The following is a 57,671-nucleotide window of genomic DNA, read 5'->3' on the forward strand; positions in this document are numbered from 1 at the left end:
TCATGTTCTGAGCGCCGTCGCCCTGCAGGCCGAACTGCTCGATGGAAACCGGCTTGCCGTAGGAGCCGAGGTACTTGTACCACGGCATGGCAACGCCAGCCTCAACGGAGACACGAGCCTTGACGGAGGCCGGAAGCACGGCTTCCTTGTACTCGGCGTCCTGCTCCTCGAACCATTCGAGGGACGGAGCGGACACAACGCGAGCCTTGATGCCTTCGTCAGTCAGGGTCTTGGCTGCGGACACGGCCCACTGCACTTCGGAACCGGTGGCCATGATGATGACATCCGGGGTGCCTTCAGTATCGACGAGCACGTAGGCGCCCTTCTTGACGCCGTCCTTGGCCTTCTCGGCGGTCTCAGCGAGAACCGGAACGCCCTGACGGGTCAGCACCATGGCTGCCGGCAGAGTGTTCTTCTTCTCGAAGAAGTAGCGGTAGGCTTCGGCGGTCTCGTAAGCATCGGCCGGACGAACGACCTCAAGCTGCGGGATGGCGCGGAAGGAGGCCAGATGCTCCACCGGCTGGTGGGTCGGGCCATCTTCGCCGACGGCGACGGAGTCGTGGGACCACACATACAGGTTCGGAATCTGCATGAGGGCGGCCAGACGCACGGCGGAACGCTCGTAGTCGGAGAACATGAAGAAGGTGCCGCCGAACGGACGGGTGTGGGAGCCCAGAAGGATGCCGTTGGTGATGGTACCCATGGTGAATTCGCGCACGCCGAAGTGCAGCTGACGGCCGTACGGGCTGCAGACCGGCCACTGCTTGGTGGCGCACTCGGCGGGAGCGAAGGTGGCAGCGCCCTTCAGATCGGTCTTGTTGGAGCCACCGAGGTCGGCGGAGCCGCCCCAGAGTTCCGGCATGACAGCGGCGATGGCATTCAGCACGGAGCCGGACGCGCCACGGGTTGCAACGCCCTTGCCGACTTCGAAAGTGGCTTCGAGGTCATCAATGGCCTTGTCGAAGCCTTCCGGCAGCTCGCCGGCCTTGAGGCGGTCGTACAGAGCGGCGTTGTCCGGGTTGGCCTTGCGCCATGCGTTGTACTTCTCGTCCCATTCCTTGTGGGCTTCGAGACCGCGCTCAGCAACCTTGCGTGCGTGAGCCAGAGCCTCTTCGTCGACGTGGAAGGACTCTTCCGGATCGTAGCCGAGCAGTTCCTTGAGGCCTGCGACGGCTTCGGCGCCCAGCTTGGAGCCATGAGAAGACGGATCGTTGGTCTTGCCCGGGGTCGGCCAAGCGATCAAGGTGTCGACCTTGATGAGCTTCGGCTGGTTCGGGGCAGCCTCACGAGCCTTGGCGATGGTGTCGGCCAGACCCTCGACATCCTCCTTGTAGGAGCCGTCAGGCTGAATGAAGCTGAACTCGTCGGTGTACCAGCCGTAGGCCTGGAAGCGCTTGAGCACGTCTTCAGCCAGAACCAGGTTGGTGTCGCCTTCGATCTGGATGCGGTTGGCATCGAAGATCACGGTCAGGTTGCCCAGCTGCTGGTTGGCAGCGAGAGATGCAGCTTCGCCGGAGATACCTTCTTCGATATCGCCTTCGCCGCAGATGACCCAGATGTTGTGGTCGAACGGGGACTCGCCTGCCGGAGTTTCCGGATCAAGCAGGCCACGCTGGAAGCGCTGGCCATAGGCGAAACCGATGGCGGAAGCGAAGCCCTGGCCCAGCGGACCAGTGGTCATTTCGATGCCCGGGGTCAGGCCGTATTCTGGATGACCCGGGGTACGGGTGTCAGCGCCGCCACGGAAGTTCTTCAGATCGTCCAGGGTCAGGCCGTAGCCGGAGAAGTACAGCTGGACGTACTGGGTGAGGGAGGCGTGGCCACCGGAAAGGATGAAGCGGTCGCGACCTTCCCAGTTGGGATCGTTCGGATCATGCTTGATGAAATGCTGATACAGGGTGTAGGCGATAGGCGCCAGGGAGACGGGGGAACCCGGGTGGCCGTGTCCCGCACGCTCAACCGCGTCGGCCGACAGGACCTTGGCCATCTTGATGGCGCGCTCGTCCAGCTCGGTCTCCTTGAATTCGGTCATGGATTACTTTCCTTCCAATTGGTCGGGCCGCGTATCCGGCTTGTGCCGAGCGCTCGACGCCCTCACATTGCGTTTTCCATAGTAGCGACGTGAGGTGACGTTGTGATGGATTTTTGGCGTGTTTTGGTAGTTTGTGTTATGTTAACGCTCACAATTAACATTCTCGTGCGATTGTTTTGTTCGATTGGTGGTATGACGAGCATTTCGGGAGATTGCTATCGGAAAAAACGAGAAACGAGTACTCTGGAAGCGAACGTATTAGCACTCGCGCCGCGCGAGTGCTAATACAATGGGAGGAACATTTACGGAAGACGGTTTCGCCTAATATCGCAGATATTCCGAAAACCGGATTCCGCTGAGTCGTATCGCGTATGTAGGAGAGGAGGCACGCATGACGCAGTCAAGACGTATGTTGATACTGCGTGCCGTCGTCGAGGACTATATTCGCTCGCAGGAGCCAGTTGGTTCGACCACCTTGACCAAAGATCATGATCTGGGCGTCAGCTCGGCCACTGTCCGTAATGATATGGCCGCCTTGGAAGATGAGGGATACCTTATTCAACCCCATACATCGGCAGGGCGCATACCAACGGAAAAAGGGTACCGATACTTCGTGGACCGTTTGGCCACGGTGGTGCCGATGTCCGAAGCGCAACGTCGTGGCATCAATAGCTTTTTGTCGGGATCCGTCAATCTGCAGGACACCTTGCAGCGCGCAGCCCGTCTTCTGGCGCAGATCACCGGTCAGGTCGCGGTCGTGGCGGCACCGTCGTTGGCGAAATCGACGTTACGGCATATAGAAATCGTTCCCGTATCAATCAACACCTTGTTGGCCGTCGTCATCACCGATACCGGCCGAGTGGCGCAGCATATGCTCAACGTTTCCGAGTTGCCGAATACCACGGTGCTGTCGCATCTGGTCAACGAAATCAACGCGCAGTGTGCCAGCGTTTCTTTGACTCGAACCGCGGACTATGTCAGGCAGATGTCGTCTCGCAAGGAATACCACTCCATCAGCAAATTGGCGGAAACGCTTGCTCAAGCTTTCGATGGTATGGCCGACGACGAGCGCGCGAGCGAACTCTATATGGCAGGAACCTCACGGCTCGCGCACCAGCGTACCGTGGCCGATCTCGCACCATTGTTCGATGCGTTGGAGGAGCAAGTCGTGCTCATGAAACTCATGAGCTCGTTGAGCGAAGCCACGCAATCCAATGGAGTCGGGGTGGCCATCGGATCCGAAACGCACACGCCCGGTCTACTGCATGCATCCGTGGTGACCAGCGGATACGGTCGAACCTCGGCAACCGTCGACGACACCACAAAAGGCGAGACTGCAGAAGAACAGGGGAGAGAGGCCAGCGATCGCACCACTACAGCGCAGAATTCCAGCGAGCCCATTGCCTTCGTCGGGTCCATTGGACCGACGCATATGGACTACGCGGCAACCATGGCTGCAGTGCGTGCCGTCGCCAGATATCTGACCGCATTCGTGGCGCACGACGAAAACCAAACCAACAGCTGACCCCGCCTTATGGCACAATGACACGCGAAAAGCAATAGGGAAAAGGAACAACCGTGACGGACTATTACGAAGTGCTGGGCGTAGACCGCTCCGCAAGCGACGACGAGATCAAAAAAGCTTATCGAAAGATGAGCCGCAAATATCATCCCGATATCGCAGGTCCGGAATTCGAAGACAAGTTCAAGGAAGTTAATAACGCCTATGAAGTGTTGTCCGACCCGCAGAAGCGTCAGATGTTCGACGCCGGTGTGGACCCGAACGATCCAAATGCCGGAGGTATGAGCGGCAGCGGATTCGGTGGCGGGTTCGGCGACATGGGAGACATCTTCAGCATGTTCACCGGAGGTGCCTTCGGCGGTGGTAATGGCGGACCGACCCCGCGTACGCAGCCAGGACGTGATTCACTTGCCACGGTAACCATCGACTTGAAGACGGCGGTGTTCGGCGACACCGCGCATGTTGAGATCAAGACGTTCGGTCTATGTCAGGAATGCGCCGGCACAGGATGCCAGAAAGGCACCCAGCCCGCGCAATGCCCTGACTGCCATGGACAAGGCTATGCCCAGCGCGTGGTACGCACCATGCTCGGCCAAATGATGACCACTGCGCCATGCGAACGCTGCGAAGGGCACGGTACCGTTATAGAAAATCCGTGTCCATCCTGCCTTGGTCATGGTCGCGTGCGCGTCACCCGTAATGTCGGCGTGTCCGTGCCTGCCGGCGTGACGAACAATACTCGTCTTCGTCTCGCCAATCAGGGCGAAGTGGGTGAAAACGGCGGTGTTGCCGGCGACCTGTATGTCGATATCCGTATCGCTCAGGACGACACCTTCACTCGTGACGGTGATGATTTACACTGCTGGATCCAAGTGCCGATGAGCTGGGCCGTGCTGGGGCATGATCTGGAAATCGACACGTTCGACGGCAAGCAGTCGGTGAGCGTGCCAGCAGGAAGCCAGCCTGACGACACTGTGACCTTGAAGAATCTGGGTGTCACGCATCTTAACAACAAGAACGAGCGTGGCGATCTAGTGGCGCATATCGCAGTGAAGATTCCGACAAAGCTCACTGACGACGAACGTACCTTGATGGAACGGTTCGCAGAAAAACATGACACAGATGCCCAACATGTTGCGGTAAGCGCACGCCCGGCCTCCGGGACGAAGAAGGGCTTCTTCTCCAAGTTAAAGGATGCGTTGCGCTGAATCTGCCTGTTCTAATGCCGTACGTCCGATGAGAAAACAGCGTTAGATCGCATATCAAATAGCCGGTTGCTTCACAAAAATCGAGGCAACCGGCTATTTTGTCAATGTTTCTGCTGTAGCAAGCGGATCGCCTCACGCCTACAACAGCCAATCATCAGACATATCTACGTGTTTATTTGAGCAATGACCGGCACATGGCGCGATACTGGCTCACATATCCGCCGCCGAAGAAAACGCAATGGCCGGCGATGGGGTAGAGCTGCCACAATGTGGTGCGCTCCTGCCATCCCGCTTTCAACGGGTGCACGGACTGGTATCCGTCGAGAATGTCCCGCAGATACGACATGCCGAATAGGTCAAGCATGGCGAGATCCTCTTCACGATGCCCGCCATGCGCTGCCGGATCGATAAGCACCGCTTCCACGGATCCGGAATCGGCTGACCACATGACATTGCCGCTCCACAGATCGCCATGCACACGCGCAGGCTTATCGTTAGCCGCTTTGCCCAGAATTTCAGGCAGCGCTTCAATGACAGCTTCAGTCAATTCCATATCGTAGTCGGTCAGTTCGCGACGTTGAATACCGAGCCGTACCATCGGTCGGAGCCTGCCCTCAGCCAAATATGTGGCCACGTCATCCCATTCGCCGGTATCCATAGGAACGGGATCCTGCAGGGGGCCGAAATAGCAGGTTCCCGTATAGCCGGCCGGGGCGGATCCGAAATAATCAGCGCCGGCATCGTGCATGCGGGCGAGGGACGCGCCGAAATCATGCGCGGCCTGCAGTGTCGGCCCGCAGGCGTTCACACGTTCGATATCGAGATAATCCTTGCCCCAATCGTATACGTCCACAACACGCGAACCTCCCTTAGAGCTCGCTTCACCAAGCCATTGCAGGCCACGGCCTTCACATTCGAAGAAACCTTCCGGGCTGAATGCTCTGCTTTTACGGTATTTGCTCATAATGCCGGGCCTTTCTTTTGCATCATGCGCCACGTTTGCGAGACTATGTAGAGTCGCTGGCGAGATTCCGATAGATTTTGGCACCATTGTGTGCATGGTTTGAGACAACTCAAGGATCCATAGCGAAAAATTAGGCCCCTCTCGCTAGTCTTAGATGCGGAAAAGCAGACGAAACCATTAATACATGTAAAAGAGGGTTCATGAATTTCTTCCAAGCGATTTTCCTTGGGCTGGTGCAGGCATTGACCGAGTACCTGCCGGTTTCTTCCAGTGCCCATATCCGCATCATCGGCGATTTGATGCTGGGATCTGACCCGGGCGCCGCGTTTACCGCCATTATTCAGATCGGCACCGAGCTTGCCGTGATTTTGTATTTCCGTCACGACATCATCCGTATTCTCGGTGCTTGGTTTGGCTCCCTGTTCGGCAAGGAGGGCAAGGATTTCAAAAGCCGCATGGGCGCGCACAATCCGGATACCCAGATGGGCTGGTTCATTATCCTCGGCACCATGCCGATTCTGATTGCGGGCCTGCTGTTCAAGCATGCCATCGAAGGATCGCTGCGCAATCTGTGGATCACCGTCACCGTGCTTGTGCTGTTCGGCGTGTTGCTGTGGGTGGTCGATGCTCGTTCCAAGCAGGTCAAGACCATGAAGGAAATGACTTGGAAGGACGCGTTGATCTTCGGCATCGGCCAGATGCTCGCCTTAATTCCAGGCGTTTCCCGTTCCGGCGGCACCATCACCTTCGGACGTGCTATGGGGTACACCCGTGAGGCAGCCGTTCGCGTGAGCTTCCTTATGGCCATTCCCGCCGTGTTCGGCGCAGGCATTCTAGAAGCCGTATCGGCCGTTAAGGACGTTGCGGCAGGGGATGCCGGCATGTTCCCAGGCTGGGGTCCGACCATCGCCGCAGCCGTCGTGGCGTTCGTAGTCGGCTACGTGGTGATCATCGGCTTCCTGAAGTTCGTATCCACATTCTCGTACAAGGCGTTCGCCATCTACCGCATCGGCTTGGCTGTCGTCGTGGCACTGCTGCTGATCACAGGCGTGCTCTCTCCGCTGGAAGCCGTGGCTGCAGCGTGAACCTAATTCGATAAGCGAACAACAAACAAAAAGTTGGGCCGACCATCCTGTGATGATTGGCCCAACTTGTATATTGGCAGCCTATCGTCAGTCGCAACGTCAATTGCCGCGCAAGAACGATTCGGCCTCGCGGATCAATTCCTCACATGCCGGCATGCCATTCGACGCGATACGTTGTGCCTGAGCGTTCAAATCGTAATCCCGCTCCAAACAGGCAAGATAATCTCCAGAGTGCGTCTGCTCAACAATCTCATCGGCATTCTTGCGCCATTCTGCGGCCTTCCTATTCAAATCACCCTCGATAAGCGGATGCTCCAACAGAAGCGACAATGCGCGAACCAGCTCAAGCGTGCCCTGCAAACATTCCGTATTGGCGCAATAATGAGGCACGGAGACCCACATGGACGTGGTTCGGAATCCCGCATCCGACGCAAAAGCGTCAAGAATGTTGGGAATGCCCACAGGGCCGTTATATTCCTTGTCAGGCTCGCTTTCGCAGCCATTCTTGGAAATATCAAGCGGCAAAGGCCTCGTATGAGGGCAGTCGTCGAACATGGATCCTAGCGTGACAATATCGCTCACATCATAATCCTCTGCGATGCGCAATGTTTGTCTGCAGTATTCCTCCCAACGATAATTCGGCTCGGGGGCAATCTGCGCAAGAAAATGCAGCGTAGGGGAGACGTCAATGTCATAAAACGTGGTCTGCGGCCAAATGATTCGCTTACGTCCCTGTACCGAGCAGATCATCGGACGAGCCACCTGATAATCATAAAAACCCTCGTTGTCGATATGACGAACCTCCTGTGAATCATATCGCGATACAAGATGCCGTATGACATTCGTCGCGGCCTGGCAGGCATCATTCCAACCCTCGAATGCGGCGATCAATATCGTCGTTCGTCTTGTCGTCTCCTCACACATGTCTTAAATGTATAACGAAACCGAAGAGGCTGCGACACGCTTTTGCCGTCGGTGAATGACGAGCATTTGCGATATCACTGCAGACAGTCAACGAAACAGTTAACGGTCTATTTTCACAGCACCTTCAGCCGTTTATCATTTTGTCCGATAATGTACGCTGTGCGACAGTGTTTCGATCGGGCTGCAAGAATGGCTTTATTTCAACGGTTTGAAGCCATGTTAATCAGCGGTTTGGACCGAGGCCTGCCAAAAGGTAGCCAAACCCGTATATGACAATTGGCTATGGAGATGAAGTGACCCATGGCCTCGGTTTGCATTGCCCTTGCCGTGGGTCGGTTTCATCATACCCGGCATCCCTGCCCGGCGAGTTTCGCCAAGCTGGCGTCGGGCGCATCGAACCACACCCCGCGCTTGGCGGGCGACACCAGCTCCGCGCCCAGCCCGTGCCCCGGCGTCCATCTGCGGACGAACCCCGATGCGTCGCGGTAGGCCACCATGCCGCACTCCGACCTCCAGAAGCCCTGCCATTCCGGCGTCTCGCGGCTCTTGTCGAAGTCGAAGCAGCCGTCCCTCAGAAGGGCCAAGAGATCGGGTTCGACGGGTTCGCCGGTCACAGGGTCGTTGACGACCAGACACAGGTCGGCGGCGTTGCGCCTCACGGCGGAGATTCGCCATGACTTCGGCAGACCGCCGGGCTCGAACGTCACGAGGCGGTCGTCCGGCACCACGCGCCATGCGTCCGTCAGGCCATTGCGCGGGTCGCGGTCGGGCAGGTCGGCGGACGGGCGCACGTCGTCGGGGTCGATTCTCCCGAACGGCCCCTCGACCTTCCGGCTTTCGCCCAGCAGGAGGTCGTCCGGCGAGGCGTCCGTTCTCGTCAGCCAGTTCCACGGTCGTTCCGGCCTGTCCCGCCCCAACCACAGTCCGCCGCCCCCGTCGCGCCACAGCACCACGGTCTCCGGCTCCCTCGACATATGCTCGCCAACCTTTCGTCGTTGTTTTCCTATCCATCTAAGGCATGGCGCGGAAACCGGCGGGACAGCCAAGGGCATGACTGGTTACGCGGTGGAGTTCCATATCCCGACGGAGCATTTCATGTCCTCACTGACCAAGGTGTCCTCCACGACGAGGGCGAGGCACAGGGCTTGGATACGCAGGTACGCGCGTGGCGTCTGGCGAGCCGCAATCGAAGCGGGCGCATACAGAACGGAGCGCTTCGTCGCCTTGGCGATGGTGCAGTGGCCGGGGCCCTCGATCTACCCGACGATGTCCTGCGCGGAGACGCTGAAGTCAGAGGAACCGGGAGAATTGAAGGGTGCGGAGAGGAAATAGGTTCGACCGAGCCGTTTCTTCCTCCGGGATGCAAGCGCGAACAACGGTTTGTTGTACCCGCGCTTGGCGAACGGGCCATGCCCTTAGAATGGAATCAGCAAGCGCACAGCGAGGCGCTCGAATCGTTTTCCGATGTCGGGAGGTAGTCATGTCGATCGGTCAGGTTATCAAAGTCGTGCGCGAGGAGCGAGGTCTTACGCAGTCGCAGTTCGCGCACGAGCTGTTCGTCACCCAACAGGCGCTTTCCCGCTGGGAGAAGGGAACGGCAGATCCGAGCATCGACATGATTCGGCTTATCAGCACTCGTTTTGAGGTGCCGATGGCGAGGCTTATGGAGATGCCGGACAACGGTTTTTGCCAAAGTTGCGCCATGCCGTTCTATCGCCCGGAAGACCATGGCACCGAACCGGATGGAACGCGAAGCGGAGATTATTGCAACTACTGCTATGACGACGGCGTTTTTCTTCAGGACTATGCCAATAGCGATGAATTGGTCGCCGCGTGTGCGCCGATGATGGCGGAATCCTGCCATATCAGCGTCGAACAGGCCGAGGATTGCATGTCGGCGCTGCTGCCAAACCTCAAGCGGTGGCGGCGTCAGGACGAGATCGATGCGGTGGCGGAAGGGGAATGAGCGATGGCGTTCGATTATAAGAAGGAGTATAAGGACCTGTATCAGCCGAAGACCATGCCGGCCATCGTCATGGTACCGGCGATGCGGTTCGTCGCGGTGGACGGTGTGGGCGACCCGAACGAAGAAGGCGGCGATTACGCCAAGGCGATGCAACTGCTTTACGGCATTTCGTTCACCGTCAAAATGAGCAAGAAGTCAAAGAACCCGGCCGAGCATATCGACGGGTACTTCGACTACACCGTGCCTCCGCTGGAGGGCTTATGGAGCATGGGGGAGGGTGTGCCCGGCGTCGATTACGCGCACAAAGCCGACTTCCATTGGACTTCGATGATTCGTCTGCCGGAATTCGTGACCGATAAGGTCTTTGCGTGGGCCAAGGCATCGTTTGCCGCCAAACACCCGGAATCCGACGTCGATCGCGCATATCTCTTCGATTTCGATGAAGGCGTGGTCGCGCAGGTCATGCACAAGGGCCCGTACGACGACGAGCCCGCAACCGTGGCGATTCTGGATGACTACGCGCGCTCGCAAGGCTACGAGCTCGACCTCTCCGACGCCCGCCGACATCACGAAATCTACATATCCGATCCGCGCCGAGCAAAACCGGAAAACCTCAAAACCGTCATCCGTCATCCGGTAGTGAAGGTGGGTTGACTTTCAGCGAACTGCTCGAAGCGCTCACCGGGCGGACCATCTTGGCCGAGTTCCTCCGTATGAGGTTTTCGTCACGCGCGGCCTCAAGCGCGTTCTTCAGGACGGACCAAGTGATTGTGGCCGTCTTCGGGCTGTAGCACTTCAGGCCGTCCTGAATGTCGGCCATATCCTTATGGCCCAGCGAGTTGATGCGCCTCGCGCCGGCTATCCTGTTCAGCCGCACGATGGCGTTCTCGTAGCTTCGCCTGCTGTTCGGACGCAGGTTGGCCTCGGCCCGCTCGTGGTACCAAGTCTCCAGCCAGTCCATGAGGCGCGGCGACGGCGAGTTCGGCGTGAAGCCCTTGCGCACGTATGCGTCCAGCTTCATCCTGAGCCTCGCGTTCGCCACCGCCTTGGTCTTGCCTTGGGCCGTGAGCCGCCGCCTGCGCCCGGTGGCCCTGTCGGGCTCTATGTCTATCGCGGCGTGCCAGATTCCATCGGTGCTTCTGTATGTCGAGCCGCCGCCACCCATTGCCATCGTTGGTCTCCCGTCGTGTGAAATGCGTAGCCAAATGCGTAGCCACAACGGGCCACCCAGAGGCATCCACAGTTACCAGTGCGAAATGAAGACCGTTGAAATTAAGCCGTTTCTAAGATTCCCGAATAGTTAGCCGATAATGTACGTTATGTCAGAAAAGTGCGGAAACCTTCGATTGACACTCTTTTCCGTACATAACATCGTTGGATTATGCCAGCACGTCCCCTCTTTAGGGACTTTGCTCGACATAATCCAACGGTATGGCCGGTGGCGTCTTCGCCGCGCTGGACGCCTTTTACGGTCAGCCTTTGATGACCCGTCTGAGTTTTCTTTCCATTTCGCTTTTCATGCCATTTCTGGCCTGCAGATACATAAACACCAGCTCCGCGGCGGTCAGCAAAATCATCAGCGCGGCTGACGGCCATCCTACTTGCTCGTAGAAATGCTGGAATTTTGCTGAAAAGCCAGATTCGAACATCGCATATACCGGGTATGGTAAAGCGCCAATAACCAATGAGGTGAAGTGCAAACCGACAATCGACCAACGTACTGGGTATACGTCTCGCTTGGTTTTTGAGAAGATATTTCCACGAATCGCGGTAATCGAACAAATGTTCACCGCAATGACTGCCGCGACAATCCACAGCAATGCCGGCAGGATATCAAGCATGCGACACTCCCCCTGTTGTAATCTGTCTCTACATATCTACCGTATATCGATGACCATGTAACCCGATTTGGCCTGTTCAACCTATGCGGTATGCGCCAAACCTGTATATTACAGTGAAACCGCGGTGCGTGCCTGCCGCTTCGCATCAAGCTTCTTTTTCATGCGCATCGCAGCGATGTCGTCGACAGAACAGGTCGAGTCCGCAGTGGAAGGCATCGTAGATAAATCGACATACTCCTCGTGTTCAAGAGCATCCCTGATTTGCTTCCACAAGGATCCCATGGATACTCCGAACACCGCCCTACCGCTTTGCAACAGCGCCACCATTTGCTCGCTGTCCGTGCATTCATGCACCTGCTGTCCATCGCACATAATAGTGATGTTCTCCAGCTGCTCAGCAGTGCATTGCACTAGAAAACCGATGGCAGCCGTCACATTCTGCAGATTGATGCCCGCATCAAGCAGTTTTTTCGACACAGCAAGAATCACCACATCCTTGAACGAATACAGTCTACGTGACCCAGACCCATGCGATGGAGTGATAGAAGGCTCCACAATCTGTCTGCGCGCCCAATAATCAAGCTGACGATAAGTGATGCCAGCTACCCTCGACGCCACTGAACCCTTATAGCCACGTATCACCGGCTGCGCATCGCTTGTGGGAAACAACTCCCCCTGTACCGCAGTCGGCACATGCAGATGCAACCGCAGTGTTGGCTCTGCCTCATTCATCGCATTCTCCTACGACATATAAACAGCGCCCATGAGCCTCCGTATGAAGCCCATGGGCGCGAAGCTGCTGTACACAGTTTATCCCGTATCACGCGGATCAACCAGCAATGACAGCCTTGTTATCGAAATAAACCAGACGGAACTTGCCAAGAATGATTTCATCGCCATTCTTAAGTTCCTGCTGATCAACACGCTGACGGTTCACATACGTGCCATTCAAGCTTCCCGCATCGATGACGCAATACCTACCATTCAACCTTCGGAACACCGCGTGGGAACGGGAAACCGTGGAATCATCCAAAAGAATATCGGCGCTTGGATCACGGCCGACGGTAATCTCATCCTCATCGAGAAGATACCGCGACCCCGACACCGCTCCCCTAGTCGAGATCAGCAGCGCCGTGCCGTCGGCAAGACGCATAATGGTTTCAAGGTCCTCCTTCGTCAGAGGACGGTCTCCGGTGGAAGTAACCGGTACAGTTATTGCAGGAAGGCCAATGATGGTCGTTTCACCTGCGCTTGGAATCGGATCAGTCATAGTCGCCATTCTAGTCATTACCCTTGCAAATAGCCGGCATTGAGACCGGCATAGTCACGAATCATACACCGTAAAGCGGGTTTCACCCCTCAGCTTTGTCAATAATCGACACGAACTGGTCGTGCGGCAGCATGTCGTCATAGCTGCGCCAACGGCGTTCCAGCTCACGATTTGCCTCGTCATGCTGCTGTTTACTAAGCTTGGCGTAAGCCCTCAGCTCGTTCGGCCCCATGTCTTTGACCGGCTGATTGAGATTCAATGCTTTGTCATTCACAGACCGCCATTGTAGCCGCACACCCTGAAAGAGTATGAAAAAGCCCGGATACAGCGTGTACACCGGGCTCAAATTCACATTTAAAGATTTATTATTACAAAGAATGATTTCAGCGCTGCTCGTCGATCATTTCCTGCAGTGCCTTGTTGACGGACGGAGAACCGGCCGCCATGGACAGGGCGTTGATGCCGCTGATTTCGAAACCACGCTTGATTGCGGAGAAAATCTGATTCTTGTTCATGTTATTTCCTTAGTACTTGTTTTCCTTGACGCACCTTGCGTCTTACCATCTTCTGTTGTTGACAAGTACCAATATAGCGATTGGTCAGATTGAAATCATTGCCCAACCATTCGTTTTATAGCAAAATCATCGTCTATTCTTGAATTGGGAGCACTGGTCGGAGTGTATGGGACTCGGCCACCGCGTCACTTTGTTGCGTCATCCCACAGCCGTCTCCTTGCATAGAATCAATCTGGGATTTATCCCCACCCATGTATTTCACCGCATAGGAATTGACTGAGGCCTGAACCCGATGTTCGACCAGATCGGCTTCAACGGGTTGGACACTTTGTGAGAACCACCGTTCAGACACGACGGTCTCCCACCATTTCCGACACGCCGGACGAAGGCGCGGAACCCCAGTGAAACCAACAAAAAAAGGCGGCACGTCGTGCCGCCCGATGGTGGGTGATATAGGAATCGAACCTATGACCCCTTCCGTGTGAAGGAAGTGCGCTAGCCGCTGCGCCAATCACCCAATATTGGTTTATATAGGAACTCACGTTCCAGTGGGCGATACAAGATTCGAACTTGTGACCCCTTCCGTGTCAGGGAAGTGCGCTACCTCTGCGCCAACCGCCCAGGTTATTCATCACACCAACTTACGTCAAGCACAATGAGAGGTGGGTACGAGAGTCGAACTCGTCTATACGGCTTTGCAGGCCGCTGCCTAACCGCTTGGCTAACCCACCTTAAAGGTCGATAATCAATCGGAACCTTAGAGCGGACAACGGGACTCGAACCCGCGGTCTCAACCTTGGCAAGGTTGCGCTTTACCAACTAAGCTATGTCCGCATGTGCCCTGCAGTATCACTGCCTGAGCACGAGTATCTACTATAATCACATTTCCGTAATTTGCAAATCAGCGTGTCGCACCTTTTCGGGGCGCACTGTCAGCCCCGAAATACTCTTCGACGGACTGCGCAAGTTGGCTTACGTTATCGATGACTCGGTATGCGCCATGCTCCTTGAGCTCACCCGGCTCAGCATAGCCCCATCCGCAGCCCAAGCAATCCAGACCGCATGCCTTGGCCCCATCGGCATCGGTCCAGCGATCGCCAACCATCAACGCACGATCACCAGCAGCCTCATCAAAATTGATATGCTCAAACGCCCAACGAATCACCTGATCCTTGTCAAGGCGGGAATTATCGGTGCTTGCGCCATAAATGCCGTCGACCATGGCGTCCAAGTGGAAATGCTCACAAATCGGAATGCACTGATACTGCGGTTTGCAACTGGCGATCGCCAGATAATATCCATCAGCACGCAACTTGGCCAGCTGCTCCGGAATACCATCGTAGATGGTGTTGTTTAAACGCCCCGGCACTTTCTGTCCAGGATTGTTGGGATCGTCGAACACAGCCTCATCCGCATAATACCTGCGATAAATAGCAATGCCCTCATCAAGACGATCTTCAGGAATATCGTTGCGCTGCAGGGATTCAATAATCGCTGGACCGATGAATCGCTGCAACTCCTCATCATCCGGAACCGGATACCCCAATTCCTCGAACACCTTGACCACACAGCCGATGATTCCCGGATCGGATTTGGTCAGCGTGCCGTCGAGGTCAAGCAGAACGACTTTCTTGGATTGCCTGGTCTGTTCGGACATGAATTGGTTCTCCCTTTATTCCTATCGATTCGTTTTCGTCGATGTGATATCTGTTGACGCTAACAATTATGCCCAGCCATACTGACTGGGCATAATGTTCAAGTGTCGTTCAACTGCAAGTCACTCGTAGTCTGGGAACCAACCGTCACGATGCATCTGCAGTCGCTTCTCAAGCAGCGTCTTCAGCTCGTCTTCGGTACGACGTTCCAGCAGCATATCCCAGTGCGTACGAGTCGGCTTGGAGATTTCGTCGTCCTCACGATCCTTGTCGCCTTCACGACGCGCGGTCATGCCACAACGGCATTCCCATTCCTCAGGAATCTCCGCGCCCTCAGCGAACGGCAGAATCGTACGGTGCCCTTTAGGGCACACATATGCGACGTCGTTTCGTGCCGCGAAATCCACATTGTCATCGGATTCCAACGACTTTGCGCCGATGCTCATGCCTCGCAGGCTGCGTTCTGCCATATTGCCTTTGCCTCCTTGGGATTGTCTGCTCTTTCTAAGCTACAGAACAGTTCGGACGTGTTTTTTATTCCCTATTCGTCTGCTGATTGCCATTTTAGTCGACGCCAGAGTATGCGACGATACCACGATTAACACGATCGTATGCTTGCCTTGCGATTGATGGCAATGTTCCGGCACGTTCAGCAAGATAAGGTCCGACCACGGCTATCTGTTGAAGCACGTCGGCAAGTCGCTTACAGTTGCGTACGAAGTCTCCGCCAGTCAGCTCAGTGCCATACAACACCTGTGAAAGGCTTTCACCCTGCGCCCACTCGTAGACGATGTCGGTGATGCCGAAATCGAGCTGGCGTGGTTCTTCGAGCATATGATCCTCACATAACATGGCGATCGACGCATGTATGCCTTTAAGCTGTGCGGCACACACTGCCACATTCCCCTGGATGCCTCCGGGATAACGACGCGGCTCTCCTCCGCTTCCCCTGCGGGCTTCGAATACTAGCGATGCGACAACGCTGGCCAATTCACAGGCATTCAATCCGTCGAATGCACCAGCCTCGATCGCTTGGGCCAATACCAAGTCAAGCTCGCTGTACAGATGCCGCAGCAGCTGGCCCCGCTCCGTGAGCTGATAATCGTCATAGCTTGCGGATGCCCGCACCTGCTGAAGATAGCCAAGATCAGCAAGTACCGTGCAGATATGGTCGAACTGACGAGCCACGGAGCCTGTACGTGAATCATAGCGATGCTGCACACGTTCTAATTCACGCGTCTCACGTGCCCAACGATGTCCCCATTTCAAGTGCTTCTGCACGTCTGGACACTTGCGGCACGGGTGGTCACGGTCTTCTTCACGAAGTTTTTTAATGCGTTGGTCAAGCTCCATGAACGCCTGGCTACGGGCTTTCTGCGTGCGGAACACCTCATGCTTAAGCTTGCGGCGTTCGTTCTTCTCCAAATCGCTCAGACGCATCCTCAGACGCATGAATTCTTTGAAATCACCAAACTCACATTGGAAGGCCTGTTCGTACCCTTCCAAAGCCTTGCGCAGGGTTTCCATTTGCGCTTCAAGCTGCCAAGCCGACTCGTTGGCCTCCCACTGCGCGAAGGAATGGTCGAGCGTCACGCGGGCGGTCTCGTAATCGCTGGTATTCAACAGGTTCACAGCCATGTTGAAAGTCGGTCTGAAGCTTGAATGCAACGGATACACGCGCTTGCTGGACAGCGCGGCCGCGGTAGCGGGTACAAAACCATGGTGATCCACCACAACGGCATGTCCAATGGTGTCGATGCCTCGACGTCCTGCGCGACCGGTCAGCTGGGTGAACTCGCCAGGGGTCAAGCCTACGTGTCCAGTGCCATCGAATTTCTCGAGTTTTTCAACCACCACGCAACGCGCCGGCATATTGATGCCCAGTGCCAGCGTTTCTGTTGCGAAAACCATCTTGACCAAGCCCTCTTCAAACAAACGTTCGACAATCTGCCGGAACAATGCGACCATTCCCGCATGGTGTGGGGCAAATCCCTCTTCCAAAGCAAAACGGAATTGCGAGAAATGCAGCGCTTTCAAATCCTCTTGGCTTAGCTGTCCTTCGACCATTTCATCGACGATCCGTCTGATCTTACGTACTTCATCGCTGGTGGTGAGTTCCAAACCGGCATTGATGCATTGGTCGACCGCCTGATCGCAACCATTCCTTGAGAAAATGAAATAGATTCCCGGAAGCATGTCAAGAAAATTCAGTTCATCCACAACAGCCCAACGTCGAGGCGTATGACGTTCGGCTTTGTGGGGACGCTCATTCCACCGTCCGCCTTTGCCTTTGGACCTACGCCTGTCGGGACGCTCCTCTCCTCTGCGGCGTGCCGCCTGACGGTCTAGCTGATCAAGCCTGTTCACCAATTGCGCATTGAGTTTGACCGTCTGTTCACCATTGGCGTCACGGCGGTACAGGTCGATAAGCTCCGGTTCGGTATGGTCGTCCGCCTGCACGAGCACATGCTGTTCCAGTGGTACCGGACGCTTCTCCGATACGACCAGCGTGGTTTTGCCACGGACGGATTCAATCCACTCGGAAAAATCCTCGACATTGGAGACTGTTGCGGAAAGACCGATTATTTTCACGTTCTCCGGCAAGTGGATGATGACTTCTTCCCATACCGGACCTCGGAAACGGTCGGCAAGATAATGCACTTCATCAAGAATCACATAACGAAGCGCTTCAAGCGTTACGGAATGCTCATACAGCATATTGCGCAGCACTTCGGTGGTCATAACCACAATGTTCGCTTCGGAATTGATGGATGTGTCTCCGGTCAGCAATCCAACCTTATCTGCACCGTACTGGGCAACCAGATCATGATACTTCTGATTGCTCAACGCCTTGATTGGCGTGGTATAGAAAGCTTTGACGTTCCGTGTCTGCGCCAAATAGATGGCAAAATCCGCCACGACCGTTTTGCCAGCTCCGGTTGGTGCCGCCACAAGCACATTGTTTCCCGCTTCCAACGCCTCGTTGGCCCGCAACTGAAATTCATCAAGTTCAAACAACATGGATCTGGCGAACTCGACGGCAACAGTGCGCTGTTTGGCCTGCGCCCGTTTGAATGCGGCGTATCGTTGTGCAGGAGACAATTCAGCCTCATTGGTATCCGACGTGCCAGTGCCGTTACTACGGCGACGATGATGGGTCATAATTCCTTACAATTTAGTCAGGTCAATCATTAAAATGACGCCATTGCGCCCACTGTTGGGCATGGCGATTGCGTTTCGCCTCACGCCTTTCGATGACTTCAGCATGGGCATTCGCGTAGCGATCGGCAGCATCCTGCAAAGGCCTAGTGAAAAAGGGCGTGTCGTTCTCGTTTTGGCGAGGAAATAGCTTACCCATCGCGTCAATCCGCTTCGCTGCGCATTCGCCCAGTTTCGCCACATCCTTGAACGCATGGTAACCATGCAGACACGCATAGACAATCCCGGAAACAATCATCATCAGCATGAATAGAACGAGTACTAGCCAAACCCACCAAGGCATAGAACCACTCCCGTCAGTTCTCGTTCTCACGATCGCCAATACTCAACTCATGCTGAGCACGGGCAACGATCATGGTACGCAACGTCTCAGGAGCTACGGCGGTGATATGTCGCGCATGTGCAATACAGAACGCGACATACCAGGAATCGGACGAGACGATCAGATGCACTTTCTCGCCTTCTCCGCACTTTTCGACCGTCGCTCCCGACAATCCGTCGATAAACGACAAATTGTCCTGATTGGTGACGAACACAGCCGGAGTTCCATTATCAAAGCTCCACTTACGCAATTCGGATGCGGGCACATCAGGAATGTCAATCTTTGCAATCGGCTCGACTAATTCAGCCTTCTCAATGCGGGAGATACGTAGCACCTGCCAGATGCGAGGCTTGCCCGTAGCCTTGTTAATCGTGGTGTCTTTCTTCACATACTTGGCCTTATCCGCCGGTGCCTCAGCAGCGACATCAGTCCATACAGCAACGTAGAAAACACCCTCGTCAACGAAGATCTTGTCTGGAGCGACAAGCTTACGCTGGGTTCGTCCTGCGCCATCCGTGTATTCCATGTCAAGCAGCGAACTCCTGGAAATCGCGCTCTTCACGATGGAGAAGTTGCGCGGCTCCATTTCATAGCCAGTCAGGCTCAACCAAGGCATATCCCCCGGCTCAACATGCTGGCGAAGACGGCTGTACAATGATTCGGCCTGCTCGCGAAGCTTGTCCGGCAGCAACGACGAATGCGCGAGATAGCTTACGGATGCGGTAAGCATACTCAGATACTGCTGTGAAATGCCCGCCAAGCGTTCCAAACCAAGCGAATTCGTGGCGGAAACAATGCTTTCCGCGTCAAGCAGCGACCAATCGATATCGAAGAATTGGCTTCCCGCCATCTCCCCATCATCGGAAACCGTGGTCAGCGTGTTGATGTCTTTATGAATGACGTTGACGAACTTCTTCAGCTCATCATCGGACTTAGGTTTGCCGATGAAACGTTCCGCAAGCTCCTCAAGCGAATACTCCTCGCCAAGGTGCGCCGAAAGGAACAGCATCAAACGCAAGCGACGGTCGACTTCGCTACCGGTCTGGAATGCGGAATTCTTCTTCGGACGTCCTTTGCTTTCCTCGACATCGTCATCGTCTGCGCTATTGCGATTGATCTCCATGGCAGCGACGGTGGAACTGTCATCTCCCGTGGATTCGTCGGCAGGCACGAACTGCGTGGCTGCATTCAGGCGACGGTTGAACGCGTCAACGGCTTCCTGCGGACTGACGATGGACGCGCCTGGATGGGACAGCACGAACATGGCCAGGTCATCGGAATCAGTATAGGCGACATTCAGATGCTCGCCATCAACATCCACCGTGGCCGCGAAACGACGCTGGTCGACGACTTTGACCAATTCGTCGGGAATGGACTGGGTTCCCAGTCCAGGAGCGATGGAGTCAAGACCAAGTCCCGGAATAGGCGTTTGAGGAACACGCGGCGCGGTACGAGACGCATGTTGCGTCTCATGCGCAGGAGCCGAGGAAATCGACATGGAACGAGCCAAGTAGTTGGCGGCAGCCAAAATCGGCAGATCCTCATCCCCGAACAGCAGACGAACACGAGGCTCGTCACCAAGCTGCAGACGGTAGGACGCGAAGTCCTGCCCCTCCGACTTGGATGAATATTCCGGCTGCCTTGATTCGATGGCAATGCCCATGGCCGCAAGCTTGGCGCGGTCACGCTGGAATTGCTTGGCAAAAGCTGCCTTCGCCGCCTGATCTGCCAGTTCTCCATAGGAATCGGCATACGCCTTCACGCGCTGAGCAATCTGACGGGAAGTGAGCCATTGCGGAAAAGCTGAGGAAAGCACAGCCAACACATCAAGTTCGTGCTTGCCCCATTTGTCGGAGAAACGACGCCTTCCGTTACTGCCCTCTGCCATTAGTCCTCACGTCTCGTTAACGTTTCATTTTAAGTGCGTAACCAGTATAGGCTTCCGCACACACCTCTCCATGATAGAGGGTTTTCACTCAGATTGTGCCTATTTTACGAAAAAATACAGTTTTTCGTGTTGAGAACATCCCTCGAATCAGACCCAATCGTCAGGTTCCACGCCTTGCGGGCCTACGTATTCGCCGTTCGGAACATAACTCGGCTCGCCGGTGTCAGGCAACCGCGCGTCGCCAAACAGTATTACATCCCTGCCAAAGGTCCAGTCGCCCTCAATATCGACGGAATTTGCCGCGGCGAGCGATGGAACTCCATACGGGAATCTCGTATCGAAATCATGAATGTTTTTGTAGTACCGTGCATCCAAATGGACGTCCGGGAAAATGTAGTTACCGTCCTCCATCTCATACTGGTCCGTCAGATGGAATCGATCAGACCGCATAATGAACAAATCGTCGGTGGTTTTCACTGGCAGGAAACGCATACGGTCCACGCACACGCAAGTGGCACCATCAAACAACGTCACTGCGGCTCCCATGGCCGTTTCCAGCTGAATGACCGGCTCGCTCGTCGGATCAGTGGGATCAACGGTCTTTTTATTACGGATCACTGGCAACGGCAGTACGCCGTCATATGCGGACAGCTTGGCCTTCAAAGCGTCGATCCGCACCCAGATGCTGTTCGTGTTGAAGTACGGGTGTTTTTCAATATTCTGAGCATCGTCTTTGTCATTTGGATGCACCTGACTCATTTCACGCAGCATCAAACGGCCCGTCGCCTTGTCACGCACGATATGGCCGCCCTTGCGGTCGGCGGGAGTGCGCTTGGCGACTTCGATCATGACCGGAGCACCGGTATTTTCGAAATGTTGGGCTAGCGTACGCGAAGGTCGCGCACCGAGATTGTCGGAATTCGAGATGAACAAATACTTGAAACCATGTTCCTCGAGCACGTCTAGCAATCCGGATTCCCAGATGGTTGAAAACAGGTCACCGTGGCCTGGCGGGCACCATTCAAGTTCAGGATTTGCCGAGAAGCTGACAGGAAGGCCCGTTTCCGCGCTGATCTTTGGTTCCTGATGCTGCACAATCTCCAGAGGAATATCCTCCTGATGGAATTTCTTGTTGGCTCTCAGCACCTTCATGGTGTCGTTCGAAGTGCGGAATGAATTCATCAGCGTCAACGGCAGCTCCACACCCAGACGCGTGCGTGCGGTCAGCACCTGGCCGATGATGATGTCGATGAAACGCATCTGACGGGCCTTGTGGCGACGCACGGGCAAGAGAGACTTGGCGCAATCCAGTCCCATGGAGGTGCCAAGCCCACCATTGAGCTTAAGGAATGCGGTTTTTGCGAACGCATCAACGGCTTTGTCGTGGTTGATGGTCTCGTAAACGTCATGGAAGCTTGGCACCCCCACCAACGGTTCCACCTCATCCTCACGAATCCAGCTGCTTGCCTCCTCGTTACGCCAAACCTCATATAGACGCTTGAACTGCGCGATAGCCATATCGGTCATCCCATTTTTCCGCATCTTTGCGGCGGAGTATTCGAATACGTCCTCAGTCAATGTCTTTCCCTTTCGTGCGGGCGCCATATTCTCGTTGTACCTAGGTAATACTACGACATATTTCCCGTAACGGGGGCTTTTGGATGTTAAAAAAGATATTTTTTGACACAAACGACATCTTTACGCACCCTTCATCACGTTTCATTGACTACGCGACACGATGTATTTGAAAAAAACCACAGACTATGCTATGTTTCATTTTCGGTGCTTTTGCATCGTTCGGACCATAGCGCAGTTTGGTAGCGCACTTGACTGGGGGTCAAGGGGTCGCGGGTTCAAATCCCGCTGGTCCGACCCGAGAAACCCGGATTCGTATGATTTCGGGTTTTCTTTTTAAGGTTGTCAGTCTTACACATGCAGGTAAGGGGTGATTGTCTTGAAGTCGAGGGACGCCCAGCCACAGTTTGACGATGTTGATGATCTTGCCCACGTGTTCGACTCTTCCGTGCCTGAAGATGAATGGAAGATTCGCCTGCCCCGGGAACTTGGCGTGGAAGCCAGGGAACGTGCGAAACATGATGGTATCACTCTTACCGAGTTGACACGAAGAGCGCTTAAAAGCGATAACCTGAGTGACACAGCCGACACCATTCGTCCAGGACGAAAGCCAAAGAATACCGATGGGCGCGAACAGCTTGGCGACGAATGGAAAATCAAACTCCCCTATGCCATCGGCAAAATGGCACGAGAACGTGCAACGGAAGAGGGCATATCCTTGAGCTCTCTCGCCCGACGTGCAATCAGCGGATATCTACGCCAAAGAGACGCCGAGGAACAGCCGCTTTTCTAAGACGCCCGGTCAAATAGCGTGCCGCACATTAGCTACACAGATCGGTAGATATTATATTCCTTACAAACATTTCTTGGGGGTGCACGCCACGAATAATGGTGCACACCCCCAAGAAAAAGTGGACTACTTGCGCTTTTTCTTTTCTCGGATGTTCACCGAAATCTGAATCGGGGAACCCTCAAAACCGAACTCCTCACGCAGGCAACGTTCGATGTAACGACGATAACCGTGCTCAAGGAAGCCAGTAGCGAAAATCACGAAGCGCGGTGGACGCGTCGAAGCTTGGGTCGCGAAAAGAATGCGCGGCTGCTTGCCACCACGAAGCGGATGCGGATGCGCAGCCTGGATCTTTCCCAGGAAAGCGTTGAGTTTGCCGGTCGGGATGCGCTTGTCCCACGACTCCAAGGCGCCACGCATAGCTCTAGCCAGACGATTCGTATGCCATCCGGTCTTAGCCGATAGATTCACGCGCTGGGCCCACGTCACGCGGTCAAACTCGGTCTTCCACAAGCGTTCCATGCGCTGGCGATCGAAATCATCCATCAAATCCCACTTGTTGAATACCAAAACAACGCATCGACCAGCATCCACGGCTTGACTCATCACCTTCAGATCCTGATCGGAGATCGGTTGGGAGGCGTCGAACAGCACCAACGCAAGCTCCGAACGCTCAATCGCGGCCTGCGTGCGCAACGACGAGAAATACTCGGCGCCGGACAACTTGTGCAGGCGACGCTTGATTCCGGCGGTATCGATGAACAGCCAATCCTCACCATCAACCGTCACCACCTCATCGACAGGGTCGCGGGTGGTTCCCGCCAGATCGTTGACTACGGTGCGCTCTTCATGTGCCAGCTGGTTCAGCAAGGACGACTTGCCGACGTTCGGACGTCCGACCAGTGCCACACGACGAAGATGCGACGGAGTGAGGAACCCGGAAGTCTTCTCAGCCTTCTTCAACGAATCCAAAGCCGCGTCAAGCAGTTCGCCTATGCCGCGGCCATGCATGGCGGAAATGCCGTATGGCTCCCCCAAACCCATCTTCCAGAATTCGGCGGTCAGATACTCGCTCTCACGATCGTCGACCTTGTTCACCGCAAGCGTGACCGGCTTCCCAGAGGCTCGCAGCATTTTTACGATACGCTCGTCAGTATTGGTAAGTCCAACCTGACCATCCACCACCAGCACCACGGCGTCAGCAAGCTGGACGGCGATCTGCGCCTGCGACGCGATGGCGGATTCGATGCCTTCGACATCGGCTTCCCAGCCACCGGTATCGACCAGCTTGAAATCAGTGCCGGCCCATTCAGCATCGTAGCTCACACGGTCTCGGGTCACGCCTGGAGTATCTTCCACGACGGCTGCACGACGTCCGAGAATACGATTCACCAGCGTGGACTTGCCGACATTCGGACGTCCAACAACGGCAAGCACGCCGACCGGCTTCGGGCCGGACTGGCGTTCGCCACCAACAAAAGACGATCCATCAATCAGCCCTTCATCGCCCTCATCCAACTCATAATCATCAAGATTGGATGCATATTGGCGGTATTGCTGCTCTTCAATGGCGTCATCGACGATGCGTACAAGCATGTCGAGGGTTTCGCCGAAATCCAAATCGGAATTGTCAACGGTCAACACACCTTCCGCTGCGGACATGAAATTCGTGACCTTGGAATCAGCCTTGTCTCGTGCCGCAACATTTTCCGTGCCAACTCCGGAAGCTGACTGCCCTGCTCGACGGGCTTGGCGGACTTCCTCACGAGCGGTAAGCAATACACGCACTTCGGCATCCGGCGCAACGACCGTGGTGATGTCACGGCCTTCGGCAACCACGCCAGCACCTTCGGAAAAGGAATCGGAAGCCGCTTCACGAGCAATATACGCGCGTTGTGCGGCAATAAGCACATGACGAACCGGAATGATGTTCGACACCTTGGACACATGGGAAGACACTTCAGAGGAACGAATCACCTCACTGATGTCTTCGCCATCGGCATACACCTTCGGATCGTCCGGATCGACACTGATATCAAAATGACCTTCGGTGAAGAACTCGCCCACGGTTTCAGTGACTAGCTGTTCGTCGACAGTCTCCGTATCGAGGTCGATACCCTTGTTCATGCACCACCATGCGCAGGCACGATACATGGCTCCGGTATCGAGATAGGCGAAACCGTAATACTTAGCCAGAGCCTTGGACGTGGAAGACTTGCCGACGCCCGCAGGCCCATCAATAGCTACGCGGATCACAGGCCCACCGCCTTGGACAGGGAACGCACCTCAGTCTGCGAAAGCACACGGTACGATCCGGACTTCAGATCGCCAAGTTTGATCGGGCCGATCTGAGTGCGCACCAAGCGCCTGACCGGGAAACCAATCGAGCCGAAGATACGACGAACAATACGATTCTTGCCGGAGTGCAGCACTACCTTGACCAGAGTGCTATCGCGGCTGGCATCAAGAATCGCGCAACGGTCAAGCTTAATCCAACCGTCGTCAAGCTGCACGCCGGTGGTGACCAGTCGGCGGCACACCTGACCGCTGATGCGACCTTCCAACGTGGCAATATAGGTCTTCTCGACCTCATATTTTGGGTGCATGACATGCTGGCTCAACTCGCCGTCGTTCGTCATGAGAATCAGGCCTTCTGAATCGTAATCCAAACGACCCATGTGGAAAATACGGTCATACTTGTCACCGACGATGTCGCTCAGGGTGTAACGTCCCTTCGGATCTTCCATGGCGCTGAGCACGCGCTTCGGCTTGTTCAAGGCAAGCGTGACATGATTGGGGTTCACACGAACACGGGAGCCGTCCACACGGACTTCCTGATGTTTCGGGTCGACGCGAGTCCCCAACTCGGTGACAAGCTCACCGTCGATTTCGACGCGTCCTTCAGTAATGATCTCTTCACATTTGCGACGGGACCCAAAACCTGCCTGAGCAAGAAGCTTCTGCAGGCGGATACCCTCATTGTCATGTGTATGCGCCTTCGCGGCGCGGGAATATGCGTTTGGCATCGTTCTCCCAACGTGGCCGGATAATACTTATAGGGACTGCTGGTACTATGGCAGTCGTTTGGCGATTTCCAAAAAATCGCAACTTGTCCACTATATGACAGAGGAAAGACTATGACTGCTGTTGAAGCAACGTCCATAACTAAGGAAGAGCAAAGCAAGCCACTGGCACTTCGTGTCGGAGCGGAACTTGTGGGAAGCTTCATCATCTGCTTCGCGATTTACGCGATCTGCTCGCTTGGCTCCGCAGTGTACGGCATCAATATGGCGTTCATCGCCCTGCTGACGGGCATCGTGTATGCCGCGTCCACCGTGATCTTTGGATCCATCTCCGGAGCACAATTCAATCCGGCCGTATCCGTCGCCGCCATGCTCACCGGCAAGATCCATGTGCTTGATGGCATTCTGTATATCATTGCCCAAGTGCTCGGCGGCATTGGCGCCGGCGCTGCCATCCGATTCCTTCTGCCAGCTTCCGAGCAGGTGACGTTCAAGATCTGGATGACGCCGACGATCAACGGCTTCGATAAGAACTCCGTCTCCTACTCCACACTTGGCAACTATGGCGTGACGTTCAGCATCACCTTGGCCATCGCTGTCGAAGTCATCGCAGGCATCGTCATTGTTGCCGCCGCGCTTCGCACCACGGGCGAGCATGGCGAGTCCGATACGAACCATGCCGTCGCCATGGGGCTTGCCTACGGCGTCGGCACCGCCATCGCCTACCCGGTGACCGGAGCTGCATTGAACCCGGCACGCGCTACTGGCATCGCCATTTTCGCGCAAAACCAGGGTCTGAATGAGGAACCACTGCAGCAGCTGTGGGTCTTCTGGATCTGCCCCGTTCTCGCCGCTGCCGTCGTTGCCCTTATCGTCATTATCTCCGGTATGGTAGGCACGAAGAAGAATACGCCGGATGCCGAAGCTGCCGATGAAATCGAAAACGACACTGTTCTCGACGAAGCGTCAGTTTCCGACAGGAACGATGGTGAGGAGAATGAGCAATCCAGCGCCCAAACCTACCCCCATGAAGGCGTCGAAAGCGACTGACCGGACCTTCCATGGGCTGCGTTCACGCAATACCAGTCTGACCAGCCCAGTCACTATGGCCGTCACCGCGATCGCAGCGGTGGCGGTCTTTGTATATCCTGCGACCGCAAGCACCGTCGCAATAATCACTACAACTGCGACAATCCATTCGAACCACGGCTTGCCCTCATGATCTTCGGAAACGTAAGGATGGCTCATTCCGAGGCCTTTCATATCTCGCTTGCCTGCAACAATCGTAATCATAATAAGCATGGCGTCCGAAACCAATACGGAATCGGACGCCACGCTAATCACAATATCCTCGTATGAGGGGTGGAACGATCAGTGGAAGAAGTGGCGGGTGCCGGTCACATACATGGTGACGCCGGCCTTGCGGGCCGCTTCGAACACTTCCTCATCGCGGATGGAACCACCCGGCTGGACGATGGCCTTGACACCTGCGTTGATAAGAATCTCCGCACCATCGGCGAACGGGAAGAACGCGTCGGATGCCGCAACAGCGCCCTGGGTGCGATTTGCACCATCAGCCAGCGTATTCGCACGTTCAACGGACAAGTTGGCGGAATCGACACGATTCACCTGACCCATGCCGATGCCGACCGTGGCCTGATCATGGGCGATCAGGATAGCGTTGGACTTGACGCAACGGATGGCTCGCCAAGCGAAAACCAGATCCTTGATGGTCTGCTCGTCCGCAGGCTCGCCGGAAACCAGCTTCCACGCATCCGGAGCGTCGCCCGGAGCGTCGATGAGATCAGTGGACTGCACCAACAGACCACCGTCGATCTGACGGAACTGTGTCTTGGACTTCGGCGGTTCGGTAACCTTCAGAATGCGAAGATTCTTCTTCTTGGTCTGCAACAGCTCAAGGGCATCGGCATCATAGTCGGGAGCGACGATCACTTCGGTGAAGATCGGACGAACGCTTTCTGCCATTTCCATGGTGACCTTGCTGTTCGCAGCGATCACGCCACCATAGGCGCTCATCGGGTCGCAGGCATGCGCCTTCTTGTGCGCCTCAGCGACGGTGGCTCCAACGGCAAGGCCGCACGGATTGTTGTGCTTGACCACGGCAACCGCAATCTGCGGAGCGAAATCCCACACGGCACGCCAAGCTGCATCGGCATCAACATAGTTGTTGTAGCTCATCGGCTTGCCACCGAGCTGTTCAGCATGTGCGAAGCCGTTCTGGTTCAGCGGATCGAGATACAACGCGGCCTGCTGGTGAGGATTCTCGCCATAACGCAGAACATGGGCGCGATCCCAAGTACGGGTGAATGCGGCCGGGAACTTGGCCTCATTCAATTCCGCCTCACCTTCGGCAGTCGGCTGATCGACGGTAGCCGGCTTCGGCCAATGCTTCGCGGTCCACTCATTGATGGTGGCATCATAAGACGCCGTGTGCGCGAATGCTTTGCCGGCCAGCCAGCGACGTTCCTCAAGGGAGAAACCTTCACCGTTCTCGATACGGGCCGCGACCAACGCATAATCGTTCGGATCCGTGATGATGGCCACGGTGGCGTTGTTCTTCGCCGCTCCGCGAACCATGGACGGGCCTCCGATATCGATCTTTTCAATAGTGGCAGCTTCGTCCGCACCGGAACGAACCGTATCAGCGAACGGATATAGGTTGACGACCACCAAATCGAACGGTTTGATGCCAAACTTTTCCAGTTGAGCCGCGTGGTTCTCATTGGTCATATCAGCGAGGATACCTGCGTGGATATGTGGGTCGAGGGTTTTGACACGGCCATCGAGACACTCGGGAAAACCAGTGACTTCCGAGACTTCCGTCACCTTGACACCGAGTTCCGCAAGACGCTTTGCAGTGGAACCAGTGGAAACCACTTCAGTGCCGGCCTTGATGAACGCCTCGGCAAGAACTTCTATGCCTTCCTTATGGAAGACCGATACCAGAGCTCGACGTATCGGTCGATTCGTTGTTGTCACCCTGCTCCTCCTTATTGTTAATGGTTGAGGTCACTGTGCGGGCCGCATCGGCGATCTCACGATTATTTGGTTCAAGGACCGCAGCGGATGTACCGCTCCTGCCCTCGCGGACACGCTTTATGCCCCAGCGTATTCCGAAAAACATGGATACAGCCACCAAAGTCAGCAGCCACGATGAGAACAGCCCGACTGCAGTGGGCTGCCCAACCTTACGTGTCGACGCAATTACATCGACACCGACATGCGCAAGATGTTTCGATCCCAGTGCCCCGTTGGAGATGGCGAACAGCAAACTCGAGCCTACCGTTACGATCACGCAGGACATACAGAATGTTCCTGCAGGATAGGCGAGTCCGAACACCACCCGCTTGACGTCAATCTGGTAATCAGCATCATCAGCTCTGATATGGAATCCCTTGTTGAACAACATGACGATTATGCCTGCGATACAGGGCAACGCCAAGGGGATGCACATTAATGCGATTCGAGCCCAATCCGTTTCAATTGCCGACGGAAGCAGACCGAATATCGGCAGCGAAGGCAATGCCGTTCCCTGACCGCTCCACATAGTGAATTCAGCAAGGTCGCCAATCGAAAAGCCTGCTCCGAACGCCCAGGAAACCGCCCAAATCGCAATGTTCGGAATCCACGCGAGCATAGCGATCGTCGTAAGTATACGAGAACCGTTCTGCATTCCCGACAACTCATACAGCTTCACCATGGCCGACTGATTGCTAAACACCCAATACACGACCACAATCAGGCCAATGACCAGATAGACTGCAATCAACAACAGACCAAGAACTAAGCCTATGGTGATTGTCTTACGGACCGGCAACGAGACATGCTTGCCAATCCATTCCAAGCCTCGCTCGGTCAGCGACGCCTCGGGAATCAAGGCAATGGCATAGCCCAGTATGAAGACGACCGCCGTTTTCACGATAATCATGCCGGTCGTGTCAACAAGCTCGGTATCGACGCTGTTGGCAAAGAATATGTTAATCAGTACCCAGCCAACAGTCCCCGTCACACATCCGGAGAAACTGGTTCCAATACGCTTGGCAAGCGATGAAATAAGCGCAATCAACATAACCGTCAGCAACAACGGCATAATCGTCAGTGTGATAGATCCGGTTTTGAACCCGGATCCTTGGCTGAGAAGCACGACCGCTTCAGTCAAAGGAACGGAGCAGGCGGACAGATTGTCTCCGCCTTCTTCCATGGAGATGATCAGAAGCATCAGCGCGATATAGCAGCCGAGGGCGACAGCATAGATAATCATGGACGCTGCCGCTACGGCAAGCCCTTTCAACCAATACTTCAGGTTCTTTGCCATCATATCGACTTGGAAGCGAGCACCTCGCGCATGATTTCAGCAGTCTGCCCCGGAGTACGTCCAACACGGATGCCCACGGCTTCGAGCGCTTCCTTCTTGTCTTGCGCAGTTCCCTTACCACCTGAAACGATGGCTCCAGCATGGCCCATCTGCTTGCCTTCCGGCGCCGTGAAGCCAGCGATGTAGGCGACGACAGGCTTGGTCATATGCTCGGATGCCCACTTTGCAGCATCCTGCTCGGCGCTACCGCCAATTTCACCAATCATCACGACGGCCTTGGTGGCATCATCGTTTTCAAATGCTTCAAGGGCTTCCTGCAACGTGGTGCCAACGATGGGATCGCCGCCAGCGCCCAAGCATGCGGTGAAGCCGATGTCGGACAGCTCCCCCATCAGCTGATAGGTAAGAGTGCCGGACTTGGACACCAATCCCAAAGGTCCACGGGAGACGATGCCGTCCGGAATGATGCCGAGATTGCAACCCTGCGCACCTTCCGTCGAAGAAAGCGTAAGCAATCCAGGGCAGTTCGGCCCAACGATGCGCACGCCCTTGCGCAATGCGAGCTCAACGAAATACGCACTGTCGGCAACCGGAATACCTTCGGTTATGACCACAATCAGCTTGATACCGGCTTCAATGGCCTCAACCACGGCATCCTTAGCAAAACGCGGCGGCACGAACACAACACTCGCCTGTGCACCGGTAGTTTCAACAGCTTCGGAACAGCTACCAAAAACACGTAGAGTAACGTCTTCACCGTTTTTTGCTTCAGGGAAATTGACTTCCTGGCCGGCCTTGCGAGCATTGACGCCGCCGACGATATTGGTACCGGCCTTCAGCATGCGCGCGGTATGGGTCATACCCTGGTGTCCAGTCATGCCCTGCACAATGACAGGTGTACCATCCTCAATGAAAAGCGTCATTTTTAGCGAACCTCCTTGCCGTTGGCCGCAAGGCGTGCGGCCTGCTGTGCGGCTTCTTCCATGGTCTGTGCGACATGCAGATTGACTCGATTGGCTTGAGCCAGAATGCGCAGGCCCTCAGCAGCGGCGTTGCCATCGAAACGGACTACCAGAGGCTTGGAGCTGCCAAGCTTGTCAAGAGCTTCCAGAATGCCCTTCGCCACCTGTTCGCAGGATGTGATGCCACCATACACGTTGACCAGCACCGATTCGACCTGAGGATCAGAGAGTACAATCTCCAGACTGCTGCACATCACTTCGGCAGACGCGCCGCCACCAATATCAAGGAAGTTTGCAGGCTTGACATTAGTTCCCTGATCCTCACCGGCACCGGAAATGGCGTCGAGCGAACTCATCACCAAACCGGCACCGTTGCCGATGACGCCAACGGAACCTTGAAGATGCACATAATGCAAGCCATGCTCACGTGCCTTCTGCTCAAACGGATCGACATGCACCGGATCCGCGAACCGATTCCACCCATCGTGACGGAACGCCGCATTGTCGTCCAGAGAGATCTTGGCGTCCAACGCACACAACGTCTTAGACGATTCGTCATCCGGATCACCGATCTTGGCAAGCGGGTTAATCTCAACAAGTGTAGCGTCATTGTCTTTGAAGCACTGCCACATCTTCAACAGAATCTGTGCGGCCTGATTAACATCGGCATGGTAGAAACCAATGCTTTCAGCCATTTTGGTGGCCGCTTCGAGGTCGAAATCCTCAAGCGCGTCAATATGCAGACGCTTAACGGATTCCGGATGCTCCTTGGCGATCTCCTCAACCTCGGTACCGCCATTCGCTGTGGCAAGCACATCGAAATCACGGGAGGAACGATCCACAGAAATGGAGACATAGTACTCGTGAAGAATATTCTTTGCCTCGGCCACCAACACACCGCTGACCTTGTGCTTGTGAATGGTCATCGGCAGGATGTCTTCGGATGCAAGAATAGCCTCATCGCGATTCTTCGCTAGCTTGACACCGCCAGCCTGACCGCGATGGCCAATCTTCACCTGAGCCTTGATCACATTGGGGTAGCCAATCTGCTCGGCAGCCTCAGCCACTTCGTGAGAGTTCTGTGCGAACACTGCCTTAGGCGTTGGAATACCCTGCTCTTCAAGCAGTTCCCTAGCCTGGTACTCATAGAGATCCATGGATTCTTTTCCCTTGATGCTATTGGTTATTTACAAAGAATATACTTAAATCACGCAGGCATGGTAATCAACGAACTGGCTGGATACCCCTGCAGGGACTTCATGCCGTCGATGCCAGTAAGTTCCATAACGAAACTGAAACCAGCCACCTTGCCACCGCATTTTTCGATCAGTGCACTGGCTGCATGAGCAGTTCCACCGGTGGCGATCAAATCATCAACGATGAGCACACGTTCGCCCTCATGCACGGCGCTGGTTTCGATTTCCACGGCAGCCTGACCATATTCAAGATCATAATTCTGCGACACAGTCTCAGGCGGAAGCTTACCCGCCTTGCGCACGGCGATGAATCCTTTGCCAAGACGCGCGGCCAATGCAGGGCCAAACAAAAAACCTCGCGCTTCAAGACCTGCAACGGCGTCGAAATCATTGAAATTCACTGGCAACGCGGCCTCAAGTGCGTCCAAGAGAACACCAAAGGCACGAGCATCAGCCAATACCGGCATGAAATCACGGAAAAGAATACCTTCTTTCGGGAAACCGGGAATCGTGCGAATTTTAGAAATAAGGTACTCGGCGTTTTCAGCTCCGACCCTGCTTAAACCGGAAACGGTGATATCCGTTGATGCCATGGCGGTAGTTTCCTTCTCCTTCAATATGCGGCATTTCGCATTATAGGATTTCGACGCGAAAAAGAACGGCGAAAATCCCAAAAATGAGATTCTCGCCGATATCTTTTATATGTTGTCAGTTGTTCTTCTGTTCGGTCTCAGTCTGTGCCGCTTCGATCTCACCCTCAATCGGCTCCTGGGCAGCCTGATCTTCATCTGCAGAATCGGTGGGAAGCGGGTTGCCATTCTCATCGACCTCGTCATCATGCACATATGCGGGACGCACATATTCACGACTGATGGCGTTGAAGCCGAAACGAATCTGGGAGCCTTCGGAATCGATAACGATCTCCTCGTATTCGGTATCGACGGAAACAACCTTGCCGATCACGCCGCCGATAGTAATGACCTCGGTGCCAGGCTGAAGATTGGCACGAAAATCCTGGCGCTCGGCCTGCTGCTGCTTAGCCTTCTTGGACTGCCAGAACATCATGCCAAACATGACGACCATGATGACGATGAGAAAAATGTAATTCAAAGCACAACTCCTTGAGGTGGACGCTCAAACGGGACCTTATGTCCAAGACAACGAGTCTAAGCTAGCTTGCTGACATCAACCTGAGATTCGTCAGGCACCAAACCGAGATGTTCCCATGCCTTACGTGTCGCCACACGCCCCTTCGGCGTGCGCATGAGGAACCCCTCACGAACCAAATATGGCTCGCAAACCGTTTCCACGGTTTCCGATTCCTCGCCGACCATGGCCGACAGATTGTTCAGCCCGACCGGTCCTCCGTTGAAATTGGTGACAATGGCTTTTAGCACCGCGATATCCAAGCGGTCCAGACCTTCAGTATCGATCTGGTACAACGCCAAGGCCTCCTTGACATCGTTCGGATGCACGGTGTCAAGATCATGTACGATTGCCCAATCCCTTACGCGGCGAAGCAATCGGTTGGCGATACGCGGCGTCCCCCTCGAACGCATGGCAAGCTGGGGGGCAGCACCATCCTCGAGACGGACGCCAAGCACAGCCGAAGATCGTTCGATAAGCTTTTCAAGCTCCTCATGCGGATAAAAGTCGAGATGCGCGGTGAAACCGAAACGAGCCCTCAACGGCGACGGCAGCATGCCTTCACGAGTGGTGGCACCGATTACTGTAAACCGCGGCAAAGTAAGAGGGATGGAAGAAGCGCCCGGTCCTTTGCCGACCATTACGTCAACACGAAAATCTTCCATGGCTATATACAACAATTCCTCGGCCGCCCGCGGAAGACGATGAATCTCGTCGATGAAGAGCACTTCCCCGGCATCCAAAGAACTCAGAATGGAAGCCAGATCGCCGGCATGTTGAATGGCCGGACCGGAAGTGACTCTGATCGACACTCCAAGCTCGTTGGCAACAATCATGGCCAACGTGGTCTTGCCCAAGCCCGGAGGCCCCGCCAAAAGAATATGATCTGGAGGAACGTCGCGCTTGCGGGCAGCGTCCAAAAACAACTGCAGCTGCGCTTTGAGCCTTGGCTGTCCGATGAAACCGTCAAGAGCATGGGGCCGCAGTTCCTCGTCGCTCACCGGCTCGTTACCGACGGGCGATGCAGAAACCATGCGGAGTGATTCCTCGTTGGCACCAGTATTCGACTGGTCGAATGCAGAGTCGTTCGTCATGATGGTGCGATTCACCTACCTCGATCAAGGGACGCCAACGCAAGTCTGAGCACACGAGGCACGTCATCGTCTCCCAGTGGAATATCGATATGGTTGCTCTCGCAGACCGCTTGCACGGCATGAACGGCATCCTGTTGACGCCATCCAAGAGACATCAGACCTTCCACCACCCGTTCCGAACCAGTATCTTCCGTGGAACGTGTTTCAGGAGAAGCGCCTTCGATCTGACTAAGGTCAATGGACCCTTTAAGCTCAAGGATGATTTTTTGCGCACCTTTTTTACCTAATCCCGGCGCCTTCGCCAGCGCAGCGGCATCGCCGTCCGCCACGACCCTCGCCAAACGTTCCGGAGGCAACGTCGAAAGCAAGGAAAGGGCAACCTTCGGTCCAATGCCACTGACCTTCTGCAATTGCAGGAACATACGTTTCGAAGCAAGCGAGGAAAAACCATACAGCGTGATCGCATCCTGCGAAACATTCAACGACGTGTACACCTTCACCGTTTGACCGGCATGCATGGAAGTCAGATCCGCCGAAGGCATCCTGGTCTCATAACCGACTCCCCCGACCTCAATGATCGCCGAAGCCACGTCAATGGAATCGACTTGGCCATGCAACATGCCTATCATGCCGTCACCTCCCATAAACAATCATAGAACATCTGTTCGAGAGTCTACATTCCTCTGCGGACGCCACGCCGCCGTGCCGCATTCTGCGAGGCAAGCGCCCATTGACGTTGCGCATCAGTGAGATGCTGTTCACGTTCACCCCCTTGCAGTGCGCCCGCAGGACGAAGGGCATGGCAGATCGCAATAGCCAACGCGTCGGCCGCGTCAGCAGGTTTGGGCAGGGTATTCAGCCCCAGAATACGGGCGACCATACGTTCCATCTGAATCTTTTCGGCCTTGCCGTTGCCAGTGATCGCCATTTTCGATTCAGTCGGCGTGTGCAAGGCAACGGGAATTCCACGCTGGGCTGCGGCCAACATGGCCAGTCCGGCTGCCTGCGCGGTCCCTAACACAGTGTTGCGATTCTCTTGTGCGAACACACGTTCAATGGACACGGTATCCGGCGCAAACCGTTCTATTTTTTCAACCAAACCATTGTATATGGCCAACAGGCGCAGATCCTGCGACATTTTCGGATCAGACCGCACCACATCCACATGAATAAAAGAAAGCCGGCGATATGCGCCGGCTTCGATCACGCCGACCCCGCAGCGAGTCAGCCCGGGGTCGACGCCAAGAATAATCACGCTCGATTACTCCTCGTCAAGCTGAGCCATGACCTCATCGGAGGCGGTCCAGTTGGAGTAGATGTTCTGCACATCGTCCAAATCGTCGAGGTTGTCGATGAGCCTAGACACCTTCTGGGCATCCTCGAGAGTCAATTCAACCTCGTTCTTCGGCATCATGACCAAATCGGCGGAATCGTAATCGAAACCGGCGTCCTGCAGAGCCTTACGAACATCGATCATTTCGGAAGGATCGGTGACAACGGTGAACACATCGCCATCTTCGGTCACATCCTCGGCACCAGCTTCAGCGGCCTTTTCGAACAGATCGTCGAAATCAACGCCTTCGGCAGGAACGATGATCTGACCCTTGCGTTCGAAATTGAAGCTCACAGAACCAGAGGTGGCCAAGGAACCATTGCCCTTGGTCAGGGTGGAACGCACTTCGGCGGCCGCACGATTACGGTTGTCGGTAAGGCATTCGATGATCAGACCGACGCCTGCGGGAGCATAGCCCTCATAGACGATATCTTCGTAGTTGGCACCGCCGGCCTCTTCACCAGAACCACGCTTGACAGCGCGCTTGATGTTATCGGCAGGCATGGAAGCCTTCTTGGCCTTGTAGATGGCGTCATACAGGGACGGATTGCCGTCAGGATCGCCGCCACCCATACGTGCTGCGATCTCGATATTCTTGATCAGCTTGGCGAACAGCTTGCCACGCTTCGCGTCGATGGCGGCCTTCTTGTGCTTGGTGGTCGCCCACTTGGAATGACCTGACATAATGCTCCTAGGCAGGTTGCGGATGTTTCAAACGAAACGATTCTAAAGCGGTTCTAAGACAAAGCACCTGACATACGGTTGTCAAGCACGTCAGCATCCGCCGTTTATAGGCAGTTATAGCTGATATGTCCTATGGCCGGCAGCCATCTGTCGACGCGCTTCGAGAACGCGCTGGAACACTGTGACCACACCTAAAACCGCAAGCAATACCATGTCAATGGCCAGCCATAGGCCGTGATGTGTCAGACCAGTGATCGCCATGCCCACCAGAATGATGACCAGTCTGTCAGCGCGAGTTGCGATGCCGTTCTTCACCTCGAAACCAACGGATTCCGCACGGGCACGCGCATACGACGTCACAAACGACGTCATCATCGACACCATGGCCGCGCCGACGCCGACCCAACCAATGTAATCCGGGCTTGACTGGCTGATGTCATACCACCAATCGGCGTGCAAGATGAAGAAGACAATCACTCCGGCGAGCAACGCCCAATCGGCGATACGATCCAACGTGGAATCCAAAAAAGCGCCAAACTGGGTGCCTCCCGTGGTCAGCTTCGCAATCGAACCGTCCAGGGAATCGGCCAGCACCAGCAATGTCAGTACTACGGCTCCAGCGAAAAGCCATCCTGTGATGCCAGTGACGAAGGCAACAACAATGGTTCCGATAGTGCCTATGACCGTCACCGTATTTGCGGTCAAACCAATGGATATCAACGCTTTGGCAAGTGGCTCTATGAGTTTTTTGAATGGTGTGCGAAGATGTTCCAGCATGCGGATTCCTGTTCCTAGAAAACGAAAAGGGCGCGCAAGCGTCAATATGATGCTCGTGCGCCCTTATATGACCCATAATCTTATAAGACCGAATGCACGCGAATCGGCTCAGTCTGCGATGGCGGCCTTGAAGTCGTCGACGTTGTTGACCTGAACACGCTTCTTGAGCACGGTCATAATCTGCGCCTTGGCTTCATCGACCGGCACTCCGTTCAGCTGGCTGCCATCACGGAAGCGGAAGCTCACCGCATTGTTGTTCATGTCTTCCTCGCCAACGATGAGGATGAACGGAACCTTGGACTTGGATGCGTTGCGGATCTTCTTGCCGAAACGATCGTCGGACATGTCGATTTCACAACGAACCGTTTCTTCTTCGAGGCTGGCGATGAACTGCTGCAGGTGCGGAGCGAATTCATCGGCAACCGGCACGCCGAGCACCTGAACCGGAGCGAGCCATGCCGGGAAAGCACCGGCATAATGCTCAAGAAGCACGGCGAAGAAGCGTTCGATGGAGCCGAACAGCGCGCGGTGGATCATCACCGGACGCTGGTGGGTGCCGTCTGCAGCGATGTATTCCAAGCCGAAACGTTCCGGAAGATTGAAATCAAGCTGGATGGTAGACACCTGCCAGGTACGGCCGATGGCATCACGGGCCTGCACGGAAATCTTTGGACCGTAGAAGGCTGCGCCACACGGATCGTCAACCAGTTCAAGGCCAGATTCCTTGGCAACTTCGGCCAGCGTATTGGTGGCCTCCTCCCAGATCTCGTCAGAACCGACGTACTTGTGCGGATCCTTGGTGGACAGCTCCAGATAGAAGTCGTCCAGGCCGAAGTCCTTCAATAGGCCAAGCACGAAGGTCAGCAGGTTCTTCAACTCGTCCTTCATCTGCTCGCGGGTGCAGTAGATGTGGGAATCATCCTGAGTCAAGCCGCGCACGCGGGTCAGACCATGCACCTCGCCGGACTTCTCGTAGCGATACACCGTGCCGAATTCAAACAGGCGCAATGGCAGCTCGCGGTAGGAACGCTGGCGGGACTTGAAGATCAGGTTGTGCATCGGGCAGTTCATTGGCTTCAGGTAGTAGTCGAAGCCCTGCTTGATGACGTTGCCGTTTTCGTCCTTTTCCTCATCCAGACGCATTGCGGGATACATGCCATCCTTATACCAATGCAGGTGGCCGGAAGTCTCGTACAGACCGCCCTTGGTGATGTGCGGAGTCTGTACGAAGCTGTAGTGGTGCTTGCGATGCATTTCGCGGGAGTAATCCTCCATCGCGTTGATAACGGCAGCACCCTTCGGATGGAACACAGCCAGACCCGGACCAATCTCATCCGGGAAGGAGAACAGATCCATTTCCGCGCCAAGCTTGCGGTGGTCACGCTTGGCGGCCTCCTCAAGACGAGTCTGATAGGTCTTGAGATCTTCTTTGGTAGCGAAAGCCGCGCCATAAATACGCTGCAACATCGGATTGGCTTCGCTGCCACGCCAATACGCGGCTGCGGAACGCTCGATCTTGAACGCCTTGATATAGCGAGTATTCGGCAGGTGCGGTCCGCGGCACAGGTCCTTCCAAACCACATTGCCGTCACGGTCGACATTATCGTAGAAGCTCAGTTCCTTGCCACTGATTTCAGTGGCGGCCTCCGGATCGAGGTGGGCTTCCTTGTCTTTGATCAGCTCCAGCTTGTACGGTTGATCAGCCTCTTCCGCCAAAGCCTCCTCTTCGGTCACCACGCGGCGACGGAAGGACTGGGACGACTTGATGATGCGCTGCATGCGCTTTTCAATCTCTTTGAGATCGTCAGGAGTGAACGGAGTCTCAACATCGAAATCGTAGTAGAAACCGTCTTTGATGACCGGGCCGACGCCAAGCTTGGCGTCCGGGCGGATCTCCTGCACGGCTTGTGCCATGACGTGGGTCGCGGAGTGACGCATAATGGCCAAACCGTCTTCGCTATCAAGCGCGATTGGTTCCACAACATCGCCGTCATGCAGTTCGGTATACAAATCGCGAGGTTCGCCGTTAAGGCGCACCGCGATGATGTTCTTGTCTTCCGCAAAGAGCTGGACGCCAGTCTGGTCTGCTGCCACCTCCTTCGCTTCGCCGTTGAGTATGATGGAGATGGTCTGTTCAGCCATGGGTTGTCCTTTGCTATCGGGGTCCGCGTTACTAATGTGCAGGCCTGGACTGTATGTCAACGATGAACAAGATAGGGTTGAGGGCAGACATCGGCACGCTGAAAAGGTGAACGGCACGCTGCAACACAATTACTTTTAGGATCGACCAAAAGAAAACGCTACTTAAGGCGTTATTCGACGACATGCGCATACGTGTACTGCGGCGCGCTTCGCGTCGACGTGATTTCCACCTTGTCGGAAGGCGCAATCGACACGGTGGAGCCGTACTTCACCTTCAAACGTGAACCGACACCGCCCGCAAGATTGACGGCGTTCTGCAGATTGTCACTATCCCCTATCGCCTTGATGATGAATGGCGCCTTGATATTCGTGCCATCGCAGCTGAGACCGTCTGTGGAATCGCTGATATACGTACTGGTAATCACACGAATATCGTTGATTTCAATGACCTCCGCACCGCTATTGCGTAATTCTTCAAGTAGCGTGAACAGAATCGACGCATCAATATCCTGCTTTGTTCCTTTGGGAATACGGATGACCACGCCTTCTCCAGATACCGGCAGACGTCCGGAAAGAATTCCATTCGATTCGGCATTCTGTTTGGCGATTTCCGCCGCCTTTTCGTTCTTGTCGGCCGTGTCCTTCAGCGAGTCAAGCTGGCTGGAAAGCTCACTTTTGCGCTGCTCAAGCTTTTGGACTTGAGTGCTGGTTTCACTGATGAGTTTGGTTAGTTCGTCCTCGCTCATCGTCTCATATGTGGACGTTGTGTTGTTCAACTGAATGGCATAGCTAAAGCCGAGTAACGCGCAAAGCACGGTTACAAGCACGCTGGAGTACAGACGGGCGCGAGTGGCCTTCGCGTTCAGCGAAATCCGCTTCGGCTTGCGCCTGACCACTGGAAACGATCCGGTCTGGGTGCTGTCGTTGTTCTGGTCCTTAACAATCTGCTCGTGAATTTTGGAGAGCACGTCCTTGTTGTCATCGTCACGTCTGCTCATACCAAGTCAACCCTTGAATATGAAACGTCGGATGGCCGACACATTGGTGAAGATTCGAATGCCGAGCACGACGATGACGGCGGTCTGCAGCTGGGAACCAACGCCCAGCTGGTTTCCCAAGAAAACCAGCAATGTTGCGGTAATGACGTTCGAAAAGAAGGAGATCACAAAGACCTTATCGGAAAAGCTGCGCTGGAAATAAGCTCGTGCGGCACCAAGCAACGCATCAAGCGCGGCCAGAACCATAATCGGTAGATACGGCTGAAGGGCAATGGGAATGTCCGGTCGGACGAACACGCCAATGACCACGCCGATGATAAGTCCCACGACCGCTGCCATTACTTGACCTTCCTTGCATATGTCACTTCGCCAGTTACCGCCGCTTCCAGTGTAATCGATTTGTTTTTACTCACTTGCGGATAGATACCCGCTTCTTTGAAATCATCGTACAAACGTTGTTGTGTTTTCTTGCTCACCGCATTGGCAAGAACGCTGGAATTGCCGATCGCCTCGATGCGATATGGACTTTGCACGGAATTGACTCCGATGAGGATCGTCGTTCCAGCCGTTCGTATGGAAGTCTGCACGCCGAGACGGTATCCGTTGATGGCGATCGCTTCCGCTCCGGACTGCCAGAGTAGCGAGACAAGCACCTGCAGATCCGAATCCGTGACGACGCGAACCTGACTGCCGTTTTCTCTTGGCAGCGACGAATCCGCGTTGTCACCGCCCACAGATATCGGGTTGGCGATGGTGAGCGTGATGCCTTCGCCTCGCACGGGAAGTACGCCATTGACCATTTCGTCATCCTGTATGGTCTGGTTCAATGACCAGTCCGACACGGATTTCGATTCCTCTTCAACTTGGGCACGCATCGCATTGACGTCTTTGGTGAGGGTCTCGACGTTTTTTGTTTGCTCAGCCAACTGACTTGACAGCTGCTTGCGCACTTCCTTACGGGGGTCAGTGCTCAACTGCCGAACGAATACGCTGCCTGCCGTACCCACGGCAATGCAGATGAGAAACACCAACACACGGGTAAACCAGACCGCAAACATCGGCGGTGTTTTGGTGGCCAGTCTCGAATCCGTATACATCACATCCATCGGACGGTTGGTCAGGTCGTCGATGAGCCGCAGCGAATCATCGTCCAAATTCCGCCTTCTTCGGGAGGTGGATGCAGCAGTGTCGGGCTGCACATGATGCGAGGTCAGCCCAGCGAAAGACGCCGAAAAAACGGCGCGACGCTTCGTGGGCGTATTCTCCGGAGACACCGGAAACGACACACGTTCCGAAGCATCATGCATCATGTACGCTAATCCTTATCGTTTTTCAGCAGCTGGATTCCCTGACGTATGTAAATATAGCCGGCAAGCCAGTACAATCCTACGCCCCATGTGCCGGTGGCGAGACCGCATAAATGCAATGTATCCGTAGCGGAATTGGACCAGATATCCGCAAAAATCAAAGCGACAATAGCAATCATCAGCATGGCGGTGCCTGCTTTGCCCACGAAATGCACGGGCAGCGGACCATAATCATGCTGGGCTAATATCAACACGAGAATCGCCATGATCAAATCGCGCAATCCAACGACGATCAACATCCACCATGGAATGATGTCGGCGACGCCCAACGCGAGGATGCTACAGAAAATCAGCAGACGATCGGCAATGGGGTCGAGAATCTGCCCAATCTTGCTCACCTGGTTGAACGACCTTGCAATAAGACCGTCCAAACCGTCAGATACCGCCGAAAGCGCAAGCACGACCAACGCAAGCACCATCTCATGACGAGAGACCAATACCGAGATGAAAGGAATCGAAATGATTCGCAACAGGCTAATAAGGTTCGGAACCGTGAAATAGATATCCCGCGGTTCCGGACTGTACTGCTTTTTGATAATCAGTTTGCTCATACTTCGAGCAACATTACATTCTCGAGGCCTGCAAGGCGGTGACGATTATGCCACGGGCACCAACTTCATACAACTGGTCCATCAGTTGGTTGACCTTGGCCTTTGGCACGACGACGCGCACGGCCGCCCACTGCTTGTCATGCAGCGGGGAAACGGTCGGGCTTTCAAAGCCCGGCGTGATGGCCACAGCGGCGGAAACCTTCTCGACCGGAATGTCATAATCCATGAGCACGTAGCGTTGGGCGGTGAGCACACCCTGCAGTCGGCGGCTGAGAATCGTCAGGCGGTCGTCGTTCTCAGCGAGACGCGGAGAACGAATGAGCACGGCTTCGGAGTGCAGCAACGGCTCCGCGAAAATACGCAAGCCGGCATTGCGGAGCGTGGTGCCCGTGGACACGACGTCGGCGATCAAATCCGCCACTCCAAGCTGCACCGACGATTCGACAGCGCCGTCAAGATGCACGGTTTCGGCGTTGATGCCATGTTCGACCAGATAATCATGCACAAGCTTGTCGAAACTGGTGGCGACACGTTTGCCTTCGATGTCTTCAAGCGTGCTGATAGGAGAATCGTTCGGGGCCGCGAAACGGAATGTCGATGCGCCGAAGCCAAGTTCCATGTGCTCCTTGGCGTCCGTTCCGGAGTTGAGCAACAGATCATGACCGGTGATACCGACGTCGATGGTACCGCGTCCAACGTAGACGGCGATATCGAGCGGACGCAGATAGAACAACTCCACGTCATTGTCGGGATCCTCTACGACCAGCTGACGCGGATTGCTCCTCAGACGATAGCCAGCTTCGGCCAGCATGTTCCATGCAGGTTCAGACAACATGCCCTTGTTAGGCACGGCGATTCTCAGCATTTTTCCTCCCAAAAAAGGCCATGCCTTCTGCAGCATGGCCAAAAGCTCACAGATTCTTGTAGATGTCTTCGAGTGTGATGCCACGGTCGATCATCATGACCTGCAGGTGGTAGATGAGCTGGCTCATCTCCTCCGCGGTACGATCGGCGCCTTCGTATTCAGCTGCGATCCAGGTCTCGCCCGCTTCTTCGACGATCTTCTTGCCGATGAAATGCGTGCCCTTGCCCAGTTCGTCAACGGTTAGCGAGCCGGCCTGCTTGGAAGCGGCCTTCTCGCTTAATTCGGCAAAAAGGGATTCAAAAGTCTTCATTGTTCTTGTCTATCCTCAAAAAATTGATGGAAGGTCAGGCCTTGAATGCGGCTTCGGCCTTCTCGCGAATGGAATCAATGGCTTCCGCAGGATTCTCAGCGCCGTACACAGCGGAACCCGCGACCAACACATCAGCACCCGCTTCAGCTACGATATGGGCAGTCTTCGGACTGACACCGCCATCGACCTGAATCTTGGTGGCAAGACCACGGCGGGTAATTTCGTCACGCAAGCGACGCACCTTGGACATCTGGTTGTCGAGGAACTTCTGGCCACCGAAGCCGGGTTCGACGGTCATGATCAAAATCATGTCGAATTCGTCGAGAATATCGAAAATCGGCTCGACAGGTTCAGCCGGACGTACCGCGAAGCAGGCTTTGCAACCCATTTCGCGCAACTGGCGTGCCAGACGCACCGGAGCATGGGTGGCACCCATATGGAAGCTCACGGATGCGGCGCCCAGCTTGGCGTACTCAGGTGCCCAACGATCCGGATCCTCAATCATCAGATGCACGTCAACCGGAAGATCGGTGACTTCGCAGATACGAGCCACGATCGGCTCGCCCAAAGTCAGATTCGGGACGAAATGATGATCCATCACGTCGACGTGAACGAGATCCGCATTGGAAATGGCCTTGAGGTCACGCTCAAGGTTGCAGAAATCGGCGGACAGGATGCTTGGTGCGATTTGAATAGTCATGGCTCTCATTCTATGAAAGGTAATCGACTTGCTGTTATTTGATGTCGGACTGTTTGTCGGTATTCGAGACGGTTTCGGTATCGTTGGTTTCGATTTCATCCGCAGTTTGCTCTGAAAGAGTCGCTGCATGATCGGCGGATTCTTCCGCCCCACTGTTTTCGAGACGCTGCTCGATTTCAGTGACGGTACGAAGCTTCTCCGCCAACAGGTCAGTGTCCTTGCCCATCTGCTGCACGACGATGAACGCCACCACGCCAAGCACGAACACCGCCATGGAAACCCACACGTTGATGCGCACGCCCAAGAACTCATGCGCATAATCGATGCGTAGGGATTCGATCCAAGTACGTCCCAACGTGTACCACATGATGTACACGGTAAATAGGGATCCGGCTTTAAGCTTTTTCATGGCCTTGGATCCGATGTACACGATGATTGCGGCTCCGATGAGATTCCAAATCATCTCATACAGGAAGGTTGGATGGAACAGTGTTCCGCTTGGGCATGTAGACCCGTCGTAGCATTGCTCGCTGTGCCCGATAGCAGTGCCTTCCATATTGAGCTTCAGGCCCCATGGGAAAGTCGTCGGCGCGCCATACAGCTCCTGATTGAACCAGTTGCCCAAACGCCCAACAGCCTGTGCTACCAACAATCCCGGGGCGATGGCGTCGGCCAGCAAGGCCATTGGATAATGCTTGTGTCTGCACCAAGCCCATGCGGCCAACGCTCCAAGCAGCACTCCGCCCCAGATGCCAAGTCCGCCATTCCAGATGCGGAACATTTCCACCCAATCGCCATTCGGCCCGAAAAAACGTTCGGGCGTGGTGATGATGTGATAGATTCGGGCACCCACGATACCGGCGGGGACACTGACCAAAGTGATGTCAAGAACCTGATCGAAATTACCGCCCAGCTTCTTCCATCGTGTGGCGGTTATCCATACCGCCAGCACAATTCCCAACAGAATGCATAACGCATAGATGTGAATCGTTATAGGGCCGATGGAAAACTGTGAAATCGTTGGCGATGGAATGTATGCAAGTGTCATGGTTTCCTGATGGTAGTCCACGCATCCGATATGGCGTTGCGTGGACTACCGAAATCGTTGGAATGGTTTACTTCGCGGAGCGTGCGTTGTGAATGCCGTCCGCAAGTTCTTCGGCCTTGACCGCCAATGCCTTGAGCCCGGTGGCCTCGTCGACGGCGTTCTTTCCGGATTCGTCGAGCATGGTATGCACCAACGCGGATCCGACGATGACACCGTCGGCATAGGAGCCGACTCGCGCACCCTGTTCGGCGGTGGAGACGCCAATGCCGACGCAGACGTTTTTAGCACCGGCATTGCGCGTGCGTGCCACCAACTCCTCAGGTGAAGCGTCAATGGTGGAACGTTCACCGGTGACGCCCATACGGGCGGCTGCATAGACGAAACCGCGAGCATTGTCGGAAACGACCTTCAAACGACTGTCTGTGGAATCCGGCGACACGAGGAAGATTCGGTCAAGTCCATGGCGGTCTGAAGCTTCGATCCATTCGCCAGCCTCATCCGGAATGAGGTCGGGGGTAATCAGGCCAGCGCCACCGGCGTTCTCGAAATCACGCGCGAAACGTTCGACGCCATAATGGTAGATGAGATTCCAGTAGCTCATCACCAGCGGAACTCCCCCTGCATTGGCTACGGTCTCAACAGCTCTGAACACGTTCGCGATTTTCTCTCCATTGTCGATGGCGATTTGTGAAGCGGCCTGGATGACGGGACCATCCATGACCGGGTCGGAATACGGCAGGCCGATTTCAACGGCATCGACGCCATGCTCGACCATGGTGCGGAATGCCTTCAGCGAATAGTCCGGGTTCGGGAATCCATATGGCAGATAGCCGATGAATGCGGGCTTGTTCACAGCTTTGAACTCATCGAACATGGCTTCCGTCGGACTCGGCTTGTGGCTGATGCCGAGCGGCTGTCCGGACGGCGTGGTTGCTGTTGCGTGCGTCATAATGGGATGCTCCTTCTTTCACTCGCCGTCCGTGTTGTTGCCTTGGGCGCCGTTGGCTTCGAGCGCCTTGGCCTGTTCATCGGTCAAATAACCGAACCATTTGCCGGCGGTGTTCATGTCCTTATCTCCACGGCCGGAAATGTTGATGATCATGACTGGGTGCTCGTATCCCTTGGCCTTGAGATCCTCAGCTGCCTTGTATGCGCCAGCAACTGCATGAGAGCTTTCAATCGCCGGAATGATGCCTTCGGTTTCGCATAGATCCTTGAAAGCGCTCATCGCTTCCTCATCGGTTGCCCAGGAATAGTTGACGCGTCCGATTTCTTTGAGCCATGCGTGTTCCGGGCCGACGGATGCGTAATCCAAACCAGCGGAGATGGAATATGTGTCGAGGGTCTGGCCTTCGGAATTCTCGAGAAGATAGCTCTTGGCACCTTGGAACATGCCCAGTTCGCCGGTTCCCGGAGCGAAACGAATGGCATGATGCCCGGATTCGGGGCCATTGCCGCCCGCCTCGTAGCCGTACAGATTCACGCGTTCGTCATCAAGGAAAGCGTTCATGATGCCGATGGCGTTGGAACCGCCGCCGACGCATGCGCAAACTGCATCCGGGTGGTCGATGCCGTACCAATCCTGAAGCTGCTGCTTGGCTTCCTCGCCGATAATCTTCTGGAAATCACGCACCATTGCCGGGAACGGATGTGGACCTGCGACCGTGCCAAGCAGGTAGTGCGTGTCTTTGACGTTGGTGACCCAGTCTCGCAGAGCCTCATTGATGGCGTCCTTGAGAATGCGGTCTCCCAAAGTGACTTCCACCACCTCGGCACCGAGCATGCGCATGCGAGCGACGTTAAGCGCCTGACGACGCGCATCGATCTGGCCCATGTAGATGCGGCATTTCAAGCCGAGCATGGCGCACACCGTAGCGGTGGCCACGCCATGCTGTCCCGCGCCGGTTTCAGCGATGACGCGGGTCTTCCCCATGCGTTTGACCAGCAGAGCCTGCCCAAGCGCATTGTTGATCTTGTGGGCGCCGGTATGGTTGAGATCCTCACGCTTGAGGAATACACGCGCGTCGAGACCGGTTTTTTCTTTGAGACGCTCGGCGAAACGCGGAGCGTCAGTCAACGGTGATGGACGTCCGACATACTGCTGGTTCAGTCGTGCCAGCTCCTTATGGAACTCCGGATCGGCCTTGGCTTCCTCATAGACGCGTTCAAGCTCGTCAAGCGCCGTGATCAGCGCCTCCGGTACGTAGCGTCCGCCGAATTGGCCGAAATATGGTCCTTCGTGGCTTGCCAATGGGGTTTGTTCGGATGCTTTCACTCTTGCTCCTGCCTTTACTAATCGCTCCACAGCCTGTTCATGGTTGGCTGCGGTTGCGACACCTTCGCCAACCAGCACCGCGTCGGCTCCGGCGCGGGCATAATCCTCCAGTTCCACCGAACCGAACACTCCGGATTCCGCTACGCGGATCACATCGTTCGGCAAATCAGCGGCCAGCTCGTTGTATTTGTTCACATCGACCTTGAGGTCCTTGAGATTCCGCGCGTTGATGCCGATGACTCGTGCTCCTGAATCAATGGCGCGCTGGATTTCCTCACGGGTATGCGTTTCGACCAGCACCGTCATATTGAGATTATGTGCAAGCTCAAGCAAGGACTTGAGCTTGCCGTCGTCCAACGCGGCGACGATCAATAGCACCAGATCGGCACCGTGCGCACGCGCTTCCCAAATCTGGTATTCCGTGATGATGAAATCCTTACGCAATACCGGGATTTTCACAGCTGCACGAACTCTATCGAAATCATCTAGCGATCCCAAAAAGCGACGTCCCTCGGTAAGTACGGAAATCGCGCTGGCTCCGCCCTTCTCGTATTCTCTGGCCAAAGCGGCTGGATCGGGAATATCGTTCAGGTGGCCTTTCGATGGCGAGGCTCTTTTGATTTCCGCGATGACCGGAATGCCGTCGGTCTTTTTCAGCCATTGCCGCGCATCAATAGGCGCTGGCGCGGCAAACGCCTGACGCTTTACCTCATCGAGAGGGATTTTCTGTTCGCGTGCTTGTTGGTCTTCAACTGCTCCTGTAACCAGCTCATCGAGTACAGACATAGTGTTCCTTTCAGCAATTGACTCGATTGGTTAGCTGTTTGGTTTGACTCACAATTGGCGAAGCTGCGAGGCGATCTGAACGGCCTCTACGCTGGCTTCGGCCTTATTGCGAGTCTCCTGCCACTCACTGGCCGGCACGGAATCAAGCACGATTCCAGCTCCGGCCTGCACGCTCGCTTCATGGTCGCGGATGAATGCAGTTCGAATGGCAATTGCCATATCGAGGTTGCCCGAAAAATCGAAATAACCGACAGTACCGCCGTAAATGCCACGATCTGCGGGCTCAAGCTCGTCGATGATCTCGATGGCACGCGGTTTCGGCGCTCCAGAAAGCGTTCCCGCAGGGAATGCGGAAGTGAACACGTCGAATGATGTCATGTCGGGGTTGACCCTGCCGGTGACGGTCGAGCAGATATGCATGATGTGGCTGAATCGCTTGATGTCCATCAAGGAAACAACCTCCACGCTTTCCGGAAGGCATACACGACTCAGATCGTTACGCGACAGATCGACGAGCATGATGTGTTCGCTGCGTTCCTTCGGATCAGACAGCAGATCCTTGGCGAGCTGCTCGTCTTCCTCAACGGTGGCGCCACGTGGCCTGGAACCCGCGATCGGGAAGGTCATGGCATGACCGTTATCCACTTTGATCAGTGTTTCCGGGCTGGAACCGATGACATTGAAATCACGTCCCTGCGCGTCAGTCAGCGATATGAAATACATGTAAGGACTGGGGTTCAATGTACGCAACACACGGTAGACGTCGAACGGATCGGCAGGCGAATCAATGTCGAGACGCTGGGAAATAACCACCTGGAACACGTCACCGTCGATAATATGCTGCTTGGCGATTTCAACAGAACGCTCGTAATCGCTTTTCTCCGTGCGGAAGCGAAGTTCCGGCTGGCTAACGGTCTCATCCAGCACGTTGACGCGAGCTTCACCTTCGACAGGCGTGGCAACCTTTCGCTGCATATCGTCCAATCGCGACACAGCCTCATCATATGCGGCGTCGGCACGGGTCGGGCGGTCGTCCACATTCACCGCGTTGGCGATCATCCACACCGATCCGGACACATGGTCGACCACGGCTATATCTGTGGCTAGGGCCAACACCGTTTCAGGCTGCCCGGTCTCGTTTGGAGCCTCGGCACGCAGGGTCGGCTCCCAGTGGCGAATCGCATCCCAGCCAACGGTACCAACCAGACCGCTGGTCAGATTCGGGAGTCCTTCAACATGCGGCGCCTTCAAGGTTTTCAGCGCGGCATGCGCGACTTCCATCACATCACCTTCAGTAGGCACGCCAGCAGGAACCTGCCCCAACCAATCGGCCTTACCGTTGTTGGAACGCAACTGAGCCATGGAATTCACGCCAATGAAACTGTATCTGCTCCACGTACCGCCGAATTCCGCGGATTCGAGAATAAACGTGCCAGAACGTCCAGCAGCAAGTCGCTCATAGAAGCCGACTGGCGTCAAGGAGTCAGCAAGAAGACGCCGCACGATCGGGATGACGCGATATCCCTGGTCCGCCAACTCGTGGAATTGTTCACGTCTCGGCCAGGTGGCGCCCCACTTGAGTGCTTGTACGCTGCATTCGCTCATCGCTGGCCCTCCTGTTCCTTGGTGCGATATCCCACGACCACGGGCAACTGCCCGCCTTCCTCGAAGCAGGATCGTTTGCCGGTATGGCAAGCCGCTCCCACTTGGTCAACTTCAATAAGAATGGCATCCCCATCGCAATCCAGCGCGAAAGACTTCACATATTGGGCATGTCCGGAAGTATCTCCCTTACGCCAGTACTCCTGCCTGGACCTCGACCAGAAAGTAACGCGACCGGTTGTCAAGGTACGGCGTACGGCTTCATCGTTCATATATCCAACCATCAGCACTTCTTTGGTGTCGAATTGCTGGATGACAGCTGCCACCAGTCCTTTATCGTCACGCTTGAGACGTTCTGCGATTCGTGGATCGAGAGTAGTGCTGTTGTCGTATGCTTCGTTGGTCATGGTGATGGTATGGTTCGTTTCTTCGATTATTGATTAATGTTCACTTGCTTTTGCTGTTTCCGACTTTCAACGCACGGTGTAGCCGGCGGCTTTGATCGCGTCCTTGACTTCACCGATCGTAACTTTGCCGTAGTGGAAAATCGACGCGGCAAGCACGGCATCCGCACCAGCTTCGATTGCCGGAGGAAAATCAGAAGCCTTTCCAGCACCGCCGGAAGCAATAATCGGAATCTTCACTTCCTTGCGCACAGCTTTGATCATTTCAAGGTCGAAACCCTGCTGGGTGCCGTCTGCATCCATGGAATTCAGCAGAATCTCTCCCGCGCCCAGTTCCTGGGCACGCTTGACCCACCAAATGGCATCAATGCCCGTGGGCTTACGTCCTCCCATGGTGGTGACTTCGAAACCAGACTGAGTATGGCGTTCCCCTTGCTCACGACGCGCGTCAACGGACAATACGAGCACCTGGTTGCCAAAACGTTCCGCAACACGGCTGATCAGTGTCGGATTGTTGATGGCAGCGGTATTGACGCCTACCTTGTCAGCTCCACAACGCAGCAGTGAATCAACATCTTCAGGAGTACGCACACCTCCGCCGACAGTCAGAGGAATGAAAATCTGCTCGGCGGTTCGACTTACCACATCGACCATGGTCTGTCGATGCGAACTTGATGCGGTCACATCAAGGAAGGTCAGCTCGTCTGCACCTTGGCGGTAGTATTCCGCAGCAAGCTCGACCGGGTCGCCGGCATCGCGAAGATTTTCGAAATGCACGCCTTTGACTACTCTTCCCGCATCAACATCAAGACATGGAATGACTCGGACTGCCAGTGACATGCTGTTTTACTCCTTCGTGCATAGTGTTGTGCAACGAAAGCAAGAGTAGCCGTTTTACGTTACCCATGTTTGTCGGAAGTCCGGGTAGCGGACAAAACCAGCTTCTTTTTCTTAACAACTAATCGCGTTCTTTGGCCGCAAGCTGTCCGCATGCGCCATCGATGTCCTGTCCGCGCGTATCTCTCAACGTAGCGGTGATGCCGGCCTTATGAAGGATGTCAAGAAACTGTTGTTCATCCTCAGGCTTCGAAGCGGTCCATTTCGACCCTTCAATAGGATTAAGCGGAATCGGGTTGACGTGAGCCCAGTTATCGCCGTAATGGTTCAGACGCTTAGCGAGCAACTTGGCATGTTCGGCCTGATCGTTGATGCCACGCATCAGAGCATATTCGATGCTCACGCGGCGTTTCGAAGCCAGATAGTAGTCGTGTGCGGCGTCAAGCACCTGCGTGGTGTTGAAACGTTTGTTCATTGGAACAAGCTCATCTCGCAGTTCATCGCTCGGGGCGTGCAGAGACACGGCCAGACGCACCGGAATACCCTCAGCCGTAAGTTTTTTAATACCAGGCACCACGCCGACCGTGGAGACGGTAATGTTACGTGCCGAAATACCGAAGCCCTCAGGCGGCATGGCACTGATCTGACGAACAGCGCTCAATACCGACTTGTAGTTGCCCATGGGCTCTCCCATGCCCATGAATACAATGTTGCTTAGGCGTCCGGGCCCACCCGCAACTTCTCCGTCATACATGGCTTTCGCGGCCACACGGACCTGTTCCACAATCTCGCCTGCCGACATGTTTCGAGTCAGCCCCAGCTGGCCTGTAGCGCAGAACGGGCATCCCATGCCGCAACCGACCTGACTGGAGATGCACAACGTGGTGCGTGTGGGATAGCGCATGAGCACGGACTCAATAAGCGAACCGTCGAACAGGCGCCACAACGTTTTGATAGTGGTGCCCTCATCAGCCACTTGACGAGTCACTTCGGTGATGAGCGTCGGGAAAAACACCCCCGCGGCCTCGACTCGTTTCATTGCTGGGAAGTCGGAGAATTCCTCCGCGTTGACATCGAAACGCCCATAATAATGGTTGGCAAGCTGCTTGACCCTGAATTTCGGAAGTCCAAGATCCTTGGCTTTAGCGATGCGCTCTTCCTCGGTCATATCCGCAAAATGCAGCGGCGGTTTGCCTCGACGCGCATGATCTTTGGATAACACGTCTCGGAAAGCACCAGTGGTGCCTCCTGGGGTGATGCCGGTCTCTGGCAGATCCTTCATGGAGTTCGCAGAGTCGCTCATTGCTTTTCTTTGATCCTTCCTACATTCCAGTCGCCCACAACAGCACGCACACGAATGGTGCGCACAGCAGAATGGAATCCACTCGATCCATCACGCCGCCATGCCCCTTAAGCAGATGGCCCATATCCTTGATACCGATATCGCGCTTCAGCATGGATGCACACAAGTCACCAAACGTTCCGGCAATGCCGATCATGAAACCTGCCACGACGGGGACCCACCAACGAGAAGCCCACACGGCTGGCTCGTATGTGCAGAACATCACTACGAAGGAACCAACCATGGAAAACAGGATGGACCCGGCGAGTCCTTCCCACGATTTCTTCGGCGAAATACGCGGGCTCAGCTTGTGCTTGCCCAGCCATGCTCCAGCAAACAGGCCGCCAGTATCACTCAATGCGGGCATGAATACCATCATGATGGCGTGAGCAACGGGATGCTCATTGAATGTCAGTGGCATGATGATGCAAGATGCCAGGAGAGGAATATATAACACGGTGAACATGGAAACCGCAACATGACTCAAACGGCTATGGCTTACCTCTCCACGCTCATGATTGAACGACGATTCGAGTCTCGCTCCGGCATCGGTATGGGAAAGTTTGTCGGCAACCGCCAGGGAAATGCGGCTGCCGAACGTCACCTTGGCACTGGCTGCGATCGCAACAATCACCAGAGACGCCAGTACGCATACCGTCATGGCAACGATATGACGTTCGCTGTAATAGGTGGACAACAGCGTCGCCGCCGAACACACCCACAGCACTGCCACAGGAATATGCAATCCCACAGTGGCGAAATCGACGCGCAGCTCCCACAGGGCAAGCACCATGAAAAGCACGACCAGATAGACGAACAAGTCGATGCTGATCAGCAGGCATGCCAAAATGAGGATGACGAGGACCGCTCCCGTGGCGATGGCCTGAGGCATGTTACGGCCCGTCTTCTTGTTGATGGCGTTGATGGCCTCTTCGGCTTCCTTTTCGTGCTGTTCCTGATGTTCCATCATGCTCCCCTGTCTAGCTGTGCGTCGATTCTTTTTCAGGAGTGAGAGTCTCAGACCTCCATAATCTCCTTCTGCTTGGCTTCAAGCAGGGTGTCGAGCTCGTCAGTGGTCTGCTTGGTGACCTTGTCAAGCTCCTTGAGTAGACGATCGCCATCATCCTCGCCCATTTCGCCATCCTTGATGGCCTTGTCGAGGGATTCCTTGGCCTTTCGACGAATGTTACGCACAGCGACCTTGCCGTCTTCCGCCTTGCCCTTAGCAAGCTTGACGTATTCCTTGCGGCGCTCTTCGGTCAGTTCCGGCATGGTCAGGCGAATGACGTTGCCGTCACGACGCGGGCTTGCGCCCAGATCGGAATCGCGCAGCGCCTTCTCGACGGCGTTGGCCTGGGAAGCGTCAAACGGGGTGACGGACAGGGTTCGCGGTTCCGGCACGCCGATGGTGGCGACGGCCTTCAGTGGGGTCGGAGCGCCGTAGTAGTCGACGGTGATGCCGTTGAGCAACGCCGGATTAGCGCGACCGGTGCGAATGCCGGAGAAGTTCTCCTTGGTGGATTCCACGGACTTAGCCATCTGCGCCTTGGCCTGTTCGACGATAGTTGCCATTTGTTTACTCCTTGTTGTTGGTTTGTTTGATCGATATTCGACGTTGAATGTCGTTATTCAGCGAGTGTGGATTCCGCAGTGGAAACCACGGTTCCGATTTCCTTACCGAGAAGAGCGCGGGTCACATTACCGGCGCCTTCAAGTCCAAAAACGCGGATGCGCTGCTTGTTATCGCGAGCCATGGAAAGCGCGGAAGCATCCATGACGGCGAGATTGTCGACAAGCGCACGGTTATAGCTCAACGTGGCGAAACGCTTGGCGTTCTCGTCTTTGCGAGGATCAGCGGTATAGACGCCGTCTACGCCATTCTTGCCCATCAGTACCTCATCGCAATGAATTTCCAAGGAACGTTGGATGGACACCGTGTCGGTGGAGAAATACGGCATACCGGCACCAGCACCAAAAATCACGACACGGCCCTTCTCCAGATGACGAATGGCCTTGAGCGGAATGTACGGCTCGGCGACCTGTCCCATAGTGATGGCGGTCTGCACACGCGTGGCCTGCCCTTCCTGTTCCAGGAAATCCTGCAACGCGAGACAATTCATCACAGTTCCCAGCATGCCCATATAGTCACCGCGGGAACGATCGATACCAGCCTGCTGAAGTTCCGCGCCACGGAAGAAGTTGCCGCCACCGACAACGATGGCGATCTGAACGCCCTGCTGCACCGCAGGAACAATTTCTTCCGCGATACGGCGGATAACAGACGTGTCGATGCCGACCTTGCCACCACCAAACGCCTCTCCGGATAGTTTGAGCAGCACCCTGCGTGGATTATCACCAGTGTTTTCGCCAGTCATGAAAAGCCTTTCTTGCCCGAGAACTCACGAAATTTACCGCTCTCAAGAGTATCGGCAAACACAGACACCGCAACGTAGCGACACAGTCTTACAAAAACAAAGGTGTCCATCACCTTAATGGATGATGGACACCTTCATGGAATCGCCGTGCGTCTAACGCATGGATTCACTTACAAAGCCAATTCACTCGGCTTCGCCTTTGCCGACCTCGACACGAGCGAAGGCCACGGCTTCGCCACCGATTTCCTTGAACAAGTCGCCGACGGTCTTGGACGGATCCTTGACGTAGGACTGCTCGAGCAGGACGTTCTCCTTGTAGAAGGCGTTGAGACGGCCTTCAACGATCTTCGGAACGATCTTCTCCGGCTTGCCTTCAGCCAAGGACTTCTCAGTAGCCACGCGACGCTCGGACTCGACCACATCGGCCGGAACGTCCTCGCGGGTCAGCCACTGGGCGCCCATTGCGGAAATCTGCAAAGCTGCTTCGTGAGCCACAGCGGCACCAGCCTCATCAGTGGCGATCATGGCCACGATGCTCGGCGGCATTTCAGCGGACTTCTTGTGAGCGTAGATCTCGACGTGCGGGCCTTCGACCTTAGCGAACTGACCGACCTTGACGTGCTCACCGAATAGGGCGGCCGCCTCTTCGACGGCTTCTTTCACGGTGGCGTCGCCGGAAGCGGCTGCCAGCACTTCGTCCACGGAAGCAGCTTCGGCCTTGACGGCATCCTCGAGAACGCTGTCAGCGAATTCCACGAACTTCGGGGTCTTGGCCACGAAGTCGGTCTCGGAATTCAGTTCGACGGCGTAACCGGTCTGACCATTGGCGGACTCCACGACCTTGGAGGCGATGGTGCCTTCCTGCGCCTTACGGCCTTCGCGCTTGCCAGCGGCCTGAATGCCCTTGGCGCGGATGATCTCCTTGGCGCGAGCCACGTCACCCTCAGCCTCGGTCAGAGCCTTCTTAACATCCATCATGCCGGCGCCGGTTTCCTCGCGCACCTGCTTAATCAGAGCTGCAGTGATTGCTGCCATTGATTTGTCTCCTCTGGGAAATTATGATGCCCACTATGATGGGAGGCACAACACCTCCCATCATAGTGGATATTTTCACTCAGCTTTGGCTTCGCCTTCAGCCGGTGCGTCGGCGGCCGGAGCGCCCTCAGTGAGGAGCTCCTTCTCCCAAGCGGCCATCGGCTGCTCAGCTTCGCCTTCAGCCTTGGCTGCCTTGCCGGAACGCTCCAGCAGACCCTCGGCCACTGCGTCAGCCATGAGGCTGGTCAGCAGTTCAATGCCACGGATGGCGTCATCGTTGGCTGCGATCGGGTACTCGACGGACTCCGGATCAGCATTGGTGTCGACGATGGCGACAACCGGAATACCCAGCTTGTGAGCTTCCTCGACGGCCAGGGCTTCCTTGTTGACGTCAACCACGAACATAGCGGACGGAGTACGGTTCATGTTGCGGATACCGCCCAGCTGCTTGGCCAGCTTGTCCTTCTCACGCTCGAGAAGGAGCAGTTCCTTCTTGGTCAGGCCGGAGCCGCGAACGTCGGTGAAGTCCATCTCTTCGAGTTCCTTGAGACGGGAGACGCGCTTGGACACGGTCTGGAAATTGGTCAGCATACCGCCGAGCCAACGCTCGGAAACATACGGCATGTTAACACGGGTAGCCTGATTGGAAACGGCTTCCTGAGCCTGCTTCTTGGTGCCGACAAACAGCACGGTGCCGTTGTGAGCGACGGTAGCCTTGATGAAGTCATAGGCCTTATCGATCATGTCGAGCGACTTGAACAGGTTGATGATGTGGATGCCGTTGCGCTGGGTGAGGATGAACTGCTTCATCTTCGGGTTCCAACGACGGGTCTGGTGGCCGAAGTGCAGGCCTGCCTTCAGCATGTCGCTCATATTGATCTGAGCCATGGTATTACTACCTCTTTCTTGTCGGTTCTTGCCTGGTCATGCGTTCCTGCGTGCAGCCAAAGCCTTACGGCGCCGGCCGACCGACACAGGTCGTCGCGAACATGACGCGAATTGGTTGTATGCCGGTTGACAATATTGGGTGGTTTGGAACTTTCACGACACGGTTCCTTACCGGATGGCACACAAAGCATAAAATATCACGGGGTCACGTCTTTTTGCAAAGACGTGACCCCAAATCGCCATATTAAACGAAACGGCAGCAATTACTTGCGGTGATTGCGCATGTAACGCATCGCCTCACGACGTTCCTCTTTTTCCAGACGATCGAGATAGACATGGCCATCCAGATGGTCGGTTTCATGCTGCAGCATGCGGCCCATAATGCCATGTCCTTCCAACACGACCGTCTTGCCGTCCAAATCAATGCCACGCACACGAGCATAATCGGCACGACGAGTCTTGTACCACAATCCAGGCACGGACAGGCACCCCTCATCCCCGTACTGTTCGCCGCTGGTTTCTTCAAGGACAGGGTTGAGTACGTATCCGATCTTGCCGTTGATGTTGTATGAGAACGCTCTCAAACTCACGCCAATCTGGTTGGCCGACAGACCGGCACGTCCCGGATCGTCAACGGTATCAAGCAGATCCTGCACCAGGTGACGCACAGCCGGCGTAATCTCCTTGATGGGGTCGCAGGGAGTGCGCAGCACCGGATCAGGTACGACTCGAATCTCACGTATTGCCAAAACTATCTCTCCTCAATCATAGTTGTTTCCTCAGGTGCCGATGGGACCACAGGCACCGACGACTCGCCGT

General features: G+C 55.3%; 59 protein-coding genes and 5 tRNA genes (2 of these 64 only partly in view). 8 read left to right on the forward strand and 56 right to left on the reverse strand.

Annotated elements, in window-relative coordinates; genetic code table 11:
* On the reverse strand, positions 1 to 2,032 hold the 5' portion of the coding sequence (gene tkt, locus AH68_RS05600; protein WP_039198384.1) for a transketolase. It extends 77 nt beyond the left edge of the window; the window shows 2,032 of its 2,109 coding nt (coding positions 1-2,032); it begins with the start codon at positions 2,030 to 2,032; its stop codon lies beyond the left edge, outside the window.
* A gap of 391 nt (positions 2,033 to 2,423) precedes the next feature.
* Here tkt and hrcA point away from each other — a divergent pair, with 391 nt between their 5' ends.
* On the forward strand, positions 2,424 to 3,557 hold the full coding sequence (gene hrcA, locus AH68_RS05605) for a heat-inducible transcriptional repressor HrcA (RefSeq protein WP_039198385.1): 1,134 nt from the start codon (positions 2,424 to 2,426) through the stop codon (positions 3,555 to 3,557).
* Between the two features lie 53 nt (positions 3,558 to 3,610).
* Positions 3,611 to 4,762, forward strand: a complete 1,152-nt coding sequence (gene dnaJ, locus AH68_RS05610) for a molecular chaperone DnaJ (RefSeq protein ID WP_039198387.1) — start codon at positions 3,611 to 3,613, stop codon at positions 4,760 to 4,762.
* Positions 4,763 to 4,934: 172 nt separating this feature from the next.
* Here dnaJ and AH68_RS05615 read toward each other — a convergent pair whose 3' ends face one another.
* Complete coding sequence (locus tag AH68_RS05615; RefSeq protein WP_039198389.1) at positions 4,935 to 5,726, reverse strand: fructosamine kinase family protein; 792 nt, start codon at positions 5,724 to 5,726, stop codon at positions 4,935 to 4,937.
* 200 nt (positions 5,727 to 5,926) lie between these two features.
* Here AH68_RS05615 and AH68_RS05620 point away from each other — a divergent pair, with 200 nt between their 5' ends.
* Entirely contained in the window at positions 5,927 to 6,811 is an 885-nt protein-coding gene (locus tag AH68_RS05620; protein ID WP_039198392.1) for an undecaprenyl-diphosphate phosphatase, read from the forward strand.
* Positions 6,812 to 6,910: 99 nt separating this feature from the next.
* On the opposite strand, the gene AH68_RS05625 is transcribed toward AH68_RS05620, so the two are convergent.
* Positions 6,911 to 7,735 carry a PAC2 family protein gene (locus AH68_RS05625; protein WP_039198394.1) on the reverse strand — a complete coding sequence of 275 codons (825 nt, stop codon included), beginning with the start codon at positions 7,733 to 7,735 and terminating at the stop codon, positions 6,911 to 6,913.
* A 341-nt stretch (positions 7,736 to 8,076) separates the two neighbouring features.
* Positions 8,077 to 8,709 carry a hypothetical protein gene (locus AH68_RS10105; RefSeq protein ID WP_236682358.1) on the reverse strand — a complete coding sequence of 211 codons (633 nt, stop codon included), beginning with the start codon at positions 8,707 to 8,709 and terminating at the stop codon, positions 8,077 to 8,079.
* A 506-nt stretch (positions 8,710 to 9,215) separates the two neighbouring features.
* On the opposite strand from AH68_RS10105, the gene AH68_RS05640 reads away from it, so the two are divergent.
* Complete coding sequence (locus AH68_RS05640) at positions 9,216 to 9,701, forward strand: zinc ribbon domain-containing protein (protein ID WP_039198398.1); 486 nt, start codon at positions 9,216 to 9,218, stop codon at positions 9,699 to 9,701.
* Positions 9,702 to 9,704: 3 nt separating this feature from the next.
* The gene (locus AH68_RS05645; protein ID WP_039198400.1) at positions 9,705 to 10,355 is read left to right on the forward strand and encodes a GyrI-like domain-containing protein; all 651 of its coding nucleotides are present in this window, start codon (positions 9,705 to 9,707) and stop codon (positions 10,353 to 10,355) included.
* Here AH68_RS05645 and AH68_RS05650 read toward each other — a convergent pair.
* The 16 genes from AH68_RS05650 to AH68_RS05720 all read right to left on the reverse strand — a co-directional run bounded on the left by AH68_RS05650 (position 10,324) and on the right by AH68_RS05720 (position 22,016).
* Complete coding sequence (locus tag AH68_RS05650; RefSeq protein ID WP_236682359.1) at positions 10,324 to 10,872, reverse strand: integrase; 549 nt, start codon at positions 10,870 to 10,872, stop codon at positions 10,324 to 10,326. The genes AH68_RS05645 and AH68_RS05650 overlap by 32 nt on opposite strands.
* A gap of 301 nt (positions 10,873 to 11,173) precedes the next feature.
* Positions 11,174 to 11,542 (reverse strand): hypothetical protein, encoded by a 369-nt coding sequence (locus AH68_RS05655; RefSeq protein WP_039198401.1) that lies wholly within the window; start codon positions 11,540 to 11,542, stop codon positions 11,174 to 11,176.
* A gap of 108 nt (positions 11,543 to 11,650) precedes the next feature.
* Positions 11,651 to 12,274 (reverse strand): MerR family transcriptional regulator, encoded by a 624-nt coding sequence (locus AH68_RS05660; protein ID WP_039198404.1) that lies wholly within the window; start codon positions 12,272 to 12,274, stop codon positions 11,651 to 11,653.
* Positions 12,275 to 12,371: 97 nt separating this feature from the next.
* Positions 12,372 to 12,812, reverse strand: coding sequence for an FHA domain-containing protein (locus tag AH68_RS05665; protein WP_039198406.1), 441 nt, complete (start codon positions 12,810 to 12,812; stop codon positions 12,372 to 12,374).
* Positions 12,813 to 12,894: 82 nt separating this feature from the next.
* On the reverse strand, positions 12,895 to 13,086 hold the full coding sequence (locus tag AH68_RS05670) for a hypothetical protein (protein ID WP_039198408.1): 192 nt from the start codon (positions 13,084 to 13,086) through the stop codon (positions 12,895 to 12,897).
* Positions 13,087 to 13,195: 109 nt separating this feature from the next.
* Positions 13,196 to 13,327: a hypothetical protein gene (locus AH68_RS11175; RefSeq protein ID WP_003834774.1), complete on the reverse strand. Its 132-nt coding sequence runs from the start codon at positions 13,325 to 13,327 to the stop codon at positions 13,196 to 13,198.
* 441 nt (positions 13,328 to 13,768) lie between these two features.
* Positions 13,769 to 13,844 (reverse strand) — tRNA-Val (locus AH68_RS05675).
* A 32-nt stretch (positions 13,845 to 13,876) separates the two neighbouring features.
* Positions 13,877 to 13,948: transfer RNA gene (locus tag AH68_RS05680), tRNA-Val, on the reverse strand.
* 39 nt (positions 13,949 to 13,987) lie between these two features.
* A tRNA-Cys gene (locus AH68_RS05685) sits at positions 13,988 to 14,058 on the reverse strand.
* 30 nt (positions 14,059 to 14,088) lie between these two features.
* A tRNA-Gly gene (locus AH68_RS05690) sits at positions 14,089 to 14,161 on the reverse strand.
* 67 nt (positions 14,162 to 14,228) lie between these two features.
* Entirely contained in the window at positions 14,229 to 14,984 is a 756-nt protein-coding gene (locus AH68_RS05695; protein WP_039198410.1) for an HAD hydrolase-like protein, read from the reverse strand.
* Positions 14,985 to 15,104: 120 nt separating this feature from the next.
* Complete coding sequence (locus AH68_RS05700; protein WP_039198413.1) at positions 15,105 to 15,452, reverse strand: RNA polymerase-binding protein RbpA; 348 nt, start codon at positions 15,450 to 15,452, stop codon at positions 15,105 to 15,107.
* Between the two features lie 94 nt (positions 15,453 to 15,546).
* Entirely contained in the window at positions 15,547 to 18,144 is a 2,598-nt protein-coding gene (locus AH68_RS05705) for a DEAD/DEAH box helicase (RefSeq protein WP_039198415.1), read from the reverse strand.
* Between the two features lie 22 nt (positions 18,145 to 18,166).
* Positions 18,167 to 18,484, reverse strand: coding sequence for a hypothetical protein (locus tag AH68_RS05710; protein ID WP_039198416.1), 318 nt, complete (start codon positions 18,482 to 18,484; stop codon positions 18,167 to 18,169).
* Between the two features lie 13 nt (positions 18,485 to 18,497).
* Positions 18,498 to 20,411: a helix-turn-helix transcriptional regulator gene (locus AH68_RS05715; RefSeq protein ID WP_039198419.1), complete on the reverse strand. Its 1,914-nt coding sequence runs from the start codon at positions 20,409 to 20,411 to the stop codon at positions 18,498 to 18,500.
* A gap of 147 nt (positions 20,412 to 20,558) precedes the next feature.
* Positions 20,559 to 22,016 carry a UTP--glucose-1-phosphate uridylyltransferase gene (locus AH68_RS05720; protein ID WP_052189170.1) on the reverse strand — a complete coding sequence of 486 codons (1,458 nt, stop codon included), beginning with the start codon at positions 22,014 to 22,016 and terminating at the stop codon, positions 20,559 to 20,561.
* A gap of 193 nt (positions 22,017 to 22,209) precedes the next feature.
* Here AH68_RS05720 and AH68_RS05725 point away from each other — a divergent pair.
* Both AH68_RS05725 and AH68_RS05730 read left to right on the forward strand, forming a co-directional pair.
* Positions 22,210 to 22,283, forward strand: a tRNA-Pro gene (locus AH68_RS05725).
* A gap of 73 nt (positions 22,284 to 22,356) precedes the next feature.
* On the forward strand, positions 22,357 to 22,779 hold the full coding sequence (locus AH68_RS05730; protein WP_039198421.1) for a hypothetical protein: 423 nt from the start codon (positions 22,357 to 22,359) through the stop codon (positions 22,777 to 22,779).
* A gap of 123 nt (positions 22,780 to 22,902) precedes the next feature.
* Here AH68_RS05730 and der read toward each other — a convergent pair whose 3' ends face one another.
* Both der and AH68_RS05740 read right to left on the reverse strand, forming a co-directional pair.
* The gene (gene der / locus AH68_RS05735) at positions 22,903 to 25,032 is read right to left on the reverse strand and encodes a bifunctional cytidylate kinase/GTPase Der (protein WP_039198425.1); all 2,130 of its coding nucleotides are present in this window, start codon (positions 25,030 to 25,032) and stop codon (positions 22,903 to 22,905) included.
* Positions 25,029 to 25,802 carry a pseudouridine synthase gene (locus AH68_RS05740; RefSeq protein ID WP_033501083.1) on the reverse strand — a complete coding sequence of 258 codons (774 nt, stop codon included), beginning with the start codon at positions 25,800 to 25,802 and terminating at the stop codon, positions 25,029 to 25,031. The genes der and AH68_RS05740 overlap by 4 nt, the downstream gene beginning before the upstream one ends.
* A 111-nt stretch (positions 25,803 to 25,913) precedes the next feature.
* Between AH68_RS05740 and AH68_RS05745 the strand changes: the two genes are divergently transcribed.
* Positions 25,914 to 26,849, forward strand: coding sequence for an MIP/aquaporin family protein (locus tag AH68_RS05745; protein ID WP_039198442.1), 936 nt, complete (start codon positions 25,914 to 25,916; stop codon positions 26,847 to 26,849).
* Here AH68_RS05745 and AH68_RS10315 read toward each other — a convergent pair.
* From AH68_RS10315 to AH68_RS05910, 34 genes are all read right to left on the reverse strand, one after another.
* Positions 26,766 to 27,047, reverse strand: a complete 282-nt coding sequence (locus tag AH68_RS10315) for a DUF3017 domain-containing protein (protein WP_081995944.1) — start codon at positions 27,045 to 27,047, stop codon at positions 26,766 to 26,768. The genes AH68_RS05745 and AH68_RS10315 overlap by 84 nt on opposite strands.
* Before the next feature lie 123 nt (positions 27,048 to 27,170).
* Positions 27,171 to 28,799, reverse strand: coding sequence for a bifunctional phosphoribosylaminoimidazolecarboxamide formyltransferase/IMP cyclohydrolase (gene purH / locus AH68_RS05750; RefSeq protein ID WP_039198444.1), 1,629 nt, complete (start codon positions 28,797 to 28,799; stop codon positions 27,171 to 27,173).
* A complete protein-coding gene (locus AH68_RS05755) occupies positions 28,747 to 30,138 on the reverse strand; it encodes a cell division protein PerM (RefSeq protein WP_236682360.1) in 1,392 nt (463 codons plus the stop codon). Before AH68_RS05755 ends, purH begins: the two co-directional genes overlap by 53 nt.
* Entirely contained in the window at positions 30,135 to 31,058 is a 924-nt protein-coding gene (gene sucD / locus AH68_RS05760) for a succinate--CoA ligase subunit alpha (protein ID WP_039198448.1), read from the reverse strand. The genes AH68_RS05755 and sucD overlap by 4 nt, the downstream gene beginning before the upstream one ends.
* A gap of 2 nt (positions 31,059 to 31,060) precedes the next feature.
* Positions 31,061 to 32,254 (reverse strand): ADP-forming succinate--CoA ligase subunit beta, encoded by a 1,194-nt coding sequence (gene sucC, locus AH68_RS05765; protein WP_039198450.1) that lies wholly within the window; start codon positions 32,252 to 32,254, stop codon positions 31,061 to 31,063.
* A gap of 50 nt (positions 32,255 to 32,304) precedes the next feature.
* Positions 32,305 to 32,886, reverse strand: coding sequence for an adenine phosphoribosyltransferase (locus AH68_RS05770; RefSeq protein ID WP_039198452.1), 582 nt, complete (start codon positions 32,884 to 32,886; stop codon positions 32,305 to 32,307).
* 115 nt (positions 32,887 to 33,001) lie between these two features.
* Entirely contained in the window at positions 33,002 to 33,376 is a 375-nt protein-coding gene (locus AH68_RS05775; RefSeq protein WP_144245762.1) for a preprotein translocase subunit YajC, read from the reverse strand.
* An 83-nt stretch (positions 33,377 to 33,459) separates the two neighbouring features.
* A complete protein-coding gene (gene ruvB, locus AH68_RS05780) occupies positions 33,460 to 34,533 on the reverse strand; it encodes a Holliday junction branch migration DNA helicase RuvB (RefSeq protein WP_039199894.1) in 1,074 nt (357 codons plus the stop codon).
* An 11-nt stretch (positions 34,534 to 34,544) separates the two neighbouring features.
* Positions 34,545 to 35,162: a Holliday junction branch migration protein RuvA gene (ruvA, locus tag AH68_RS05785; protein WP_039199896.1), complete on the reverse strand. Its 618-nt coding sequence runs from the start codon at positions 35,160 to 35,162 to the stop codon at positions 34,545 to 34,547.
* A 44-nt stretch (positions 35,163 to 35,206) separates the two neighbouring features.
* Positions 35,207 to 35,788: a crossover junction endodeoxyribonuclease RuvC gene (gene ruvC, locus AH68_RS05790; RefSeq protein ID WP_039198457.1), complete on the reverse strand. Its 582-nt coding sequence runs from the start codon at positions 35,786 to 35,788 to the stop codon at positions 35,207 to 35,209.
* A 6-nt stretch (positions 35,789 to 35,794) separates the two neighbouring features.
* Positions 35,795 to 36,550, reverse strand: coding sequence for a YebC/PmpR family DNA-binding transcriptional regulator (locus AH68_RS05795; protein WP_039198460.1), 756 nt, complete (start codon positions 36,548 to 36,550; stop codon positions 35,795 to 35,797).
* 114 nt (positions 36,551 to 36,664) lie between these two features.
* On the reverse strand, positions 36,665 to 37,327 hold the full coding sequence (gene pgsA, locus AH68_RS05800) for a phosphatidylinositol phosphate synthase (protein WP_039198462.1): 663 nt from the start codon (positions 37,325 to 37,327) through the stop codon (positions 36,665 to 36,667).
* 108 nt (positions 37,328 to 37,435) lie between these two features.
* A complete protein-coding gene (thrS, locus tag AH68_RS05805) occupies positions 37,436 to 39,469 on the reverse strand; it encodes a threonine--tRNA ligase (RefSeq protein ID WP_039198463.1) in 2,034 nt (677 codons plus the stop codon).
* A 170-nt stretch (positions 39,470 to 39,639) separates the two neighbouring features.
* Positions 39,640 to 40,467: a DUF881 domain-containing protein gene (locus tag AH68_RS05810; protein WP_039198465.1), complete on the reverse strand. Its 828-nt coding sequence runs from the start codon at positions 40,465 to 40,467 to the stop codon at positions 39,640 to 39,642.
* Positions 40,468 to 40,473: 6 nt separating this feature from the next.
* Complete coding sequence (locus AH68_RS05815; RefSeq protein WP_039198467.1) at positions 40,474 to 40,806, reverse strand: small basic family protein; 333 nt, start codon at positions 40,804 to 40,806, stop codon at positions 40,474 to 40,476.
* The gene (locus AH68_RS05820; protein WP_039198469.1) at positions 40,806 to 41,777 is read right to left on the reverse strand and encodes a DUF881 domain-containing protein; all 972 of its coding nucleotides are present in this window, start codon (positions 41,775 to 41,777) and stop codon (positions 40,806 to 40,808) included. Before AH68_RS05820 ends, AH68_RS05815 begins: the two co-directional genes overlap by 1 nt.
* A 5-nt stretch (positions 41,778 to 41,782) precedes the next feature.
* Entirely contained in the window at positions 41,783 to 42,385 is a 603-nt protein-coding gene (locus tag AH68_RS05825) for a CDP-alcohol phosphatidyltransferase family protein (protein WP_003834736.1), read from the reverse strand.
* 13 nt (positions 42,386 to 42,398) lie between these two features.
* Positions 42,399 to 43,250, reverse strand: a complete 852-nt coding sequence (gene hisG / locus AH68_RS05830) for an ATP phosphoribosyltransferase (protein WP_033501069.1) — start codon at positions 43,248 to 43,250, stop codon at positions 42,399 to 42,401.
* Positions 43,251 to 43,296: 46 nt separating this feature from the next.
* A complete protein-coding gene (locus AH68_RS05835; RefSeq protein ID WP_003834733.1) occupies positions 43,297 to 43,560 on the reverse strand; it encodes a phosphoribosyl-ATP diphosphatase in 264 nt (87 codons plus the stop codon).
* A gap of 34 nt (positions 43,561 to 43,594) precedes the next feature.
* Entirely contained in the window at positions 43,595 to 44,260 is a 666-nt protein-coding gene (gene rpe / locus AH68_RS05840; protein ID WP_033501068.1) for a ribulose-phosphate 3-epimerase, read from the reverse strand.
* A gap of 34 nt (positions 44,261 to 44,294) precedes the next feature.
* Positions 44,295 to 45,308: a prolipoprotein diacylglyceryl transferase gene (gene lgt, locus AH68_RS05845; RefSeq protein WP_039198471.1), complete on the reverse strand. Its 1,014-nt coding sequence runs from the start codon at positions 45,306 to 45,308 to the stop codon at positions 44,295 to 44,297.
* Between the two features lie 67 nt (positions 45,309 to 45,375).
* Complete coding sequence (gene trpA / locus AH68_RS05850; protein ID WP_039198473.1) at positions 45,376 to 46,257, reverse strand: tryptophan synthase subunit alpha; 882 nt, start codon at positions 46,255 to 46,257, stop codon at positions 45,376 to 45,378.
* A gap of 18 nt (positions 46,258 to 46,275) precedes the next feature.
* Positions 46,276 to 48,369 (reverse strand): bifunctional indole-3-glycerol phosphate synthase/tryptophan synthase subunit beta, encoded by a 2,094-nt coding sequence (locus AH68_RS05855; RefSeq protein WP_039198475.1) that lies wholly within the window; start codon positions 48,367 to 48,369, stop codon positions 46,276 to 46,278.
* Positions 48,370 to 48,417: 48 nt separating this feature from the next.
* Positions 48,418 to 49,974 carry an anthranilate synthase component I gene (gene trpE, locus AH68_RS05860; RefSeq protein WP_039198477.1) on the reverse strand — a complete coding sequence of 519 codons (1,557 nt, stop codon included), beginning with the start codon at positions 49,972 to 49,974 and terminating at the stop codon, positions 48,418 to 48,420.
* Positions 49,971 to 50,378, reverse strand: coding sequence for a phosphoribosyl-AMP cyclohydrolase (hisI, locus tag AH68_RS05865; protein WP_003834725.1), 408 nt, complete (start codon positions 50,376 to 50,378; stop codon positions 49,971 to 49,973). The genes trpE and hisI overlap by 4 nt, the downstream gene beginning before the upstream one ends.
* 66 nt (positions 50,379 to 50,444) lie before the next feature.
* Positions 50,445 to 51,215, reverse strand: coding sequence for an imidazole glycerol phosphate synthase subunit HisF (gene hisF, locus AH68_RS05870; RefSeq protein ID WP_039198479.1), 771 nt, complete (start codon positions 51,213 to 51,215; stop codon positions 50,445 to 50,447).
* Positions 51,216 to 51,333: 118 nt separating this feature from the next.
* Positions 51,334 to 52,494, reverse strand: a complete 1,161-nt coding sequence (gene rlmN, locus AH68_RS05875) for a dual-specificity RNA methyltransferase RlmN (protein ID WP_144245763.1) — start codon at positions 52,492 to 52,494, stop codon at positions 51,334 to 51,336.
* A gap of 40 nt (positions 52,495 to 52,534) precedes the next feature.
* The gene (locus AH68_RS05880) at positions 52,535 to 53,521 is read right to left on the reverse strand and encodes a phosphatidate cytidylyltransferase (RefSeq protein ID WP_039198483.1); all 987 of its coding nucleotides are present in this window, start codon (positions 53,519 to 53,521) and stop codon (positions 52,535 to 52,537) included.
* Between the two features lie 50 nt (positions 53,522 to 53,571).
* Positions 53,572 to 54,126, reverse strand: coding sequence for a ribosome recycling factor (gene frr, locus AH68_RS05885; RefSeq protein WP_003834720.1), 555 nt, complete (start codon positions 54,124 to 54,126; stop codon positions 53,572 to 53,574).
* Between the two features lie 53 nt (positions 54,127 to 54,179).
* On the reverse strand, positions 54,180 to 54,929 hold the full coding sequence (pyrH, locus tag AH68_RS05890) for a UMP kinase (RefSeq protein WP_039198485.1): 750 nt from the start codon (positions 54,927 to 54,929) through the stop codon (positions 54,180 to 54,182).
* 183 nt (positions 54,930 to 55,112) lie between these two features.
* Positions 55,113 to 55,964 (reverse strand): translation elongation factor Ts, encoded by an 852-nt coding sequence (gene tsf, locus AH68_RS05895; protein WP_039198487.1) that lies wholly within the window; start codon positions 55,962 to 55,964, stop codon positions 55,113 to 55,115.
* A 75-nt stretch (positions 55,965 to 56,039) separates the two neighbouring features.
* Positions 56,040 to 56,852 (reverse strand): 30S ribosomal protein S2, encoded by an 813-nt coding sequence (gene rpsB / locus AH68_RS05900; RefSeq protein WP_039198489.1) that lies wholly within the window; start codon positions 56,850 to 56,852, stop codon positions 56,040 to 56,042.
* A gap of 263 nt (positions 56,853 to 57,115) precedes the next feature.
* Complete coding sequence (locus AH68_RS05905; protein WP_039198491.1) at positions 57,116 to 57,601, reverse strand: peptide deformylase; 486 nt, start codon at positions 57,599 to 57,601, stop codon at positions 57,116 to 57,118.
* Between the two features lie 2 nt (positions 57,602 to 57,603).
* On the reverse strand, positions 57,604 to 57,671 hold the 3' portion of the coding sequence (locus tag AH68_RS05910) for an AMP-dependent synthetase/ligase (protein ID WP_039198493.1). Its footprint extends 1,981 nt past the window's final position; only the last 68 of its 2,049 coding nucleotides appear in the window; its start codon lies off the right edge, out of view; the stop codon is at positions 57,604 to 57,606.

The sequence above is a fragment of the Bifidobacterium catenulatum PV20-2 genome (genome assembly GCF_000800455.1).
In the GTDB taxonomy this organism is placed as follows: Bacteria; Actinomycetota; Actinomycetes; order Actinomycetales; family Bifidobacteriaceae; genus Bifidobacterium; species Bifidobacterium kashiwanohense_A.

Coding starts and splice junctions, on each gene's coding strand:
- hisG (WP_033501069.1), bottom strand. CDS start 43,250: ATGCTGAGAATCGCCGTGCCTAACAAGGGCATGTTGTCTGAACCTGCA.
- AH68_RS10315 (WP_081995944.1), bottom strand. CDS start 27,047: ATGAGCCATCCTTACGTTTCCGAAGATCATGAGGGCAAGCCGTGGTTC.
- AH68_RS05710 (WP_039198416.1), bottom strand. CDS start 18,484: ATGCCTTGGTGGGTTTGGCTAGTACTCGTTCTATTCATGCTGATGATG.
- tsf (WP_039198487.1), bottom strand. CDS start 55,964: ATGGCAGCAATCACTGCAGCTCTGATTAAGCAGGTGCGCGAGGAAACC.
- pyrH (WP_039198485.1), bottom strand. CDS start 54,929: ATGACTGGCGAAAACACTGGTGATAATCCACGCAGGGTGCTGCTCAAA.
- AH68_RS05645 (WP_039198400.1), top strand. CDS start 9,705: ATGGCGTTCGATTATAAGAAGGAGTATAAGGACCTGTATCAGCCGAAG.
- AH68_RS05695 (WP_039198410.1), bottom strand. CDS start 14,984: ATGTCCGAACAGACCAGGCAATCCAAGAAAGTCGTTCTGCTTGACCTC.
- AH68_RS05810 (WP_039198465.1), bottom strand. CDS start 40,467: ATGAGCAGACGTGACGATGACAACAAGGACGTGCTCTCCAAAATTCAC.
- AH68_RS05770 (WP_039198452.1), bottom strand. CDS start 32,886: ATGGCATCAACGGATATCACCGTTTCCGGTTTAAGCAGGGTCGGAGCT.
- AH68_RS05835 (WP_003834733.1), bottom strand. CDS start 43,560: ATGAAGACTTTTGAATCCCTTTTTGCCGAATTAAGCGAGAAGGCCGCT.
- frr (WP_003834720.1), bottom strand. CDS start 54,126: ATGGCAACTATCGTCGAACAGGCCAAGGCGCAGATGGCTAAGTCCGTG.
- AH68_RS05625 (WP_039198394.1), bottom strand. CDS start 7,735: ATGTGTGAGGAGACGACAAGACGAACGACGATATTGATCGCCGCATTC.
- lgt (WP_039198471.1), bottom strand. CDS start 45,308: ATGACACTTGCATACATTCCATCGCCAACGATTTCACAGTTTTCCATC.
- AH68_RS05615 (WP_039198389.1), bottom strand. CDS start 5,726: ATGAGCAAATACCGTAAAAGCAGAGCATTCAGCCCGGAAGGTTTCTTC.
- AH68_RS05700 (WP_039198413.1), bottom strand. CDS start 15,452: ATGGCAGAACGCAGCCTGCGAGGCATGAGCATCGGCGCAAAGTCGTTG.
- ruvB (WP_039199894.1), bottom strand. CDS start 34,533: ATGACGAACGACTCTGCATTCGACCAGTCGAATACTGGTGCCAACGAG.
- AH68_RS05660 (WP_039198404.1), bottom strand. CDS start 12,274: ATGAATGAGGCAGAGCCAACACTGCGGTTGCATCTGCATGTGCCGACT.
- AH68_RS05855 (WP_039198475.1), bottom strand. CDS start 48,369: ATGTCTGTACTCGATGAGCTGGTTACAGGAGCAGTTGAAGACCAACAA.
- AH68_RS05620 (WP_039198392.1), top strand. CDS start 5,927: ATGAATTTCTTCCAAGCGATTTTCCTTGGGCTGGTGCAGGCATTGACC.
- sucD (WP_039198448.1), bottom strand. CDS start 31,058: ATGACGCTTTTCATTGAGGATGGTACACCTGTCATTGTGCAGGGCATG.
- AH68_RS05720 (WP_052189170.1), bottom strand. CDS start 22,016: ATGGCGCCCGCACGAAAGGGAAAGACATTGACTGAGGACGTATTCGAA.
- rpe (WP_033501068.1), bottom strand. CDS start 44,260: ATGACTATTCAAATCGCACCAAGCATCCTGTCCGCCGATTTCTGCAAC.
- rlmN (WP_144245763.1), bottom strand. CDS start 52,494: ATGAAGGATCTGCCAGAGACCGGCATCACCCCAGGAGGCACCACTGGT.
- hisF (WP_039198479.1), bottom strand. CDS start 51,215: ATGTCACTGGCAGTCCGAGTCATTCCATGTCTTGATGTTGATGCGGGA.
- AH68_RS05650 (WP_236682359.1), bottom strand. CDS start 10,872: ATGGCAATGGGTGGCGGCGGCTCGACATACAGAAGCACCGATGGAATC.
- AH68_RS05880 (WP_039198483.1), bottom strand. CDS start 53,521: ATGGAACATCAGGAACAGCACGAAAAGGAAGCCGAAGAGGCCATCAAC.
- AH68_RS10105 (WP_236682358.1), bottom strand. CDS start 8,709: ATGTCGAGGGAGCCGGAGACCGTGGTGCTGTGGCGCGACGGGGGCGGC.
- ruvA (WP_039199896.1), bottom strand. CDS start 35,162: ATGATAGGCATGTTGCATGGCCAAGTCGATTCCATTGACGTGGCTTCG.
- AH68_RS05755 (WP_236682360.1), bottom strand. CDS start 30,138: ATGATGGCAAAGAACCTGAAGTATTGGTTGAAAGGGCTTGCCGTAGCG.
- AH68_RS05825 (WP_003834736.1), bottom strand. CDS start 42,385: ATGAGCAAACTGATTATCAAAAAGCAGTACAGTCCGGAACCGCGGGAT.
- AH68_RS05820 (WP_039198469.1), bottom strand. CDS start 41,777: ATGATGCATGATGCTTCGGAACGTGTGTCGTTTCCGGTGTCTCCGGAG.
- AH68_RS05795 (WP_039198460.1), bottom strand. CDS start 36,550: ATGTCAGGTCATTCCAAGTGGGCGACCACCAAGCACAAGAAGGCCGCC.
- pgsA (WP_039198462.1), bottom strand. CDS start 37,327: ATGCTGGAACATCTTCGCACACCATTCAAAAAACTCATAGAGCCACTT.
- rpsB (WP_039198489.1), bottom strand. CDS start 56,852: ATGGCTCAGATCAATATGAGCGACATGCTGAAGGCAGGCCTGCACTTC.
- AH68_RS05745 (WP_039198442.1), top strand. CDS start 25,914: ATGACTGCTGTTGAAGCAACGTCCATAACTAAGGAAGAGCAAAGCAAG.
- hisI (WP_003834725.1), bottom strand. CDS start 50,378: ATGACCAACGAAGCATACGACAACAGCACTACTCTCGATCCACGAATC.
- AH68_RS05640 (WP_039198398.1), top strand. CDS start 9,216: ATGTCGATCGGTCAGGTTATCAAAGTCGTGCGCGAGGAGCGAGGTCTT.
- AH68_RS05815 (WP_039198467.1), bottom strand. CDS start 40,806: ATGGCAGCGGTCGTGGGACTTATCATCGGCGTGGTCATTGGCGTGTTC.
- AH68_RS05775 (WP_144245762.1), bottom strand. CDS start 33,376: ATGGTCGTCATGTTTGGCATGATGTTCTGGCAGTCCAAGAAGGCTAAG.
- thrS (WP_039198463.1), bottom strand. CDS start 39,469: ATGGCTGAACAGACCATCTCCATCATACTCAACGGCGAAGCGAAGGAG.
- AH68_RS05715 (WP_039198419.1), bottom strand. CDS start 20,411: ATGGCAGAGGGCAGTAACGGAAGGCGTCGTTTCTCCGACAAATGGGGC.
- AH68_RS05705 (WP_039198415.1), bottom strand. CDS start 18,144: ATGACCCATCATCGTCGCCGTAGTAACGGCACTGGCACGTCGGATACC.
- sucC (WP_039198450.1), bottom strand. CDS start 32,254: ATGGATCTCTATGAGTACCAGGCTAGGGAACTGCTTGAAGAGCAGGGT.
- trpA (WP_039198473.1), bottom strand. CDS start 46,257: ATGACGCACGCAACAGCAACCACGCCGTCCGGACAGCCGCTCGGCATC.
- AH68_RS11175 (WP_003834774.1), bottom strand. CDS start 13,327: ATGAACAAGAATCAGATTTTCTCCGCAATCAAGCGTGGTTTCGAAATC.
- trpE (WP_039198477.1), bottom strand. CDS start 49,974: ATGAGCGAATGCAGCGTACAAGCACTCAAGTGGGGCGCCACCTGGCCG.
- hrcA (WP_039198385.1), top strand. CDS start 2,424: ATGACGCAGTCAAGACGTATGTTGATACTGCGTGCCGTCGTCGAGGAC.
- AH68_RS05740 (WP_033501083.1), bottom strand. CDS start 25,802: ATGCCAAACGCATATTCCCGCGCCGCGAAGGCGCATACACATGACAAT.
- AH68_RS05655 (WP_039198401.1), bottom strand. CDS start 11,542: ATGCTTGATATCCTGCCGGCATTGCTGTGGATTGTCGCGGCAGTCATT.
- AH68_RS05665 (WP_039198406.1), bottom strand. CDS start 12,812: ATGACTGATCCGATTCCAAGCGCAGGTGAAACGACCATCATTGGCCTT.